Origin of the sequence: Aeromonas dhakensis (assembly GCF_002285935.1) — a bacterium.
Classification (GTDB): Bacteria; Pseudomonadota; Gammaproteobacteria; order Enterobacterales; family Aeromonadaceae; genus Aeromonas; species Aeromonas dhakensis.
In genome coordinates this window covers 4601147-4657154 of record NZ_CP023141.1, presented here as the reverse complement: position 1 = coordinate 4657154, position 56008 = coordinate 4601147, and the positions used below count along the sequence as shown (strand labels likewise).

Here is a 56008-nt window from a genome sequence, read left to right as displayed (position 1 = left end):
GACGGCGATCCGTCTCCTTGTAGCCCTGCGGGCAGGTCTGGTTGGCCTGCTGGAAGCAGGCCGTCATGCTGCTGCACTCGATGTAGAAGCCGCGCTGGCTGGCATCGGCCAGGTGCACCGGGGTGACGGTCGGGGCGGGGGGAGACAGCAGGGAGCAGCCGGACAGCGTCAGCGCGCCCAGCATGATGAGATGTTTTGACATAGATAACCTGAACAGTGTGGTGTGACAAAGAGTGAGGGGGAGTCTATTGCTCCCCCTTCGCTATAGGGGCACCGTTATAACCAGCCGGGGGCGTTCAGGCCAGCCCGCAAATGTAAGAAAATATGACCCGGCCCTAGGCCAGTCCGGCCAGCAGGGCGCTTTCATCCACCCGATCCAGCTGTTCGGGGGCGAGGAATCTCCCGGCGTAATCGCGCCAGATGCCGCTGCTGACGAACAGGGCAAACAGGGCGGGATCGATGTGCTGCTCGCGCACCATGCTCTGCATGATGGCCAGCGACTGGGAGACCGTCTTGCCCGATTTGTAGGGGCGATCGCTGGCGGTCAGCGCCTCGAAGATGTCGGCGATGGCCATGATGCGGGCGGGGATGCTCATCTGGCTGCCCAGCAGCTGGCGCGGGTAGCCCTTGCCGTCCATCCGCTCGTGATGGCCGCCGGCAATCTCGGGCACGCTGCGCAGATGGCGGGGGAAGGGGAGTCGCTCCAGCATGCGAATGGTCTGGATGATGTGCTCGTTGATCTTGTAGCGCTCCTCCTCGGTGAGGGTGCCGCGCCCGATGGCGAGGTTGTAGCGCTCGCCTCGGTTGTAGAGGTGAGTGGGTACCCGCACCTTGAAGCCCCAGGGATTGCGCTCGTCCAGCTGATCGTGGACGGGGCGGGGGATGAGGTGGGCGGCCTTGTCCGCCAGCAGGGGTTCGACGCAGGGCAGCGGTGCGGCCGGCTCCCCCTGGCGCAACTTGAGCTCCTCCCGGCTGATGCCGAGCCGATCGTCCAGGGTGCGCAGCCAGGTGCGGCTGGCGATGGCATCCAGCCTGGTCAGCTTCTCCGGCGCCATCCATTCGCCGCCCAGATTGCACTCGGCGACGAAGGCGAACTCCTCGTCCAGGGTGCTCCAGAGCGGCGCCACCGTCGCCCTGGCCGCTTCCCGCTCCGCCGCCGGCAGGCGGGCCGCCAGCGCCTCTATGTAGCCGTCGCGCTTGAGCACCTCGAAGCGGGTACGGATTTCGTGGATCCGATCGTAAAGGGTCTCCAGCTTGGTGGCCTTGTCTACCACGAACTCGGGGGTGGTCACCTTGCCGCAGTCGTGCAGCCAGCTGGCGATATGGATGGCCTCCCACTCCTCCTCGTTGAGTCGAAACTCGGCGAACGGTCCCTGCTGCTGGGCACAGGCGGCTTCGGTCAGCATTCGGGTCAGCTCCGGCACCCGCTGGCAGTGGCCACCTGTGTAGGGGCTCTTGGCGTCGATCGCGCCGGCCATCAGCTCGATGAAGGACTCCAGCAGCTGTTTCTGCTCCTCCAGCAGGCGCTGATTCTCGATGGCGGAGGCCGAGGTGCCCGCCAGCGCCTCGATCAGACTGATGCGCGAGGCCAGTTCACGGGCCGAGCAGTCAGGCAGGATCAGCAGCAGGCAGCCGATCAGCTCCTGGCGATGGTTGCGCAGGGGCTCGGCCACCAGCTGGCAGGGGCCGGGGAAGGGGCCCCAGTCGGCCAGATGCTGCTGCCAGCCCTGCTGGTCGATGGCGAGGCTGAGCCGCTCGCCCCGGGCCAGCTCGCCAAACAGGGCCTGTTGCCAGCGGATCTGCCCGGCCGGCAGCGGTGCTTTGCGCCACAGCGCCTGCACCGCCACCATCCCCTGCTCCTGAGCCAGGTAGAGACAACCCCCTTCGGCCTGCACCGCGGCGATGGTTTCGTGCAGGATGCGGCTGAGCAGGGAGTCGAAGCGGTGTTCGGCCGCCAGCGCCCGTCCCATGTTCATGAAGTTGCCGAGGGTCAGCCGCATGCCTGACATGGTATGGGCCAGATCGTCGATCTCGCGGATGGCAGACTCGGGGACCCGACTCTCGCCAAAATCGAAGTGCTGGATCCGCTCCGCCTCCTTGGTGAGCGCCAGCAGCGGGGTGGCGGTACGCCGCGAGACCAGCCAGATCACCGGCAGCAGCAGCAGCAGACCCGCCAGCGCCCAGCCCAGGTTGACCAGGGCCTCGTCTCTGGCCTGCTGATAGAGCAGGTCGGCCGACACCAGCAGGGCGATATGGAAGGGGGAGTCGCTCCCGAGGGGGGAGAGGTTGACCAGCCAGTCGCTGCCATCGGCGGCGGTCAGGTTGAGCTCGGCCGGCTCGCTCAGCAAGGTGGGCTGGCTGATGATCCGTTGTTGCAGGTCCGCCAGGGCCGGATGGGGCAGGCTGGCCAGCATGGGCAGCTGGCTCAGCTGTTCGAAGCTGGGCAGGTGTCTGGGATCGGCGGCCAGCAGGGTGGCGTACTCATCGAACAGGATCACCTGGCTCTGGGCGGGCAACTGCAGCTTGCCGATCAGGGCCGACAGCCCCTCGACGCTGGTGTCGAGCCCGATTACGGCGCGTCTGTCGTCGCTCTCCACCGCCAGGGTCATGCCTGGCTCCTTGGTGGTGAAGAAGAGGTAGGGGTTGGTGGTGGCGATCCCCGCTCGCCAGCGGGCCTGCTTGTACCAGTCGCGGCTGCGGGGATCGTAGCGGTAGTTCGGCATGGGGCGCCGCTCGAGCAGGCTCAGCCGCTGATCGAAATAGAGAAACTCCCCCTTGCCCTGGCTGAGGCTCTGCACCAGCAGGCTGCTGGTGGCCGGCACGCCCCCCAGCTGGGTCTTGGCCCGCTCGGTCAGTTTGCGCACCAGAAAGAAGTCGCCATCCTCGTAGCCGGCATAGACGGCCCCATAGCTGGGGCTGTTGGCCAGTACCTCCGCCAGTTGCGGCAGGTAGGCCAGACGGTCGGTCAGGTTGGTCATGGCCGCCAGCTGGCCGCTGCGCAGCAGGCTGAGCGACATGCGGGCCGGCCGCTCGTTCAGCTGCAGGGCGAGGGCCAGCTGCTGGCGATACTGCAGAAAGTTCTGTCGCTCGTGCTCCAGCCCCTGGCGGGCCCCTTGCTGGAACTGCAAGGCGATGAGTGCGCTGCCGAGCAGGGTGAACAGCAGGATGAAGAGGGTGGCGATATGCACATAGAAGGGTTTACGACCTGGCCTGGCAGTTGTCATGGACACATCCTTGTCACACGGGCGATTGCAGAGACGATCAACCTGCAGTGTGCCTGCAGGATGACAATAAACACAATAACCCATTCAGAGAGATCGGGATGTGACAGAGAGAAACTCCCCCTGCTGGCGCTCCCGTAACCTGTGTCCGTCAATTTTGCCGACCGATCAGGTGATTCATTCAGGTATCCCGTGCTACATTGCCCCCCTTGTTACTGGTCTGTGAATCAATGGAGTGACCCATGTCTGCCATCCCCTATTCCGTGCTCGATCTGGTGCCCGTTGCCGAAGGCTCCCAGCCGGCCGAGTCGTTTCGCCGCTCGCTGGATCTGGCTCGCCATGCCGAGCGCTGGGGTTACAACCGCTACTGGCTGGCCGAGCACCACAACATGCCGGGCATCGCCAGCGCCGCCACCTCTGTGCTGATCGGCCACCTGGCCGGCGGCACCAATACCCTGCGCATCGGCGCCGGCGGCATCATGCTGCCGAACCACTCGCCGCTGGTCATTGCCGAGCAGTTCGGCACCCTGGCGTCACTCTATCCGGATCGCATCGATCTCGGCCTTGGCCGCGCGCCGGGCACCGATCAGCGCACCATGCGGGCGCTCAGACGCCAGCGCAGCGGCGAGGTGGATGACTTCCCGGCGGATGTGCGCGAACTGATGGACTACTTTGGCGACGAGGTGGGCGCGGTGCAGGCGGTGCCGGGCCAGGGGCTGCATCTGCCCATCTGGTTGCTGGGGTCCAGCCTCTACAGCGCCCAGCTGGCGGCGGCCATGGGGCTGCCGTTCGGCTTTGCCTCCCACTTCGCCCCCGCCATGCTGCTGCAGGCGCTGGAAATTTACCGCGCCCAGTATCGCCCCTCCGCCCGCTGGCCCAAGCCCCATGCGGTGGTCTGCATCAACATGATCGCCGCCGACAGCGAGCGGGAGGCGCGCTTCCAGTTCACTACCCTGCAGCAGCAGTTCCTGCGCCTGCATCGCGGCAACGCGGGCAAGTTGCCGGCGCCTGTCGTCGAACTGAGCGAGGAGTGGTCCGAGCGCGAGCTGGTGGCGATGGAGCAGACCCTGGCCCGCTCGCTGGTGGGCAACCCGGATCAGGTACGCCACGGCCTCAAGGCGTTGCTGGCGGAAACCCGGGCCGACGAGCTGATGTTCAACGGTCCCATCGTCGATCATCAGGCGCGGCTGCGCTCCTTTGAAATTGCCGCCGAGCTGATGCAGGCGCTATAAGCTCGACTCCCCGAAGAGCAGGGCGCTATTTTGCTAGAAGCGCCTCTGTCGCCCTGCTGTCAGGTCATCGAGAGGGGGGCGTTGTGGGGAGGAAAGATGGGGTTCCTGCCCTCTCTATTTTATCTAATGCACTGAATTAAAAGGAAAGTCAGGTTGGTGTCAGGCTGCTGTCGTGTCGCATGCCACCCTCCGGCCCCTATGCTGGCCCCGTCAATCAACCACAAGGAGTTCGAGATGATCGTCAGGAAGTTGAGATTGCAGCGGGGCTGGTCACAGGAGCAGTTGGCCGCCTTTACCGGTCTGAGCGTTCGCACCATTCAGCGGATCGAGCAGGGTCAGCAGCCCGGACTGGAATCCCTCAAGGCCCTGGCCGCCGTCTTTGAGCTCGAGGTGGCGCAACTTGACGGTACAAGCCAACAGGAGCATGAGATGAGAGGGAGTGACACGATGGAACGGGATCAGATTCGGGTATCGGTAGAGGAGCGGGCCGCCATGCGTTATGTGGAGGGGCTCAAGGGCTTCTATTACCACATCGCCAGCTACCTGCTGGTAATATGCGGGCTGTTTGTCATCAACTACCTGAGCAACCCGGGCTACATCTGGGCCTGGTGGCCGGCACTGGGCTGGGGGCTGGGATTGATCTCCCATGCCATCAACCTGTTCCAGCCCTTCAAGCTGTTCGGCCCCGAGTGGGAGCGACAGCAGATCGAGAAACGACTGGGACGCAAGCTCTAGGGTGAGCTGTGCACCATAAAAAACGGGCCCGGCAATACCGGGCCCGTTTTGTTTTATTGTCTGCAGCCTACTTGGCGTTGGCGGGACTGTGAGTGGCGATCAGGACATCATCTTCATGGCACCACAGGGTTGCTCAGGTTCAGCCGCTTATCGTCACTTGGCGTAGGTAGGGCAGGGGGTCGCGATCAGGGCATCATCTTCATAACGCCACAGGGTGAGGCTCTGATTGTCCAGCCGCCTCCCTCACCATTACTTGGCGTAGGTAGGGCAGGGGGTGGCGATCAGGGCATCATCTTCATAACGCCACAGGGTGAGGCTGTTGCCCCAGACACAGCCGGTGTCGAGCGCCTTGATATCCGGCTTGCCGGTGTTGCCCATCAGGGCAGCCCAGTGGCCGAACACTAGGATGGGGTCGTCCACATGGTGTTCGCGCTGCTCGAACCAGGGGCGCAGGCCCGGGGTCGACTCGGTGGGGCCCTTCTTGCATTTGAAGTCGAGCCGGCCGTCGAAATAGCAGAAGCGCATCCGGGTGAAGGTGTTGATGATGTAGCGGTAGCGCTCGATCCCGACCAGATCGTCCTGCCAGCCATCGGGCTGATCGCCATACATGTTGTGCAGCAGCCACTGGTACTGATCACCGCGCAGCAGGCTTTCCACCTCGCGGGCACAGTTGCGGGCGGTGCGGGCGTCCCACGCCGGGGAGATGCCGGCATGCACCATCATGATGGGCAGGTCGGGGTGCTCCGCCAGCAGCGGGCGGTGGCGCAGCCACTCCAGCAGCTCGTCCCGATCCGGGGCGTCCATCAGCTCCTGCAGCCTGTCTTTCTTCTTGAGCGGGGCGACCCCGTCGGCGACCGCCAGCAGGTGCAGATCGTGGTTGCCGAGCACGGTGACGGCACGGTTGCCCAGCCCTTTGACGAAGCGCAGGGTGTTGAGGGAATCCGGGCCGCGGGCGACCAGATCGCCGCACAGCCAGAGTACGTCGTTAGCGGGATCGAACTCGGCCAGATCCAGCAGACGGCGCAAGTCGTCGTAACAGCCCTGGATATCGCCAACAAAACAGTTCGCCATGAAACCTCAGTTGATAATGTGGGGGACGGCCAGCGTAAAGGGTGCGATGGGCACCTCGAATTGCTGCCCCGACTCGTCTTGCAGGGTATAACTCCCTTCCATCACGCCGAGCGGGGTGGCCAGCGGTACGCCGCTCTGATAGCGGAAGGTCTCGCCGGGGGCGATGACCGGCTGCTCGCCGACCACGCCGGGGCCTTCGACTTCCAGCATCTTGCCATTGGCATCTGTGATGAGCCAGCGCCGGCGCAGCAGTTGCGCCGGGCCGGGCCCCAGGTTCTCGATCTCGATGAGATAGTGGAACTGGTAAGGGTCTTTGCTGTCCGCCACATACGAGGGGTATGGGCGGACCAGGATGTGCGGGGTTGCCACGGGATCAGGCCTTTGGCTGATCCGCCAGCCAGTTGGCGATCATGACGAACTGCTCGAGGGAGAGGTTCTCCGGGCGCAGGTTGCCATCGATGCCAAGTTCGGTCAACTGGGCGTCCGTGATGAAGTTGGAGAAGCTGTTGCGAATGGTCTTGCGACGCTGGCCGAAGCCCTCGGTGCAGACCCGGTTCAGGCAACGAATGTCTTTCGCGACGATAGTCGGGTTCTTGTGCGGGATCAGTCGGACCACGGCAGAATCCACCTTGGGCGCCGGCTTGAAGGCGCCAGGGCCCACTTCCAGCACAGGCACTACCTGGCAGTAGTACTGGGTCATCACGCTCAGCCGGCCATAGGCCTTGCTGCCCGGGCCGGCGGCCAGACGCAGCACCACTTCCTTTTGCAGCATGAAGTGCATGTCTTCTACCCGATCGGCGAACTCGCACAGGTGGAAGATGAGCGGGGTGGAGATGTTGTAGGGCAGGTTGCCGAAGATGCGCAGCGGCCCCTTGCCTTCCCCCATCAGGGTGCTGAAGTCGAAACGCATGGCATCGGCTTCGATGACGGTGAGCTTGTCCTTCAGGGTCGGGTGCTCGCGCAGGCGCGCCGCCAGATCCCGGTCCAGCTCGACCACGGTCATCTTGTCCATCTGGGCGGCGACCGGCTCGGTCAGCGCGGCCAGACCCGGGCCGATTTCCACCAGGTTCTGACCCGGCTGCGGATTGATGGCGGCCACGATCTGGTCGATCACGTAGCGATCGTGCAAGAAGTTCTGACCGAAACGCTTACGGGCCGTGTGGCCCATGTGCACCTTACTGCTCATATCTTTTTTTCTCTACCATCTTGATGGCGTGGTTGATCGCGGTGATCAGGCTGCCGGAGTCGGCCAGGCCCTTGCCTGCCAGGTCCAGTGCGGTGCCGTGATCCACCGAAGTGCGGATGAAAGGGAGTCCAAGGGTGATATTGACCGAACTGCCGAAGCCCTTGTATTTGAGCACGGGCAGCCCCTGGTCGTGGTACATGGCGAGTACCGCATCCGCATCCTTGAGGTATTTCTCCTGGAACAGAGTATCGGCCGGCAGCGGGCCGACCAGATCGATCCCCTCCTGGCGCAGGCCGGCCAGGGCGGGTTCGATCACGTCAATCTCTTCACGGCCGAGGTGGCCGCCTTCCCCGGCGTGGGGGTTGAGGCCGCAGACGTAAATGCGGGGCTTGGCGATGCCAAACTTGGCTTTGAGATCCGCATCCAGGATGCGGATCACCTTGCCGAGGCGATCCTCGGTGATGGCCATCGCCACATAGGCCAGCGGAATGTGGGTGGTCGCCAGCGCGACCCGCAGCCCTTCGGTCGCCAGCAGCATCACCACGTCGGCGGTGTTGGATTGCTGGGCGAAGAACTCGGTGTGACCGCTGAACGAGACGCCAGCCTGGTTGATGATCCCCTTGTGCACCGGCCCGGTCACCACGGCGGCAAATTCGCCGCTCATGTTGCCGTCGCAGGCGCGTTGCAGGGTGGCCAGCACGTAGGCGCCATTGCCCTCGTCCAGCTTGCCTGGTATCACGGCGGCGCCGAGGGGAACCGGGCAGACGGTGAGGGTGCCCGCCCGCTGCGGTTGTGCCGGCTGACCGGCATCATAGGGCAGCAGCTCGACGGGCAGCCCCAGCAGGGCGGCCCGTTCGCGCAGCAGCGCCGGATCGGCGATCACCACCAACTGGTGCGGCCAATCCTGCTGGGCTATCTGCAGCACCAGATCCGGGCCGATCCCGGCCGGTTCACCCGGGGTAATGGCGAGGCGACGACAGGTCATCAGCTGCCGGCGCCTTCGATCTGGATGTAGGCCTCGTCACGCAGCTCGTCCAGCCAGGCCTGGGACTCTTCGGTGAAGCGACGGTTGTAGATCAGCTGATAGGCGCGCTGCTCCTGGGCCTTGGTGGTGGCATCCTGGCTGCGGCGCTCTTCCAGCTGGACGATGTGCCAGCCGTGGGTCGTGCGGAAGGGTTCGCTGATCTGGCCTGGTTGCAGGCGGTTGACCATGTCGCGGAATTCGGGCACGTAGACGTTGGGATCGGACCAGCCCAGTTCGCCACCCTGCACCGCGGAGCCCGGATCCTCGGAGTACTTCTCCGCCAGGCTGGCGAAGCTCGCCTTGCCGCTCTTGATGTCGTGCAGGATGCCGTCCAGCATCCCCTTGGCTTTCTCTTCGCTCAGGATGATGGAGGGCTTGATCAGGATGTGGCGGGCGCGCACTTCGGTCTGCACCACCTGCTGCTGGCCCTTGCTGTCGAACACCTTGATGATGTGCAGGCCGGCACCGGAGCGCAGCGGGCCGACGATGTCGCCCTTCTTGGCACCCTGCACCGCTTCGGCCATCAGGGTCGGCATCTCTTGCGGGCTCATCCAGCCCCAGTCACCCCCTTCCAGCGCCTTGGGTCCGCTGCTCTCGGCAATGGCCATCTTGCGGAAGTCGGCGCCCTGCTTGAGGGCGGCCAGGATGCGTTCAATCTTGCTCTTGGCGGCGTTGAGCTGCTCGGCGCTCGGGTTGTCCGGCAGGGCAACCTGGATGTGGCCGACATGGTACTGCTGTTGCTGCTGACCCTGCTTGGCCAGGATATCCACCACCTGCTTCACCTCCTGCTCGGAGATGTTGATGCGGCGGCGCACCTGGTTGCGGCGCACCTCGTTCATCAGGATCTCGCGGCGCACCTCTTCCCGATACTGGGCATAGGTCAGCCCCTCGCGATCCAGCTGGGCACGCAGCTGATCCAGGGTCATCTTGTTGTCGGCGGCGATGCTCTGGATCGCTTGCTCCAGCTGGGTATCGCTGATCTTGAGGCCCTGGCGCTCGGCCAGCTGCAACTGCAGGCTCTCCTGGATCAGGCGGTCCAGCGCCTGTTTGCGCAGGGTAGCGTCATCGGGCAGGGACTGGCCGTTTTCCTGGGCGGAGATCTTGACCTTCTGGACCAGGGCCTCCTGCTGGCTGGCCAGCACCACGTCCTTGTTGACCACGGCAAGCACCTTGTCCATCAGCTCGGGGGCGGCGAAGGCACCCTGGCTCATGGCTCCGAACAGGCCTGCAGTCAGCAGGGAAATCAACGTCTTCTTCATATCCATCTCTCAAGGCGTTTGCCAGACCGCTTATTGGTCTCGCAGGTTAAACGGACGAATGTAAGGCAGTGCTTCGGTGTCAAGGGAGGTGCCCTTGGTGCCGGTACCCACGCTACCCAATCCTTTCATTTCAAACTGAATGCCCAGGCTGCGCTCCGAGGTCGGACGCAGGGTCACGTTGTCCGGAGTGTTGACCCACTCCAGGTTGAAGTTGATGCTCCAGCAGCAGGAGTCGTACTTCAGGCCCACCTTGCGATCAGACTTCACGCTCTGGTTGAGCTCCTGGTAGTAACCCCCGTACAGGTGCCACTGATCGTTGAGCGGCGTGGTCAACAGCAGGCCGATCTGGTTGAGGTCGGTGACCTGTCCCCGGTTTTCGAGATCGTAGTTGGCGTCGCGCACGAAACGGTGGTTCAACTGGCTGATCAGCTTCTCGTGGCGATATTCGAGGGCGCTGTTGGCGGAGCTGAGCCGGCTCTGGTCCATATCATATTGCGCGCCGGCATGGGCAAACCACTGCTCGTTGATCTTGGCATCCCCCTCGAAGGAGAGCGGGGAGCGGGTGTTGGTGGTCAGGGTCTCGCTGGGATAGAGCTTGACCCTGGGCGCAACGAAATCGAAAGCTTGGGCAACGGCCAGCCGAATTCGTTCATCGCCGACCTCATCATATACCCGGCTGGTGAGGCCGATGGAGATCCTGTTGGAGTCGCTGATGCGATCCAGGCCGGCGTAGCGGCGGTCGCTGAACAGGCTGTAGTAGTCCTGGCGCATGGTGGTGGAGTCATAGACCCCTATGTTGTCCTGATCCTTGTAGGGCACATAGAGGTACTGGAACTCCGGCTCCAGGGTCTGGTTGGCATCGCCGCCGAACCAGTTCTGGTTGCGCTCGAAGGTCATGCCGCCCTTGAGGCGGAACGAGGGCAGGGTGCGGGTGATTATCCCTTCGTCCAGCGTAACCCCGTTGGCGCCTGCAGGGGTGAAGCGGCTGACGAAGGTCTGGCTCATGTTGTTCGGCACTTCCTGATCGTAACGGGTGTACATCAGCTTGTACTGGCTGTCGAGGTAGTAGCCAGCCTCGTTGATCAGCGGCATGGTCAGGGTCGGGGCCGTGTAGACCCGGGTGCCGGTGTAGGCGCCGCCCTGGTTCTGGGCGATGGCCTGGGCATTGTTGTAGCCGAACTTGGTGATCTCGGTGTTCCAGGCCAGATCGTACCAGCTGCCCTGCTGGTAGTAGTTGTGGTCGATGCGCGGCATCAGCTCGTGGGGCTGCTGCGCGCTGGCCAGCAGGATCTGGTAGGTGCGCACCTCGGTGTTGATGTTCCAGTTGGGCTGGAAGTAACCGGCCATCAGGGACTGCTGCAACTGGTTCTCGACCTGGGTACCCACCTTGGGAGAGAAGTCGTTGAAGTAGTTGTAATCCCGATCCCGCACCTTGGTGTAGTCGAGCGACACCCTCATGGCGTTGTCGGCAAACAGCGAGGTGTGGTTGGCGTTGAGCAGGTAGCGGTGACCGTCGGACATGGCCTGGTTGAGGCTCGGGGTCTCGTCGTACTGCTTGTCGTTGGCCAGGTTCTCGAAGTAGAGGCTGCCCACGTGGGCCGGATCCGGCATGTAGCGGAACTGCACCTGCTCCATCAGGCCCCGTCTGTCCATGAAGCGGGAGGTGATGGTGGCATCGTAGTTGGGGGCTATGTTCCAGTAGAACGGCTGGGTGATGTCCATGCCGTTCTTGGAGCTCTGGGTGTAACCCGGGTAGAGCAGGCCCGTCTTGCGCTCATCCTTGATGGGGAAGTTGATGTACGGGAAGTAGAACACCGGATAGTCGTAGAGCCAGAGGCTGGCGTTCCAGGCCTCCCCGAACACCTCGGTCTGATCGATGTCGATGCTGCCCGCCTTCAGGGTCCAGACTTCCTGGCCCGGTGGGCAGGTGGTGTACTGGGCCCCTTCCAGGGTGATGTTCTGGTTGTTGTTGGTCATGGTGACCCGGTCGGCGGAGCCGCGCACCGGCGAGCCATGCACCTGATACTTGCCCTCTTCCAGCTCGGAATTTTTGGTATCCAGGTTGGATTTCAGGGTCTTGTCGCTGGTGACCGTGATCTGGCCGTCGTTGTAATAGATGTTGCCGATGGCGATGACGTCCCGGCTCTTCTGATCGAGCTCGGCGTAGTCGGAATCGAACTTGCGCACGCCCTGGCGCACCTTGACGTCGCCCTGATAGACGGCGGTGCCGCCCTGCTTGGCTTCGAGGCGATCGGCATCCACCTCCACGGGCTGGGCATTGGCGTCGGTGCCGGGCGCCAGTTTTTCAATCTTGGGGACATAGTCATAGCAGAGCCCGTCCAGGATCCCGGTGGCGGGAGGCGGCGTCAGCGGCGCTGCCTGCACGATGGCAGGGGTCAGGGCAGGAACAAGGCTGATGGTCAGGGCGATGGGATAGGAGTATCCCAGTGTCCGTTTTGTCATGTGAAAGACTCGCGCAATCCGTGGTAGCTACGGCTGATTCAAGACATGCATTTTACGACAGGATTCATCGAGTTGACATTGCATGTCATTGCTTTATGTTAGCCGGCAATGATAAAGCATTATTGCGGCCAGGGCTAACAGCCAAGTGCTGCTTTCCAATTTGGTCCCCGACTTATGCACGATCGCGATTCCCTCTTGCTGCACTGGGCGCGCCGGATTTCCGGTGATGCCAGCCTTCAGTTGACCCTCATTTCCGGTGACGCCAGTTTTCGCCGCTACCACCGTGGCGGTGGCCTGATCTGGGTGGATGCCAACCCTAAAACCGAAAAGAATCATGAGTTTGTCCGTAATGCCTCGGCCCTGCACACCAGCGGTCTGCTGGCCCCCGAGGTGCGGGCGGTGGACTACGAGCAGGGGCTGCTGGCGGTGACCGATCTGGGGGATACCCAGCTTATCGGCTGCCTGAACGCAGACAATGTGCAGGCCTGGTACGGCAAGGCCATCGCGCTGCTGCCCCGTCTCGGCGCGGTTGAGCTGGACCTTGAGCCTTTTGATTCCGCCTTTATGGCGCGGGAGAACAGTATCTTCCCCGAGTGGCTGCTGGGTCACCATCTGCAACTGACCCTGAGCGATGAAGAGCAGCTGCTGCTGGCCGAGACCTTCGCTTGCCTCACCGAGAACAACCTGGCCCAGCCGCAAGGGGTGATGCACCGGGATTTTCACAGCCGCAACCTGATGGTGTGCGGCTGTGAGACGCCGGATGAGAGCGAGCTGGCGGTGATCGACTTCCAGGACATGGTTATCGGCCCGCTCAGCTATGACCTGGTCTCCCTGCTGAAAGACTGCTACGTGCGTTGGCCGGACACGGTGATCGAGCAAGGCATGCGACTCGGCTTCGACACTTTGCAGCAGGCCAAGCTGCTCGGCGGGCTCGATTACGCCGCGTTTCGTCGCGGCGCTGACCTCACCGGCATGCAGCGCCACCTCAAGGCGGCGGGCATCTTCACCCGGCTCTACCACCGCGACGGCAAGTCCGGCTACCTCAAGGATATTCCCCGCACCCTCGGCTACGTGGTGGATGTCTGCCGCAGCCATGGCGCCGCCTATCCGGTGCTGGCCCGCTTCGGCCAGTGGCTGGAGCAGGTGGTGCTGCCCGGGCTGGCCCGCAGCGGAGTGACGTCATGAAGGCGATGATCCTGGCCGCCGGGCGCGGCGAGCGGATGCGCCCGCTCACCGACAGCCTGCCCAAGCCGCTGCTGGCGGTGGGGGGCAAGCCGCTCATCGTGCACCATATCGAAAAACTCAAGGCAGCCGGCGTAACCACGCTGGTCATCAACCACGCCTGGCTTGGCCACAAGCTGGTGGAGGCGCTCGGCGATGGCAGTGCGCTCGGGGTCTCCATCCACTGGTCGGCCGAGGAGAGCGCGCTGGAGACTGCCGGCGGCATCGTACAGGCGCTGCCGCTGCTGGGCAGCGATCCTTTTCTGGTGATCAACGGCGATACCTGGCTCGACCTGGATTATCGCACCCTGGTGAGCCAGCCCCTTGGCGACCAGCTGGCTCACCTCTGGCTGGTGCCCAACCCGCCGCAGCATCCGGCGGGGGATTTTGCGCTGGAGGCGGGCAAGGTGGTTGATACCCCGTCGCTGACTTTCAGCGGCGTCGGGCTCTATGATCCCGCCGCCTTTGCCGGATTGGCGGCGGGGGCACGCAAGCTGGCGCCCCTGCTGCGGGAGTGGATGGTGCAAGGCAGGGTGGGCGGCAGCCTGCTGGCCGGCGAGTGGCGCGACATAGGGACGGCCCAGCGGCTGCACGAGCTGGACGATCAGTTGCAAGGACGCACTCATTAATTTCACGAGGTCTTGAACCATGCGTATTTGGGGTAAGGTGCTTGGCGCCTTCTTCGGTTTTCTGCTCGGCAACATCTTCGGTGCCCTGCTTGGCCTCTGGATCGGCCATCGCTTCGATCGGGGCATGGGCTTGAATTTTCGCCGCGCCCCCACCCAGCAGCAACAGGCGGTCTTCTTCCACGCCACCTTCGCCGTCATGGGCCACATCGCCAAGGCGAGCGGCCAGGTGACCGAGCAGGAGATCCGGGTCGCCTCCAACCTGATGGACCGGATGCGGCTGGCAGGGGAGCAGCGGGCTCGCGCTCAGGAGTCGTTCCGCCAGGGCAAGGAGGCGGACTTCCCGCTGCGGGAGACCCTGGCCGAGTTTCGTCAGGCCAGTCAGGGCCAGCGCGATATCCTGCGCTTCTTCCTCGAGGTACAGCTGCAGGCCGCCTTCGCCGATGGCAAGGTCGAGGCCAGCGAGCGTGCCATCCTGCACACCATCGCCGACGAACTGGGCTTCAGCCGCATCGAGCTGGCCCGCATCCTGGCGATGGCCGAGGCGCAGATGAACTTCTTCAATCGGGCCCACGGCGGTCAGTATCAGAATGGCGGGCAGGGTGGTCAGCAGTATCGGCAGGAGGCTCCCTCCCGTGACAGGCTCAAGGATGCCTATCAGCTGCTGGGAGTGAGCGAGAGCGACAGCGAGCAGGAGATCAAGCGCGCCTACCGCAAGGAGATGAGCAAGCATCACCCGGACAAGCTGGCCGCCAAGGGCTTGCCGCCCGAAATGATGGAGATGGCCAAGGAGAAGACCCAGGAGATCCAGCAGGCCTGGGAGTGGATCCGCGAGGCGCGCGGCATTCGCTGAGCCCCCTTCATCAGCCATAAAAAAATGCCCGTCGCTGACGGGCATTTTTGTTTGCGCAGTGTTTGTGCGTCGCAGCTTAGTGGCTGTCGACCCAGACAAACTTGAGCACGAACAGCAGGGCCACCACCAGCACGCAGGGGTTGATCTCGCGCCAGCGGCCGGTGCCCGCCTTCATCACGCAGTAGGAGATGAAGCCCACGGCGATCCCCTCGGTGATGGAGAAGCTAAACGGCATCATGACGGCGGTCATGAAGGCCGGCACCGCTTCGGTCAGGTCTTCCCACTTCACCCGGGTCAGCTCGGAGCACATCAGCACGCCCACGTAGATGAGGGCGCCCGCCGCCGCATACGCCGGCACCATGGCAGCCACCGGAGAGAAGAAGATCGCCAACAGGAACAACAGGCCGACCACGATGGCGGTGAGGCCGGTACGGCCGCCGACGGCGACGCCGGAGCTGCTCTCGATGAAGGCGGTGACCGAGGAGGTGCCCATGAAGGCACCGCCGACGGAGCTGGCGCTATCCACCAGCAGGGCCTGCTTCATGCGCGGGAAGTGACCCTTGTCATCGGCCAGCTTGGCACGGTTGGTGACGCCGATCAGGGTGCCGGAGGAGTCGAACAGGTTGACCAGCATGAAGGAGAAGATGATCCCGGCCAGGCTGATGTCGAGCGATCCCATCAGGTCCAGCTGGCCGAACACCGGCTCGATGCTGGGAGGCATGGAGACGAAGCCCTTGAAGGTGACGTCGCCAAACAGCCAGCCTAGGGTGGTGGTCACCACGATGGCGATCAGCACGGCGGAGTGAACGCCGCGGGCAGAGAAGATGCAGATCAGGAAGAAGCCGAGCAGCCCCAGCAGGCAGGGCAGGGAGGTGAGGTTGCCCACGGTCACCATGGTCGCGGGGCTGGCCACCACTATGCCGGCGTTGTGCAGGCCGAGCAGGGCGATCAAGAGGCCAATGCCGGCGGTGATGCCGACCCGCAGGGTGAGCGGAATATTGGCGATGAGCCAGTAGCGCACCCGCAGCAGGGTGAGGATCAGCAGACCCATGGCACCCCAGAAGATGGTACCCATGCCCACTTGCCAGGAGTAGCCCATGCCGGCCACCACCACGAAGGCGAAGAAGGCGTTGAGGCCCATGGCGGGAGCCAGCGCGATGGGCAGGTTGGCCAACAGGCCCATCAGGATGCTGCCGATGCCGGCGATGAGGCAGGTGGTAACGAACACGGCCTGGGTGTCCATGCCGGCCGCAGAGAGGATCTGCGGGTTGACGAACACGATGTAGACCATGGTCAGGAAGGTGGTGATGCCGGCGATCACTTCGGTGCGGGCGTTGGTGCCATGGCCCTTCAGGGCAAACAGACGCTCAAGCAATCCTTGCCCGGCGGCCTGTGCGGGGGCCTGGTGTGGTTGATTCATGTTGGATTCCAATAGGTGACGTGAAATAAGCAGCAGGAGAGTGGCATCCTCCATGGGGGAGTGACGCCCGCTTTCTGGTGGTTAAACAACCAGACTCGTCCTGATACCGTGACAGCGCGCACATTTTTACACAGGCGGCGCCGTTTACAAACCCCGGATCTGCGAGGCGGATCAATGAATAGAGCAAAAATTCAAACGTTTTCCCCGCCGAAAATAAAAAAGGTTCTCGCTGGAGAACCTTTTGAGGGGCAGGGGTCGGGTCAGAGGGTCTTGAAGTAACGCTCCACCAGCTGGGCCAGCACGGAGTCGAGCTTGTCCTGCACCTCTCCCAGTTCCCGCCCCATGCGGCGCAGGAAGAGGCTGGCCTGCTCCTCGCTCAGCTTGCGGCCGTCGATGAAGAACTCCTGTTCCGGCAATTGCTTGTCATAGCGAGGCAGCAGGGTCCAGCTCACCAGCTCCGGCTCCACGGCGGCGAAGATCCTGACGGCGGCGGCGCAGAAGGTCTCGATGTGCGCCTTGCCGTCCGGCCCGAGGCAGCCCGGTTCGACCCGGATCTGGATGGTCAGTTTCTTCTCTGTGGTGGGCTGGGTCGTCATCTTGCTACATCCATGCATAAGGTATCCGTCTTGGATTGTAAGCCATCGTGCACAAGAAAGGGGAGCCTGGGCTCCCCTTGTCGCATTTGCCGGCTTACTTGGCGATGCGCTTGTACTCGTCGTGGTGGGAACGGTGCGGCTGATGCAGAAGCCGCACTTGTTTGCCCTGTTACTTGGCGATGCGCTTGTATTTCGCACGGTGTGGCTGGACCGCCTCGGCGCCGTAGGTCTTCTTCTTCCACTCTTCGTATTCGGTGAAGTTGCCTTCGAAGAATTCGATCTTGCCCTCGTCCTGATAGTCCAGGATGTGGGTGGCGATGCGGTCGAGGAACCAGCGGTCGTGGGAGATGACCATGGCGCAACCCGGGAACTCCAGCAGGGCGTTCTCGAGGGCGCGCAGGGTTTCGATGTCCAGATCGTTGGTCGGTTCATCCAGCAGCAGCACGTTGCCGCCGGTCTGCAGCAGCTTGGCCAGGTGCAGACGGCCGCGTTCACCACCGGAGAGCTCGCCAACCCGCTTCTGCTGATCGGCGCCCTTGAAGTTGAAGCGGCCGATGTAGGCGCGGCTCGGGAACTCGTAGTTGCCGATGCGCAGGATGTCCTGGCCGTCGGCGACTTCCTCGAACACCGTCTTCTTGTCATCCATGCTGTCGCGGAACTGATCGACAGAGGCCAGCACCACGGTCTCACCCAGGGTGATGGCGCCGGAATCCGGCTGCTCCTGACCCGACATCATGCGGAACAGGGTGGATTTACCGGCGCCGTTCGGGCCGATGATGCCGACGATGGCCCCCTTCGGAATGGCGAACGACAGATCGTCGATCAGCACCCGGTCACCGTAGGATTTGCGCAGGTTGGCCACTTCCACCACCTTGTCGCCGAGGCGCGGTCCGGGCGGAATGAACAGCTCGTTGGTCTCGTTGCGCTTCTGGTAGTCGTTGGTGTTGAGCTCTTCGAAGCGGGCCATACGGGCTTTGGATTTGGCCTGACGGCCTTTCGGGTTCTGGCGAACCCACTCCAGCTCTTTCTCGATGGACTTGCGACGAGCCGCTTCCGTGCTGGCTTCCTGCGCCAGACGGGCATCTTTTTGCTCCAGCCAGGAGGAGTAGTTGCCTTCCCACGGGATACCCTCGCCGCGGTCCAGCTCCAGGATCCAGCCGGCCACGTTGTCGAGGAAGTAACGGTCGTGAGTGATGGCAACGACGGTGCCCTCGTAGTCGTGCAGGAAGCGCTCCAGCCAGGCCACGGACTCGGCGTCCAGGTGGTTGGTCGGTTCGTCCAGCAGCAGCATGTCCGGCTTTTCCAGCAGCAGGCGGCACAGGGCCACACGGCGGCGCTCACCACCGGAGAGGTGCTTGATCTTGGCATCCCAGGCCGGCAGGCGCAGGGCGTCGGCCGCGCGCTCCAGCTGGTTTTCCATGTTGTGGCCGCCCTGGGCCTGGATGATGGCTTCCAGCTCGCCCTGTTCGCGGGCCAGCTTGTCGAAATCCGCATCCGGGTCGGCGTAGGCCGCATAGACCTCGTCCAGCCGGGCCATGGCGCGTTTTACCTCGCCGACCGCCTCTTCGACCGCTTCACGCACGGTCTGCTCCGGATCCAGCTTGGGCTCCTGTGGCAGGTAGCCAATCTTGATGCCGGGCTGCGGACGGGCTTCCCCTTCGATCTCGGTGTCGATGCCTGCCATGATGCGCAGCAGGGTCGATTTACCGGCGCCGTTCAGACCCAGCACGCCGATCTTGGCGCCCGGGAAGAAGGAGAGGGAGATGTTCTTGAGAATATGACGCTTGGGCGGCACTACCTTGCCGACCCTGTTCATGGTGTAAATAAATTGAGCCATTGGCTAATTCTCTTCCTTTTCAGCAGGTTAATGTCTTGGCACTAACAGACTGATGTCGTGGTGGGGCCAGGTCGGCGGGTCGCCAACCGGGTTCCAAAAAACCCGTCGATTGTAAACCAATGGGCGAGGGGGGGCAAAGGTGGCACCCGGCCGGCCATCCCCTTTGCCGGGGCCATCACAGCCTGCTGCAACGGGCTGCCAAACTTGGCATGATGAAGGCCCAGTTTGCCCCGGAGTTTGCATGACCAGCCTGCCTTCAGCCCCGTCTCTGGCGGCCACCCTCGTCGCCATGGGGTTGGCGCCCGCCATCGGTGAGCCGCTTGCCGCCCGCCTGCCTCGTTTGACCTTGCAGCCGGGTCAGCCGCTGCTGGCTCAGGGGGCAATGCAGGAGTCGGCTTTCTATATCGAGCGGGGCATCGCCCGCGCCTGCCACTACGCCCGGGACGGGCAGGAGCGCTGCAAGGAGTTCTACTTCGAAGGGGAGCTCTGCCTGCTTTACGACAGCTGGCTCAGCGGGTCGCCTGCCCGCTACCAGCTGGAGGCCGTCACGGCGCTGCAACTGGTGCGGGTGCCGCTCGCCCTGCTGGACGAACCCGCCTGGCAGCCGGTCTGCATGGCCCTGCTGCGCCAACAGCTGTGCTACAAGGAGTGCAAGGAGGCCTTCTTGCTGCTCCACTCCCCCGAAGAGCGCTACCGGGAGCTCTGCCGTACCTTCCCCCACTGGCCGGCGCGGCTCACCCAGGTGCAGCTCGCCAACTACATCGGCATCAGCCCGGTCACCCTGTCGCGGATCCGCCGGCGCATTAACACGGGTTAATGCCGCGCCGCGCCCATTCCCGCCATGCTGGGCCCCTCGAACAAGCCTGGAGTGGGGATGATGTCGCTGTTTTTGTGGTCACAACTGGTGGTGAGCCTGGCGCTGCTGCTGGATCTGCTGTCGTTTCAGCTGCGGGCGCGCCGGGCCATTCTGGCCTGCCTGGCGCTCTCCTGCGCCCTCAATGGCGCCCATTTTGCGCTGCTGGGGCAGTGGTCGGCCGCCCTGCTGCTCTGGCTGGCGAGTCTGCGCTTCGTGGTCAGCATGCTGGCCACACGCCGCCTCTTGATGTGGCTCTTTATGGGGTTGTCCTGCCTCGCGGTGCTCGCCACCTATCAGGGGCCGCTCGTCCTGCTGGGGTTGCTGGCCAGTCTGCTGCAGACCCGGGCTGCGTTTTGCCCGGATGATCGCCTGCTGCGGCGCTGGATGCTGCTGGGCACCCTCTGCTGGCTGGTCAACAACCTGCTGGTGGGGTCGCCTGTGGCGGCGCTGATGGAGGGGCTGTTTCTGGTCAGCAACCTGGTGGGCTACTACCGCCACTATGGGCGCAAGGTGTTACCTGCCGGCTGAGGTCAGTCTGCCGAGAAAAAAGCGGGTAATGCCGCAGAATGGGTGTTGTAGGGCAAAGAGGCCGCCACAGTGGCGGCCTCTCTGGCATGTCAGGCTTTGTTGAAGCCGCTGATGAGCGCCTTTGCGTAATCGATGACGAACTGCTGGCAGTGGATGGCGGTTTGCGGATCGAACTCCTCACCGTGCAGATCGCTGTTGGAGAGCACCCGGATGCCGACGAAGGGCACCTTGTAGGCCTCCGCCACCAAGGCGGCGGACGAGGTCTCCATCTCTTCCGCGGCGGTCTGGTAGGTCTGGTGCAGCCAGTTGATGCGGGCGACCTGGCGGTTCCACTCGTCGGCGGTGCCTATGATGCCGGGGACCACCCGACCGTGCCGATAACCGTCGGCCATGCCGAGGGCGCGGCCGACCAGCTCGGGATCGCCGGCAAAGGCGGTGTGTTCTACCAGCTTGCCGTTGTCGCGCAGGCGCATGGTGACCTCGAAGTTGTGCCATTTGCTCGGATCGACGCCCTGCTCGGCGGGCGTCAGGTCACTGCGGTAGGCCCCCATGTTGAAGCTCTTGGTGCCGATGACGATGTCGCCCCGGTGCAGCGCCGGATCGTGGCCGCCCGCCGTGCCCTGGTTGATGACGAAGCGTGGCCGGAAGCGCTCCATGGCGAGGGTGGTGGCCGCGGCGGCATTGGCCAGTCCCACCTCGGTGCGGGAGACGACCACCGGATAACCCGAGAGGGTGCCCTGCCAGTAGGTCCAGGCGCCCACGGTCAGCTCCTGCTTCTCCTTGAGGGCGGCCACCAGGGTCTCGACTTCGACGTCCATCGCCCCCTGGATCAGGATGGGGGCGGGGGCCGGATTGGCCGCCACGACGGCGGAGGAGAAGAGGGCAAACAGGGTGAGCAGGCGTGAGCAGCGTTTGATGAAATTCATGGATTACCTGTAGAAGGTGCGAGAAAGCGCCGGATCCTAACGAAAAGCAAACGATTGCGCAAATGAGGGGGGTGGTTTTTGTCAATAGCGGACTGCCAGTGAGCCGGGTTCAGGGCTGCTTGTGGCCGGCGAAGTAGAGCACCCGCCGCACATATTGCTGGGTCTCCTGATAGGGGGGGATGCCGCCATACTGCTCCACCGATTTTTCGCCGGCGTTGTAGGCCGCCGACATCAGGGTCCAGTTGCCGTCGAAATGGGTGTGCAGCCACTTGAGGTAGGCCACGCCGCCCTTGATGTTCTGCTCCGGATCGAAGGGGCGGGTCACCCCGAAGCGCTGCTGGGTCTCGGGAATGAGCTGCATCAGCCCCTGGGCATTCTTGGGGGAGACGGCGCGGCTGTCGAGGTTGGATTCGGCGATGGCGATGGCCAGTACCAGCCGCTCGTCGATGCGGTGGCGCTTGGCGGCGTGGCGCAGCATGTTGGCCAGCTTCTGTTTGGCGGGCGACTGGCGTGCCAGATAGGCCTCCAGATTGAAGGGGGTGGTGGGGATGGCGGCGAAGTAACCGCCGGATCCGCCGACGCCGCTGCCGCACTGATCCCCCATCACGGCATTGCCGACCCGGCTGTTGTAGTAACGGATGGCCTGCTGGTTGCCAAGACGGATCGCCATGGCCAGGTAGGCGTTGGCCATGCGGGGGTTGCGAACCGAGCCCGGGCCGGTGGCGAGCAGGCGGCCGATGCGAAAATAACCTTCCGGGTTACCCGTGGTGGCGGCGGCGCAGTAGAAGTGGATGGCCTGGGTCAGGTTGCCCTGACTCTGTGCCTGTTGCCCTTGCTTCAGTGCGCTGAGCGCCTTGGGTGCCTGTCTGAAATCCCTGCTTTGCGCCGCTGCCTGCACGTTACCGGCCAGCAACAGCGATAAAAAAAGCAGCAAAAACAGCCTGTTTTCGCTGAGGCTCGACATGGATTCTCTCCTGTTGGGGTACAGAAGATATAGGGGAACATGGCCCGTTCTGCCATTAATCCAGTGGATCCTGTTGTTATGGATCCGGGTATCCAGAGATCAAAACGGTATGGAACCAATGGCCGATGCAGTCCTAGCAGGGGCTGGCCGTGCATCCAGGTGGTCGGTGGCGATAAAGAGGTGGCTAAATCAGTTGTCCCTGGCCCCTCAGACGTCGAGGTGATAGGGCTGCTCGTCCGGCTCGGCGGCGGGCAGCTGGCGATACATCAGGCGAATTTCGCTCGCCACCCAGAGCGAGAGCAGGCCGAGCAGGCTCAGCAGCGGCGCCAGGGTATGGCTCTGTTGCAGTCCGTAGGCAGACAAGGCGGCGCCCAGCAACAGCAGAATACGGATCATGAGGTGACTCCTTCTCATCATGGTGAGGGGGCGGATGCGTGCCCGTGTGGCACCAAGTGCGGCCAGTATACCCCAGCCGGTGTCCGGCAAACCGCCATCCGCTTCACATCCCCATCCTAAGGGGGGGAGGTGGTGCGGCGCCATTCCATTAACTCATCAAACAATTTTCAGCCGGCCGTAGCAGGGCGCACCCAGTGTCCGGTCGGGATGGCTACACCAGTTCAGCGGGTTGGTAGTAGTCGAGATACCAGCGCACGAACGCGGCGACCCCTTCCTCGATGGAGGTGGCGGGGCGCAGGCCGGTGAGGGTGTGAAGGGGCTCGCTGTCGGCCCAGGTGGCGTGCATGTCGCCCGCCTGCATCGGCAGCATCCGCTTGATGGCGGGCTTGTCCAGCGCCTGTTCCAGCGCCTCGATGAAGTCGAGCAGCCGCACCGGCTGGCCATGACCGATGTTGAGGATGCGGTAGGGGGCGGCGCTCTCGGCCGGGCTCTGCTCGCCGGCGTGCCAGTGAGGGTTGGGGCGGGGTGGCAGCTCGGCGACGGCGAGGATCCCCTCGACGATGTCGTCGATGAAGGTGAAGTCACGGCTGAGATCGCCCTGGTTGTAAACGTCGATGGGCTCGCCCGCCAGGATGGCGTGGGTGAACCTGGCGATGGCCATGTCGGGTCGGCCCCAGGGGCCGTAGACGGTGAAGAAGCGCAGCCCTGTGGTGGGCAGACCGTAGAGCGCCGAGTAGGCGTGGGCCATCAGCTCACCACTCTTCTTGGTGGCGGCATAGAGGGAGACCGGGTGGTCCACCTGCTGATCGGCACTGAACGGCAGCTGTTCGCCCATGCCGTAGACCGAGCTGGAGGAGGCGTAGATCAGATGCTGGATGTCGTGCTGTCGGCACCCCTCCAGCACCGTCAGCATGCCGGTGAGGTTGCTCTCGCTGTAGGCAAAGGGGTTTTCCAGCGAGTGGCGCACCCCCGCCTGGGCGCCCAGGTGGATCACCCGCTCGAACTGCCCCTCGGCAAACAGGGCGGCCATGCCGGCCCGGTCCGCCAGCTCGCCCTCTACGAAGCGAAAATGGGGGAAGGGGGTCAGCATCGCCAGGCGAGCCTCTTTGAGGCTCACCTCGTAGTAGTCGTTGAGGTTGTCCAGCCCCACCACCTGATGACCCGCCTCACACAGCCGTCTGGCGACGTGAAAACCGATAAAACCGGCGGCGCCGGTGACCAGATACTTCATGGCTGGGGTCCTGTGCAGATCATGGGGCTCCTGATGGTGGTGCTGGAGTTGGGGCTGCGCGCGTTGTAGCAGAGCCGGCGCGTCTGTGCCATGGCAAACCGCCCTTTTCGTCAAGGTGGGAGCGGCTCAGGCGCGGCATGCTGCATCTTGGTGCAGCGGCTGTCAATGGAGAATGACAGGCACCAAAACGGGGCGTGGGCGGCGACTATTGTGATCATGGTCGCAAAAAATAGACTGAATCCCATAACGAAGCCCTGTGGACAGGGCTCGCGCCCGCGATATGGGCAACAGACACTCTTTTACTTCGCTATTGGATACCGGTTATGGACAACACCCCCGTCTCGGCGCAGTCTGCTCGTACTGCGCACCCCCTCTATGAAGACATCATCGCCCTGCTGACCGCCGCCGGCTTCGTCTCTCTCGGCATCTTTCTGTTTCATCAGGTGGGCCTGCTCACCGGCGGCACTGCCGGGCTGGCACTGCTGCTGCAGCAGGTGACCGGGCTGAGCTTCGGCCTGCTGTTCTTCGGCATGAACCTGCCCTTCTATGCCCTGGCCTGGCTCAGGATGGGGCCGCGCTTCACCCTCAACACCTTCGTCTCGGTGGCGACCGTCTCCTTCATGACGGATCACCTCAATGCCGTGCTGCAGATAGGCAAGATTGAGCCGGTCTACGCGGCGCTCATCGGTGGCACCCTGATCGGCATGGGGCTGCTCATCATGTTCCGCCACAAATCGAGCCTGGGCGGCTTCAACATCCTGGCGCTGTTTATCCAGGAGCGCTTCGGCATCCGCGCCGGCAAGCTGCAAATGGGGCTGGATTGCACCATCGTCATCGCCTCCTTCTTCGTGGTGCAGCCCTGGATCCTGGCCCTCTCCGTGGTGGCGGCCATCATCTGTAACCTGGTGTTGACACTCAACCACAAGCCGGGTCGCTATCAGTTGGCGTGAGGCCTCTGTGAACCGGGTGGAAAAAGGGTGTGCAGCCGATGATCGGACAGTGGTGAGGATAGACCCCAGTGCACCCTGTGCCGCAGCAGATTGCCCTGGGCTTCCAGCCGGGTCAGGATCTGGTTGAAGGCTGCCAGCTGCGCCTCGCTCATGCGTTGGCGGTTGAAGGCGATGTAGTAGTTCGCCTCGTGACTCTTCTGCCATAGCCTGATCTTCGAGGCGCCACTGAGGTTGAGTCGATAGAGGGCCACATCCAGGTTGGAGAAGTAGAGGTTGTAGCGCCCCTGTCGCTCTATCTTGAGCAGGTTCGCATAATCATCGTTGACGTTGAGTTCCAGCTGCATCGGGGGGATCCCCTGCTGGTGCAGGGTGTCGTCCAGCTGGCGCAGCAAGGTCTCGCTGAAGGAGCCTCTGGTCACCCCGATCCGTGCGTGACCAAGGCGAGCCAGAGTCAGCGGCGCGTCAATTTCGTCGACGTGGGCAAAGATGCCCCAGCTCGCCTTGCACAGCGGTACCGAGTAGCTCAGCGTCTTTGCCCTGGCATCGCTCCAGGCGAGCGGAAACATGCCGTCCACTTCCCCCAGATCCAGCTCTTTTCTGGCCCGCAGATTGGGGCGCAGCGTGATCTGGCATCCTTCAGGCCAGTAGCTGCACGCCTCTTTGACCATGTCCACCATGGCGCCGGTCGGCTGGTTGTCACTGCCCATGAAGCTGTAGGGGGCAAACTCCTGGACGACCAGACGCAGGGGGGCGGCAACGCAGAGAGGGGAGAGGAGCCAGAGCAACAGCAGACGAGCAGGCATGGGGCAAGCATCCGTGATTGACACCCTTGCAGTATGAGCGAGAAATCGCCCTACAGGACGACGGTATACATCCCCTGCGGGTCTGTGATCACCCGGGCCGGGTAGTCGTAGAGCCGGTCGATGAGATCAGGCGTCAGCACCTCGCGCGGGGGGCCGTCGGCCATCACTCTGCCCTGCTCCAGCATCACCAGCCGGTCGGCGTAACGGGCCGCCAGATTGAGGTCGTGCAGCACCACCAGCACGGCGGTATGGCGGGCGGCGAGGGCGCGCGCCATGGTGAGCAGCTGGTGTTGGTACTTGAGATCGAGCGCCGAGGTGGGTTCGTCCAGCAGCAGCAGCCGCGCTTGTTGAGGTTCCTCCGGGGCCTGCCAGATCTGGGCCAGCACCCGGGCGAACTGTACCCGCTGGCGCTCCCCGCCGGAGAGACCGGGATAGAGGCGGCCGGCCAGGTGATCCACCCCGGCATGGGTCATGGCGGCCCGCACTATCTCGTCGCGTCGGCTGGCCGGCTCGCTGTGGGGCAGTCGGCCCATGGCCACCACCTCTTCGCACAGGAAGGGGAAGTTCAGGGACGAGCTCTGCGGCAACACGCCGACACGGTGGGCCAGCTCGTTGCCGGCCCACTCCCGCCGCTCCCGGCCAAACAGATCTATCTCCCCCTCATGTTCCAGCTCGCCGGTGAGGCACTTGAGCAGCGAGCTCTTGCCGGCGCCGTTGGGGCCGAGCAGGGCGGTGAGGCTGCCCGCCTGCAGGCTGAGGTCGAGCCTGTCCAGGATGGGGCGGCCGCCCCGGCTGAGGCTGAGCTGGCGACAGTGCAGCAGGGTCGATGAAGCTGACAAGATGAGTCCTCCGGTTAAAGGGTGCGGCGGCCCTTGACCAGCAGCCAGATGAAGAAGGGGGCGCCCAGCAGGGCGGTGATGATGCCGACCGGCATCTCGGCCGGTGCCAGCAGGGTGCGGGCCAGCATGTCGGCGCCCAGCAGCAGGGCGGCCCCGAGCAGGGCGGAGAGCGGCAGCAGCCGGACATGGTTGGGGCCAGCCAGCAGCCGCACCAGGTGGGGCACCACCAGGCCGACGAAACCTATCATGCCGGCCACCGCCACCGCCACGCCGACCCCGGCGGCGGTGAGCAGGATCAGCCGCCGCTTGAGGGACTGCACCTGAATGCCGAGGTGGCGGGCCTCCCCTTCACCCAGCAGCAGGGCGTTGAGGGGGTTGGCATCGCGCAAGAACAGGATGAGCAGGGCAACCAGGGTCAGCAGCGCCAGCGTCACGTCCACCGGCTTGCCCGCCGCCAGCGACCCCATCTGCCACAGGCTCAGGTTGCGCAGCATCTGATCGTCGGCGAGATAGGTGAGCAGGCCGATCACGGCGCCGGACAGCGCAGTGACGGCCACCCCGGCCAGCAGCATGACGGTGACCGAGGTGCCTCCTTCGCGGGTGCCGAGCAGATAGACGAGGGTGGTGGTCAGCGCGCCGCCGAGGAAGGCGAGCAGGGGCAGCAGGCCGATGCCGAGCAGGCTCTGCCACTGCTGGCCGAGGGGGGCCAGCAGCACGATGGCCAGCGCCGCGCCGAGCGCCGCCCCGCCGGAGACCCCGATGATGCCGGGGTCGGCCAGGGGGTTGCGAAACAGCCCCTGCATCACGGCGCCGCAGAGGCCGAGAATCCCCCCCACGGCGATGCAGAGCAGGGTGCGTGGCAGGCGGATCTCCTGCACGATCAGCAGTTTATGGGCCTCAATCCCGCTCCCTTGGCCAGCGAACAGGGCACGCAGGCTCTCGCCAAAGGAGAGGGCCATGGGGCCGGTGGCCAGCGATCCGACCAGCAGCAGCGCCAGTGCGCCGCCGGTGAGGCACAGCAGCCAGGGCAGTGGCAGACGCATCATGAACCCAGCTTGATCCACTTGGCGATCTGGCTGGCCTGCTGCAGCGAGGTGAGGCTGAGCCCCCCTTGCAGGGCGTGACCGTCGATGGCATGGATGGCCCTGTTCTTGCCGGCCGGGGTGGCGGAAAGGGCGGGCACCTGGCTCAGCACGGTTTCAGGATCCTGATACTGCTGCCAGTCGCGGCCGCTCACCAGCACCAGATCGGGCTGCAGCTCAATCAGGGATTCGGTGGAGACGGGCTTGTAGTCTTGCAGCTGGGCCACCGGGTTGACGCCACCGGCCAGGGTGAGCAGGGCGCTGGCGGTGGTGTTGCCGCCGGCGATGCTGGTGGGCTGGCCCTTGTGCAACAGCAGGAAGACCACCTTGAGCGGCTTGTTCTGCTTGGCCTGGGCGGCCAGCAGCTCGCTCTGGGTCTGGATCTCGGCCTTCAGACGGGTGCCGGCGGCTGGGTCCTTGAGCAGGGTGGCCAGGGTATCGATGCGCTGATTGAGGTTGGCGAGGGTGGGGGCGGTGGGCAGCACGTCCACCGCGACCCCGGCCCGGCGCAGCTGCGCCAGGGCGGGCGGCGGCCCCATCTCGTCGCTGCCGACCAGCCGGGTCGGCGCCAGGCTCAGGATCCCTTCGGCGGCGAGGGCGCGGTGATAGCCGACCCGCGGCAGGTTCTTCGGCTCCGGGCTGCTGATGTCGGTGGCAATGAGGCTCTGCTCGCCCCCGAGTGCCAGAATGAGTTCAGTGGTGGCCGGGCCTATGCTGACGATACGTTCCTGCGCCAGAGCGGGCAGGGACAGGGCTGAGCAGCCGAGCAGGCTGAGTGCGAGGGCAAAACGACGGCCCATGCTAACCTCCGAAGGGTAAATGAAGTGGGATTGCCGCCGAGAATATCAAGCCGTCGAAAAAAATGCACTGAGAATGAAAGCGATTATCAATTGCATTGGTTTGGGGCCTTCATTACAGTATCCGCCATGACAGAACAGGGATGCCGCAGGCATCCCAAGGGAGAACCGATGAGCATTGCACAACGCATTCATGGGCTGCTGGCACAAGATCCCGGCGCTCACCCGTCCACCATCGCCGCCGAGCTGGCCGTCAGCGAATGGGAGGTGGTGCGCCACCTGCCGGCCGAGCTGGTTACCCTGGTGCCCGCCGAGCAGGCAGAAGCCCTGCTGGCGGATCTGGCCGACTGGGGCCAGGTGACCACCATCGTCGAATCCGACGGCTCCATCTTCGAGGTGAAGGCCCCCTTCCCCCGCGGCAAGAGCGCCCGTGGCTACTACAACCTGATGGGGCGTGACGGCGAGATGCACGGCCACCTCAAGCTCGACAACGTGGTCGGTATTGCCCTGGTCAGCAAGCTGTTCATGGGCAAGGAGGGGCACTCCTTCCAGTTCTTCGGCCACAGCGGTCGCTGCATTTTCAAGGTCTATCTGGGGCGTGACGAGCAGCGTCAGCTGCTGCCGGCCCAGGTGGAACGCTTCATGGCCCTGCGCCACCAGTATCAAGAGGAAGTCAAAGCATGAGTGAACGTCAGGAGCGTCTGCAGAACCGCCTGCAACCGGAGATCCGCGAGTTTCGCGACGGTTGCCGCACCCTGCAGCTGGCGACGGTGGACAGTGAAGGCAACCCCAATGCCAGCTATGCCCCCTTCGTGCTGCAGGAAGATGGCTACTATGTGCTCATCTCCGAGATCGCCCGCCACGCCCGCAACCTGCAACAGGTGCCCAAGGTGTCGCTGATGCTGATCGAGGACGAGAACGGGGCCCGCGAACTGTTTGCCCGCAAGCGCCTCACCTTCGATGCGCTGGCCGAAGTGGTGGCCCGCGACGACGTGCGTTGGGAGAAGGCAGTGGCGGCGCTGGAAGGGCGCTTTGGCGAGATAGTCAAAGGGCTCTCCAACCTCAAGGATTTCGTGCTGTTTCGTCTCAAGCCCGAGCAGGGGCTGTTCGTCAAGGGCTTCGGCCAGGCGTTCCGGGTCTCCGGCGACGAGCTGGTGGACTTCGTCCACCTGGTGGAAGGGCACAAGCGCATCGACAATGGCGCCGAGCTGACCAGCCCGGCCGACGCGCCGGTCTGATCCGCGCGGATCGCCAGGATGAAAAAACGGGCAGCCCTGGGGCTGCCCGTTTTTTTATGGACGGTTTTCCCTCAATCCTGCCAGGAGGCCTTGTTGGGAAAGGCGTCGCGGTCGGCCCGGGTGGCGGTCTCGTTGCATTCACCCCGGATCTTCCAGGAAGTCTGGCTGAGCACTATGTAGCCTTCGCGGCAGTATTTGCGCTCGGTCAGTGCCTGGGTGAGCTGGGCATCCTGCAGTGCTTCGCGCCGCTCCAGCAGGCTCTTGTTCCTGCTCAGCCTGCTGCCGTCATCGTTCTGGAGGCGGGTGGGCAGGGTATCGAGCGGGGCGGCCTCGAAGGTGAAGCGCTTGCTTCCCTCCTCGTTGATGTGGGTCCTGAACAGAGGGGCCGGGCCATCCGGCTGGCGCCCCGGCAAGCCGGAGCAGGCGGTGATTGCCGGTAACAGCAGCGTGAAGGCAACGGCAGAGAGTAGACGCACACAAGACTCCAATCGGGTGATCGCTTCAAAGCGGGCAGATTAACATGCCGGCTCGGGTTGGGTGGCGCCGAGCAGCTCATCCGTCGTGAGCAGGGTCACGCTTCTGCCTTTTGGCAGGCTGAGGTGACGCCACATCCAGTGATGGTGCTCGATGATCTGCTCCGCGCTCAGGTGGGGCCGGTCCGCCGTGGTGTGGGCGTCGGTCACCGCCACCACCTCGAAACCGCGGGCGGCGGCGCTGCGCAGGGTAGTGTCGACGCAAAAATCGGTGGCACAGCCGCAGACGAGCAGCCTGTCCACCGGCTGCTCCGCCAGCAGGAAACCGAGCTCGGTGTCGAGAAAGCTGTCGCAGGCGGTCTTGCGCACCCGGCTGTCATGCCCCTGCGGGGCGAGATCGGCGTGCAGCTGCCAGCCCGGACTGGCGGGATCCACTTCGGAACCGGGGGCATCGTGCTGCACATAGATGACACGACCCTGTTCTGCCCGCACGCGCTCGGCCAATCGATTGATATTGGCGATGACCTGGGCGTCCTGATGGCGAGGCTGAGTGAACAGCCCCTGTTGCATGTCGATGACCAGTAACACATCCATATGAAATCCTTGGGCAATTGTTTGTCAGGGTGGCAGCCACTGGGCTCCTCAGACGCAAGGTCAGGGTTGCAGCCACTGGCTGCAGTCACGACTGCGGGATTGATGCAGTGCGCCCATATCTTGCTTCATTTCATCGGCATTTAGCCAGCGTTCCGGCAGGGGGGCGATGCCGACCCGCACGTCGGCCACCCGGCCGGCTGCCGCTGCTTGCTCCTTACCCGCTTGCGGCGCCGTCAGCTCAGGCACGACCAGCGCCACCTTGAGGGCCGGGTTGCGGCTGGCGATGCGGCTAGCCAGCCCCAGTCCCCCCTCCACGTGGAAGTTGCCGGCGATGTGCATGATGCGCCGGCCCGGGTGGCTGCGCAGGTAATCCACCATGCTCTCGGCCATGGTGTCGTCCCAGCTGGTCTGGGCGGCAAAGCGGCGGGCGTTGCCGTCGGCATCCCCATGATGGAGCGATGCCATGAATTTCTGGCGATAAGGATCATCGCCGAGGGTGAGGGTGCGGGCCAGCTGGCTGCGGCGGCTGGCGGGCAGCTGATCCAGCCAGGCCGGCCCCTCCTGGCCGACACAGCTCACCAGCGGTTTGGGGGCATTGGCGGCGATGACCGGCAGGTGGTGCGCCTTGGCGAACTCCACCAGCGGGCGATAGTCGCTCGGGTAGTTGGGCCAGGCGTTGCCGTCGCGAATGAGGGCGGCCTCGCCGATGCGACCGGCGAGGTAGGCATCCAGCACCGGCTGATCGGCGCGGCTGAACTGCTCCATGGAGAGCACCAGGGGGCGGCCGTCTGCCTGTGCCGTGTCGGCCAGGCCCGCCAGCATTCTGGCCTGCAGCAGGTGCACCGCCGGGTGGGTGTGCAGCTCGCCCACCAGCACTATGTCGGCATCCGCCACCCGGATCAGGGCCTGCTCCAGGGTGAGCGCATCCCCCTGGGTGGCCTTGAGCTGATAGTGATAGAGGGTGCCGGCATCGTTGACGGGGGCCGTCGTGGCACAGGCGGCCAGCAGCAGGGGCAGGGTGAGCAGGGGCAGAAGTCGGGTCATGGGTGTCTCGCAGCGATGAGGTGCCTGCACCATACAATGGCAGCATGGCGGGCGGGAAAACAGAGGGGCGTAGTGTAGAACCTAATTACGACAAAAGAAAATGAGAATGATTCCGTTTATTATTGATATTTGTTGAGAGGTGAGTAAGATGCCTGCTGTTTGATAACAGTTCTCAATAAGGATTTGCAGTGGCCCATAACAACACCCTATCGCTGGTCGCCCTTGCCGTGGCGGCCGGCCTCGCTTCCCCGGTTTTCGCGGCGGACAAGAAAGCAGATGACGTCATGGTGGTCAGTGGCTCCCGGATGGAGCAGAAACTGGAAGATGTCTCCGGTCCCATCTCGGTCATTACCGCCGAACAGATTGAAGAGCAGGTGGTGAGCAACGTTGCCGACCTGTTCCGTTACGAGCCGGGCGTCACCGCCCTCGGCGGTGCCGGCGATGCCCAGACCTTCATCATTCGCGGCATGGGCGAGAACCGGGTCAAGATAGTGCGCGACGGCGTGCGCGAGAACGACGCCTACAAGAACGGCGGCGTGGGCCAGAGCTATTTCGACACCGACATGATCAAGCAGGTCGAGGTGGTCAAGGGGCCGGCCTCGGCCGCCTACGGCTCCGATGCGCTGGGCGGCGTCATCGCCATCACCACCAAGGATGCGGCGGATTTCCTCAAGGGGCGCGACAGCTATCTGGACGCCACCTCCGGCTATGCCTCCAGCAGCCACCAGAAGATGGCGGGCTTTACCGGTGCCCTGCGTACCGGCGAGCTGGAAAACCTGCTGCGCTACACCTGGCGTGACGGCGGGGTGACCCAGAACTACGACAGCGACAAGAACGAGTTCGACATCGTCAGTCAGGCCGTGCTGTTCAAGAGCCAGTGGAACCTGAGCGATAGCCAGTTCCTCAAGCTGACCGTCGACTACTTCACCGAGGGTCAGGATCCCGACGCGGTCGACCTCACCAAGGCGGGCTCTGTCTTCAACCAGCCGATCACCGACAAGGATACCGACAACCTGTCGCTGGTGCTGGATCACGGCATCGCCCTGCAGGCGCCCTGGGTCGATCGCATCGACAGCAAGATCTACTACGCCCGCACCAAGCAGACCATGGATCAGTACGCCTCCTCCAAATACCCGGTGCGGCCGACCAACCCCTATGTGACCAAGAACTCGCTGGATCACAACGGTTTCGAGCAGAAGAGTCTGGGCGCCCAGGTGAAGTTCAGCAAGGCGCTGGATAGCCAGCGACTGGCCTGGGGCCTGGAGTATGAGCACACCGACAACGAGCGGACCCGCTTCAAGGCGCCGACCGTGGCGGGGGATTTTGAAGGCTACAGCGAGCTGAGCTTCCCCTCCACCACCACAGAGCACGGCGCCCTGTGGGCGTTTGACGAGCTGAAGTTTGGCGAGCGCTGGGTGCTGACGCCGGGGGCCCGCTATGACTACTACCGGATGAACCCGGATCAGGATCCCGCCTACACGGGCGAGAATCTCAAACGCTTCTCCGAAGGGGAGTTCTCGCCCAAGCTGGGACTGGTATTCAAGGCGCACGAGGCGGCCAACCTGTTCGCCCAGTACAGCCACGGCTACAAGACTCCCATGTATGACAACGCCTTCTCCACCCTGAACCACCAGGCGTACGGCTATCGCATCGAGCCCAACACCAACCTCAAACCCGAGAGCAGCGACGGCATCGATCTGGGGGTACGCGGCAGCGCCGGCGGTTTCAGCTATGAAGTGGCCACCTTCTACAACAAGTACGACGACTTCATCGAGCTGGGCCAGGTGAGCACCGAAGGGCGCACCGCCGTCTACCAGTACCAGAACCTGGACAAGGCCACCACCAAGGGGGCCGAGGCCAAGGCGGACTACTGGCTGAACGATCTGGTCAACGTCTGGGGCAACCTCTCCTACATCGAGGGCAAGGATGGCGACGGCAACTACATCAACAGCCTGAGCCCGCTCAAGGGGACCCTGGGGGTACGACTGGAGCAGGCCAACTGGAACATCAACACCGCCCTGCGCTTTGCCGACGACATGAGCAAGGTGGGCAAGGATGCCAAGGGCAACGACAACATCAAGAGCGCAGGCTGGGGCGTGGTGGACATCTACGCCCAGTTCAAGCCGGTGCAGGATCTGCAGTTCAACGTTGGCGTCTTCAACCTGTTTGACAAGGAGTACGTCAACTACGAGAGCATCACGGGGCAGAGCGCCAGTGCCAGCATCAGCAACAAGACCGAGCCGGGTCGCAACCTGAGTGCACGGGTCAAGTACGTGTTCTGATGAATACCCATCACGACCAGGGGCCTGCGGGCCCCTTTTTCATGGCGCAAGCGAATGGCCAAAAAGAAACCCGCCGGTGGCGGGTGGAAGGATTGCAACACTAACCAGGAGGAGGTATTACTCGATAGACACCGGTCTTGCGCCAATAGTTCAATTTTATTGATGTTTTTCATTATTATCTGCGTGGCTTCCCACCCGGGATCGCAGGATCCCCACCGGCAAATCGGTTATCATTTGTGCCCCATCTTCCCCCTTGCCGAGGATCTATGCCCGCCTTCTCCTGGTTAGCCCTGTTTTTTGGTGCTTTCTACTTCGTCTATGGTGCCTATCTGCCGTTCTGGTCGCTCTGGCTGGAGGGGATCGGGGTGAGCGCGGAGATGATAGGCCTGCTGCTCGGTGCCGGCATGGCGATCCGCTTTGCCGGCAACCTGATGGTGATGGGGCAGATCAAAGGGGCGGGGCACCTGCTGCCGGCCACCCGCCTGCTCTGCCTGCTCAGTCTGCTGGCCTTCCTCGGCTTTTATCTCAGCCACAACCTCTGGTGGCTGGTGGGACTGACCCTGGTGGCGAACTTCATCTACCCGACCCTGATGCCGGTGGGGGAGGCGCTGGCCACCCGCATGGTGGTGCAGGCGCACCTCGACTACGGCAAGGTGCGCCTGTGCGGCTCCTTTGCCTTCATCGTCGCCTCGACCCTGGTGGGGGCCCTGGTGGGGAATTTTGGCAGCGAGTGGGTGCTGCACACCATGGTGGCCGGGCTGCTGCTGATGCTGCTGCTCAGCTGGCTGCCGCTGCACCCGGCGCCGCGGGACATCCAGGGCGAGCGGGCCAAGGCCTCCCTGCTCGATACCCTCAAGTCCCCCCAGGTGCGCCGCTTCCTGCTGATCTCGGCCCTGCTGCAGGGCAGTCACGCCGCCTATTACGGCTTCAGCGCCATTCACTGGAAGGCGGCGGGCTACAGCGGCACCACCATCGGCTATCTGTGGGCGCTGGGGGTGGTGGCGGAGATCGGCATGTTCGCCGCCGACAAGCGCTTCCTCAACCGCTTCGGCGCCCAGACTCTGTTTCTGGTGGGGGCGCTGGGCTGCGTGGTGCGCTGGATCCTGCTTGGAGCCTCCACCGAGATCCTGGTGCTGGTGGCGGGCCAGCTGCTGCATGCGGTCACCTTCTGCGTCAGCCACCTCGGCGCCGTGCGCTTCATGACCCGCCAGCTGCCGGCCGAGCAGCTGATCCCGACCCAGGCGCTCTATGCGGCGCTGGGGCTCGGCATGACGGTGGCCGCCCTGATGACCCTGTGCGGTCTGCTCTACGAACCGCTGGGGGGCAGCATCTTCTTCCTGATGGTGCTGGTGGTGCTGCCGGTGTTCGTGCTGCGCCTGCGCCCAGTTACTCCGTCTGGGCAGGGGCATGTTCCGGTCTGATACCGACCCGTCTGAATCATCACACAGCAAAAGGGAGAGCCATGGCTCTCCCTTTTTCGTTGCGGCGTGCGGCGTTACCGCGCTTCGCCAAGATAGTGGCGGCTCAGACGGCGCCAGGTATCCGAGCCTATGGTGCCAGCAAGCAGCTCATTGGATGCGGTATCAAAGCGACCATCCGCCAGCCAGCCCAGCTGAGGCAGCAGCCGGGCCAGGGTGGCGTCATTGTGTTGCAGCTCCCTGTCCAAGGTTTCCCAGAAGGCGCTCCCCTTGACGTAAAAGAGCGGGTAGTAGGAGCGATCCCCTGCCATCACCTCGCAGGCCGCCCGATAGAGGCCGCTCTCGCCATGGGGCAACTGCTTGCCTCGTTCGGCCAGCTCGTTGACCGCCGTGACCTGATGCAGCCGAAAGCGGCGCAGCGCCTTGATGGCAAGGTACTCGGCAAGGCTCTCGTTGACCCAGGTGGGCTGTGGCGCGGTGCTGAGGATGTGCACCGCCTCGTGGGCGGAAGTGCGCAGCAGACGCAGTGGCGCCAGTGGCGTAGGCTTGCCATCCCTGGTGGGGTAGTTGGCGACAAACACCTGATCCCCGGCGGCGCCGCCGAGGGAGCGGGTCGCCACATCCCGTCCCAGCCACACCAGCCGCCACGGCTGAGTGGGCGGGGTGACATCGAGCTGGAAGGCCAGATAGTCGATGATCTCGTTCAGTTGTTGCTGCAGGGCCGGCAGATCGAGCTGATTGGCCGTCTCGTCATGGCTGAGCAGCAGCCTGGGATCCCGTTCGGTGACGGGCACTGTGGCCAGACCAAATGGCAGGATCAGCGGCGGCTGATTGAGGTCCGGCAGCGGCTGGCAACTGCCGTCCGGCAGACAGACTTCCCCTTGGCGACTCCCTCGCTGGCGCACCAGATTGCCCCATTCGGTCAATAGCCACCGATTGGGGGCAAACAGCAGCGATGCCTGGGCCGAGGCATCGGCCCCCAGGGCTGGCGCCGGAGTGAGGGTTACCTGCCAGCCGACCTCTTGGCAGGAGAAGGGCTGGTTGAGGGCCACCGGCTGGCTGTCTGCAAGACAGACCAGCTTGGGTGAAATCGGCGCGGTGCTGCCCGGCAACTGACGAGCGGGGAGCAGGGTAAAAGGGGGATTGCCCTGCATCGTGAGGCGTACCTGCAACTCATTGGCACGGCTGCCCTGCTCGACAAGGTAGCGAGGGCCGCTGGTACCATCGGCGGCGCAGGCCCACAGCGGCAGCAACCACAGGGCACACAGGGTGAGATGGCGACTCATAGGGGATCAACGCTCCTCCTCGAAGGCCAGCAGATCCCCGGGCTGGCAGCCCAGTTCGCGGCAGATCGCCTCCAGGGTGGAGAAGCGAACCGCCTTGGCATGGCCGTTTTTCAGGATGGAGAGGTTGGCCTCTGTGATGTTGACCCGCAGGGCCAGCTCGCGGGCGGTCATCTTGCGTTCGGCCAGCAGGGCATCGAGTCGGATGATGATGGGCATAGGATCCTCACACCGTCAGTTGTTGTTCATCGGCCAGCAGTTTGGCCTCGCGCATCACCAGGGCCAGTGCCGAGACGATCAACCCGGCCAGCAGCAGCTGGAAGTCCGACGAGCTGATGTTGATCTTGCCGTGCAGCTCGGGTCCCGGCAGGGTGAGCACTATGTCCAGCAGCGGCGTCGTGCCGATCTTGGTGACGAAGCTGACGCAGAGCAGCAGGCCGATCCACTGGTAGCGACGGATCTGGCTGAAGGTGAACAGCATGGCCTGCCGGTAGCCGCGAAACAGCTGGAGCAGCTGCCACAGCATCAGCATGAACACCAGATCCGGCAGCAGCATCACCAGGGTGCCCAGCAGGCGGGTTCCCAAAGTGAGGGGATAGTCGGCAACGGCGGGCTGGGTGCTGGCCTGCGGGAGCGACTCCGTGGTCAGGGGCACCTTGCCGAGCACCGAACTCTCTTCCACATTCAGCGCTTCTTGCAGCTCCTGCTGCAGGTAGTCGCTGCCGCCGATCAGGTGTGACCAGACCCCCATGACCGTCAGGACGGGGGTGGCCAGCAGGGTAGCCAGCAGGATCCATTCGATCAGGCTGCTCATGCGTTCGAGCTTGTTGTGTTTCATCGCTTACCTCTTTGAGTGAAAGGGTGGGCCACGCGTAGCGCCGAGTTATCGTTTATCAATAAACACAGACAGATGTTTATCGTTTTTCGATATTTATTCAACCGTTTTTTATTGAAAAACGATAAATTCTCGTCGCAATAAGGAGATGACATTTTCCGGGCAGCTCTCTAGACTGGCTGCTGCTGCGCTTGAATCTTCAACACGGACAAGAGGTTACAGATGCACCAGGGATGGTTGCTGATCGGATTGTCGCTCTCCTATCTGGGGCTGCTGTTTCTGATCGCCTACGTGGCGGACAAGAACAAACGGCGTCGCCTCCAGGGCCAGCCCCTGCTCTACAGCCTGTCGCTGGCGGTCTACTGCACCTCCTGGACCTTCTTCGGCACGGTGGGCCAGGCCAGCGAGTCGCCCTGGTCGCCCGTGCCCATCTACCTGGGCCCCATGCTGGTGTTTCTGTTCGGCTGGCGCTTGCTGGCTCGCCTCATCCTGGTGGCCAAGCGCGAGCACATCACCTCCATCGCCGACTTCATCGCCGCCCGTTACGGCAAGTCCCAGCGCCTGGCCATGGTGATCGCGCTGATCGCCATCATGGGCATACTTCCGTACCTGGTGCTGCAGCTCAAAGCCATCGTCACCGGGCTGGATCTGCTGATGGCCAACCCTGTGCCCGCCGGCCCCACCGGCAATACCGCCGGGCTGGCCCTCGGGGTGGCCCTGCTGCTGGCCCTGTTCAGCATACTGTTCGGCACCCGCCACCTGGATGCCACCGAGCACCACAGGGGCATGGTGGTGGCCATCGCCTTCGAATCCGTGGTCAAGCTGCTCGCCTTCATGGCGGTGGGGAGCTTCGCGCTCTGGCTCATCCTCAGCAAGCCGAGCCAGGCCCGCACCCTGGTGGCCAGCGATTTTCTCGATGCGGTGGTGGCGGTAACGCCGGGCAGCCTGCTGGAGCTCGCCATCTACACCCTGGTGGCCATGTGCGCCGTCATCTGCCTGCCGCGCCAGTTTCACGTGACCGTGGTGGAGAACAACCAGGGCCAGGATCTGCATTGGGCGCGCTGGTTGTTCCCGCTCTACCTGTTCATGATGGGGCTCTTCATCTGGCCGTTGGCGCTGGCGGGCAAGCAGTGGGTGGGGGCCGGCATGGCCTCGGATACCTATGTGATCAGCCTGCCCATGTCGCTCGGGTTCGACGGCATGGCGCTGCTGGCGTTTCTCGGCGGCACCTCGGCGGCCACCGGCATGGTGATCGTCTGCACCATAGCGCTGGCCATCATGGTCAGCAACGATCTGGTGCTGCCGGTGCTGCTGCGCCGCTTCTGGCAGCAGGGGCGGGACGAGCGGCTGGTGCGCCTGCTGCTGCAGGTGCGCCGCGGCGCCATCCTGCTGATCCTGCTGGCGGCCTGGGGGCTCTACCTCTGGCTCGGCGATCTCACCAGCCTGTCGCGCATCGGTTATCTGTCGTTCGGTGCCGTGGCCCAGTTCGCGCCGGCCCTGCTGCTCGGCCTCTACTGGCGGCACGGCAACCGCAAGGGGGTCTATCTCGGCCTCGCCCTCGGGGTCAGCCTCTGGTTCGCCACCCTGCTGGCGGAGAGCGGCCTGCTGGCCGGCTCGCCGCTGGCCGCCCTATTGGCGCCGCCCGACTGGCCCGCGGTACGCGACCTGAGCTTGGGGGCCTGGTGCATCTTCCTGAGCCTGTTGCTCAACCTTGCCGGCTATGTGGCGGGCTCCCTGCTCTCCCGCCCGGCGGTGAGCGAGCGGCTGCAGGCGGCCAACTTCGTCGGCAAGCCGAGCCGCGACACCACGGCGCTCTATCAGGCACGGGTCTCGGTCAAGGAGCTGGAAATGCTGGCGGCCCGCTTCGTCGGTTCGAGCCGGGTCAAGCGCGCCTTCGGCCGCTTCGCCGGCGAGCGGGGCGGCACCCTGGCGCCCCAGATGCAGGCCTCCGCCGAGCTCATCGCCCACACCGAGCGGCTGCTGGCCGGGGTGTTCGGCACCTCGTCCGCGCGGCTGGTGCTGGCCTCGGCCCTGCAGGGGCGCAACATGCAATTGGAAGAGATCGCCACCATAGTGGACGAGGCCTCCGACGTGTTTCGCTTCAACCGCGGCCTGCTGCAGGGTGCCATCGAGCACATGGGGCAGGGGATCTCGGTGGTGGACCGGGAGCTCAAGCTGGTGGCCTGGAACCGGCGTTACATCGAGCTGTTCCACTATCCCCCCGGCCTCATCCAGGTGGGCCGCCCCATCGAGGAGATCATCCGTTACAACGCCCAGCAGGGGCTGTGCGGCCCCGGCGATGTGGAGGCCCAGGTGGCGCGGCGGGTTGCCTTCATGCAGCGGGGCAGCCAGCACATCTCGGCCCGCGAGCGCCCCGATGGCCGGGTGATCGAGATGCAGGGCAACCCCATGCCGGCGGGCGGCTTCGTGATGACCTTTACCGACATCACCCCGTTTCGCGACGCCGAGCGGGTGCTGCGCGAGGCCAACGAACACCTGGAGGCGCGGGTGGCCGAGCGCACCCACGAGCTTTCCGAGCTCAACCGCCAATTGCTGCTGGTGAACCAGCAGGTGGAGCGGGCCAACCACTCCAAGAGCCGCTTCCTGGCGGCGGTGAGCCACGATCTGACCCAGCCCCTCAACGCCGCCAAGCTGTTCACCTCCTCCCTGCTGGAGATGCTGCCGCCGGCGGACGAGCCGGCCCGCATCGCCCGCCACATCGACGATGCGCTGGGGGCGACCGAGGATCTCATCACCGATCTGCTCGACATCTCGCGCCTCGAGGCGGGCAAGTTCAAGGCCAAGAAGCTGGATTTTGCCCTGCGCGACGTGTTCGACAACCTCAAGGCGGAGTTCGGGGTGCTGGCCCAGGCGGGGGAGATCCAGTTCTCGGTGGTGGAGAGCAGCCTTGCGGTCTACAGCGACGTGCGCCTGCTGCGGCGGGTGCTGCAAAACTTCCTCACCAACGCCTTTCGCTACAACCCGGGGGGGCGGGTGCTGCTCGGCTGTCGCCGGCTCGGCGACAAGGTGCGCATCGAGGTGTGGGACAACGGCCCCGGCATTCCGGCCGACAAGCAGGAGGCGATCTTCGACGAGTTCTCCCGCCTCGATCACTCCCGCACCGCGCGGGAGCAGGGGCTGGGGCTCGGCCTTGCCATCGCTCGCGGCATCGCCCTGGTGCTCGGCCACAACCTGACCCTGCGCAGCTGGCCGGGGGCGGGCTCGGTGTTTGCCGTCACCCTCAACCTGGCGACCCGTCCTGTCGCAACGACGCAGGTGGCGGCCCCCGCCCAGCGCGACAGCCAACTGGAGGGGATCCGGGTGCTCTGCATCGACAACGAGAGCGATATCCTGATCGCCATGCAGTCACTGCTGGGGCGCTGGGGCTGCGAGGTGGTGTGCGCCCAGAGCCAGGCCCAGGCAGAGGATCTCATCGCCGGCGGCTTCCTGCCGCAGCTGGTGCTCTCCGATTACCATCTGGACGACGGCAAGACCGGATTGCAGGCGCTGCACATGCTGCGTCTGGCCCACGGCAACCATATCGGCGGCATCATCATCAGCGCGGATCGCAAGAGCGAGCTGCAGGCACAGATCCGCGAACACGGCTACGGCTACATCAGCAAACCGGTCAAACCCCTCAAGCTGCGGGCGCTGATGAACAGCATCTTGCGGCCGGCCAAACTTGATGGTGATCACGAATCCGGGAATTCGTCCGATTTTTAATCGGCAGCCCCCAAGTGGCAAGATCGGCACTTTCCGACCCGGAAATGTGCCTTTTCTTCTCGTTTGAGGCTCAAAATCGGTAAAAAGTGACTTATTAATAATCAATCAGGGGTTTGCCCTCTCTCCTTTGACTCCCTTATAGTCAGGTCGCGATTATTTTTATCGCAAATCAAGTTGTGCAAAAGGCAAACCGGACGAAAGTCCGGGACGCAAAGCTTCCGGTCTAAGGGTCAGCGGTACCTAGGATAGCGGGGCCACCACAGGTTGTTTCGTCCATGGGCCAAGCCATGGTGCGATGTTGTCTGCGTTACCTGTCAGGTTGCGTTGCCTTTTTCGTTATCTATTCCAAGAACGAAATAAGGATATTCAACTATGTTAAGTCCAAAACCCTCCGTACTGGCACTGATCGTCGGGGGGCTCTGCGCCTCCTCCGCCTTCGCTGCCGCCCCCGGCAAACCCACCATCGGCTGGGGCGAAACCAAGTTCGCCATCGTCGAAGTGGACCAGGCCGCCACCTCCTACAACAAGCTGGTGACGGTTCACAAGGATGGTGCCCCGGTCAGCGTGAGCTGGAACCTCTGGTCCGGTGATGTCGGCCAGACCGCCAAGGTGCTGCTCGACGGCAAGGAGGTGTGGTCCGGCGCCGCCTCCGCCTCCGGCACCGCCAACTTCAAGGTCACCCAGGGGGGCCGCTACCAGATGCAGGTGGCCCTGTGCAACGCCGACGGCTGCACCCTCTCCGACAAGAAAGAGATCCTGGTGGCCGACACCGACGGCAGCCACCTGTTGCCGCTCAAGGCGCCGCTCAAGGAGAACAACAAGCCCTACGTCAACAAGACCGGCAAGGTGATGGGGGCCTACTACGTGGAGTGGGGGGTCTATGGTCGCAAGTTCACCGTGGACAAGATCCCGGCCCAGAACCTGACCCACATCCTCTACGGCTTCACCCCGATCTGCGGTGGCAACGGCATCAACGACAGCCTCAAAGAGATCTCCGGCAGCTTCGAGGCGCTGCAGCGCTCCTGTGCCGGCCGCGAGGACTTCAAGGTCTCCATCCACGATCCCTGGGCCGCCATCCAGATGGGGCAGGGCAACCTCACAGCCTATGACGAACCCTACAAGGGCAACTTCGGCAACCTGATGGCGCTCAAGAAGGCCTATCCGGACCTGAAGATCCTCCCCTCCATCGGTGGCTGGACCCTCTCCGATCCCTTCTTCTTCTTCGGTGACAAGGCCAAACGCGACACCTTCGTCGGGTCGGTGAAGGAGTTCCTGCAGACCTGGAAATTCTTCGACGGGGTGGATATCGACTGGGAATTCCCGGGTGGCCTCGGGGCCAACCCCAACCTCGGCAGTCCCTCCGATGGCGAGACCTACGTGCTGCTGATGAAGGAGCTGCGCGCCATGCTCGACGAGCTGAGCGCAGAGACGGGCCGCACCTATGAGCTCACCTCCGCCATCAGTGCCGGCGGCGACAAGATTGCCAAGGTGGACTATCGCGCCGCCCAGCAATACATGAATCACATCTTCCTGATGAGCTACGACTTCAACGGCGCCTGGACCAACACCGGGCTGGGTCACCAGACCGCGCTCTACGAGTCGAGCTGGGATCCCAACACCAAGTACACCACCGACAAGGGGGTCAAGGCGCTGCTGGGTCAGGGCGTCGAGCCCGGCAAGGTGGTGGTGGGGGCCGCCATGTATGGCCGCGGCTGGACCGGCGTCAGCGGGTATCAGGGCAACAACCCCTTCACCGGCACCGCCACCGGCCCGATTGCGGGCACCGAGGCGGAAGGGATCTGGGAGAAGGGGGTCATCGACTACCGCGGCATCGCCAAGGGCAAGATGGCCGGCGACTGGCAGTACAGCTATGACGAAGTGGCCGAGGCACCGTCCGTGTTCAAGGCTTCCACCGGCGAGCTCATCACCTTCGATGACGAGCGCTCGGTCAAGGCCAAGGGGCAGTACGTGCTGGCCAACCAGCTCGGCGGCATGTTCGCCTGGGAAATCGACGCCGACAACGGCGACATTCTCAACGCCATGCACGAGGGGCTGGGCCACGGTGATAGCACACCGCCGGTCAACAAGCCGCCGGTGGCCAATGCCGGCAGCGATCTCGCGGTGACCGGCCCGGCCGAGCTGGTGCTGGACGGTTCCTCCTCCCGCGATCCGGAAGGGGCGGTACTGAGCTACAGCTGGGCCCAGATCTCCGGTCCCAAGGCGACCCTGAGCGACGCCACCCAGGCCAAGGCCAAGGTAGCCGTCGATGCGGTGAGCCAGGACGTCAATCTGGTGTTCGAGCTGACCGTGACCGATGACCACAACCTCAGCGCCAAGGATCAGGTAGTGGTGACCAACAAGGCGCCACAGCCCAACCTGCCGCCGGTCGTTACCGTGCAGGACAAGGTCTCGGTGCAGGCCGGCAAGCAGGTGAGCATCACCGCCAACGCCAGCGATCCCAACGGCGACACCCTGAGCTATCAGTGGAGCGTGCCGGCCGGGCTCACCGCCAGCGGTCAGAACAGCAAGACCCTGGTAGTGACCGGCCCCAGCGTCACCGTGGAGTCCGGTTATGACCTCACCGTCACCGTGACCGACGGCGCACTGGATGCACAGGCCGCTACCCGCCTCACCGTGACCCCGGTCAGCGGTGGTGGCGACTGCAACGCCACCGATCCGGATGCCGCCAACTGGCCGGCCTGGAAGGCCGCGACCACCTACAACGGTGGCGAGAAGGTGAGCCACAACCAGCTGGTATGGCAGGCCAAATACTGGACCCAGGGCAATGAGCCGAGCCGCAGCGCCGATCAGTGGAAGCTGATAAGCCAGGTGCAGCTGGGTTGGGATGCCAATGTTGCCTACAACGCAGGTGACGTGACCAGCCACAACGGTCGCCAGTGGAAGGCCCAGTACTGGACCCGCGGCAACGAGCCAGGCAAGCACGACGTCTGGCAGGACATCGGCGCCGCCAGCTGCAAGTAATTCACCATCCACAGGGGCATGCAGGACATGCCCCTCCTTTTCCCCCATAACAACAAAAGAGCACCACCATGACCACATGCACCACACGTCTTGCCTGCCTGATCGGCGCAGCCCTGGCAAGCGGCCCGCTGCTGGCCGCCGTTCAGCCACCCACGCCACTGGTCTTTGACACCACCCGGCCGCAGAACGATCTGCAGGGATCGCTGCAGGCCGGGGTCCAGTTTGCCCAGAGCCAAATCCTGCCCGCCCATCCGCGGGAGGGTGACAACCAGCCCCGTCTCACCGCCCTGCGCAAGAGCCTGCTGCTGGTGCGCCCGCTGCAGACCGGCAACGAGGCGCCGCTGGCGCTCGAGGCCCGCGACGGCGCCGGCAAGCTGCTCGGCAGCCTCACGCTGGAGCCGCCTTCCCGCCTGCCCAAGACCGCCTACTACCTGGAAGGAACGCCGGAGGAGGGGGTCGACTTCACCCCGGGCCCCGGCACCAGTACCGTCATCAACAGCAGCAGCGAGCTGGCCAGGCTGAGCGATCCGAGCGGCGCCTTCCTGCTCGGCAAGTTGCAGCCCCATGCCCTGGTCACCATCCAGACCGCCGACGGCCGCTGGGTGCGCGACATCTTCTTGCCCCGCGATGCAAGCCTGGAGGGCAAGATGGTGCGCCTCGCCTCCAATGCCGGCTACAACTCCACCGTCTACTTCAGCGGCCGTCAGGTGACCCTCTCCCGCGGCCAGAGCCAGCAGTTCAAGTTCGTGCGCGGCCAGTGGATCCGCGATGGCGAGCTGGAAAACAACGGCATCACCTATGCGAGCGACGCCTGGAGCGCCGTGCTGCCGGCCGAGTGGATCATGCCCGGCCTCACCCTGCGCCTGAGCCAGGGGGATCTGAGCGGTGAGCTGACCGACCTCAAGGTGGGGGCGCCGGGGGAGCTGCTCATTCACACCATCGACATCGGCATGCTGACCAGCCCGCGCGACCAGTTCGCCTTTGCCAAAGACAAAGAGGCCCAGCGGGAGTATTTCCAGACCATTCCCGCCAGTCGCCTCGTCGTCAGCCAGTATGCGCCGCTGGCGCTGCCGGAAGTGATGCTGCCCGATGGCACCCTGCTCACCGACTTTGATCCGAGCGAGGGGGGCTGGCACAGCGGCACCATGCGCCAGCGCATCGGCAAGGAGCTCATCTCCCTTGGCATCGACAACGCCAACTACGGTATCAACAGCACCGCCGGGGAGGGGGAGAGCAGCCACCCCTACGTGGTGGCCCAGCTGGCGGCCCACAACAGCCGCGGCAAGTACGCCAACGGGGTGCAGGTGCATGGCGGCTCCGGCGGGGGCGGCATCGTCACCCTGGACGCCTCCCTTGGCAACGAGTTCAGCCACGAGGTGGGCCACAACTACGGTCTCGGCCACTACGTGGGCGGCTTTGCCGGCTCGGTGCACCGCAGCGCCGACCAGATCAACGCCACCTGGGGCTGGGATGGCGACAAGAACCGCTTCATCCCCAACTTTTTTGCGAGCCGCAGCGGCCAGAGCGCCTGCCTCGACGGCCAGTGCCAGGCCCCGTTTGACGGCCGCAAGTTCGGCTTCGACGCCATGGCCGGCGGCGAGCCGCTCTCCGGCTTCAACCGCTTCACCCTCTACACTCCCAACTCGGCCGCCATCATCCAGCGCTTCCTCGAGAGCAAGGCGGTGTTCGACGCCAGCTCACCTACCGGTTTCAGCAAGTGGAACGAAAGCCAGGCGAAGATGGAGCCCTACCGCCACCGGGTCACTCTCGCCGAGCAGATCACCGCGCCGGTGAGTGACCTGGGTGAGGTCAGGCTGGCCGCCCTGCTGGCCGAGTACGATCTGGTCAAGGTGGCCATGTGGGATGGCAACTGGACCCGCAACATCCAGCTGCCGGCGGCCTCGGCGGTCAATCGCGGCCGCATCGTCAGCATCGACCACAATGCCGGCTACAACAGCACCCTCTTCATCAACGGCCAGCAGATCACCGTCTCGCGTGGCTTCAAAAAGAGCTACACCTCCGACGGCAGCCGCTGGAACGAGGGGGCGCCGGCGGATCTGGCGGTAGATCGCAAGCCTGGCGCCTTCGGCGTGCCGGTGACCACCCTGATCGGCTACTACGACCCGCAGGGTCAGCTGCCGAGCTACCTCTACCCGGCGCTGCACGGCGCCTACGGCTTTGCCTATGGCGATGACGGCGAGCGGCTCGGCAACAGCGACTGCCAGCTGCAGGTGGAGACCCGCGACGGCCTGCTGCGCTTCAAGCTGGCCAACCACAGGCTGAACGCCAGCGTGATGAACAAGTTCCACGTCAACGTGCCGACCGCGAGCGAGCCGCGCAGCGCCAGCGTGCTGTGCCGCAACCAGTCACAGGCCGAGGCCCAGCTTGCGTCTGCGCCGGCCGGGCTCGGCTACACGGTCAACGGCATGCCGCTGGCGACGCGCTGATCCCTTTTCGCCTCGCGCAACGCGAGGTGCCACGGGCGGGGGCCAAGCCCCGCCCTTCTCTAGCAAGAGGTAAATATGATGACAAGAAAGTCCTCTGTGGCCACCCTGCTGGCCGCGCTCTGTCTGAGCAGCCAGTTGTGGGCCGCCACCCCTTATGACATCAATCAGGGCTATGCCGGCGGCAGCCAGGTCAGCTTCAACGGCCAGATCTACGAGGCCAAGTGGTATGCCAATCCGGGCCAGAGCCCGGGGCTGCAGGTCGCCAACGAGTGGGATTCGCCGTGGGCGCTGATGGGGGAGGGTGAGGTGACGCCCCCCGGCGGCGGAGAGGGGGTAACTCCACCTGAGCAGGGCGGCAGCGGTACCGCCGACGGCAGCCCCGTCTACCTGAGCCAGAGCGAACTGGATGCCAGGGAGCAGGCGCTCACCGACTTCCCGGCCATGACGGCAGTCAAGGCCTCCATCGCCACCCGTGACAACGCCGTGGTCGAGGCGGTGGCCCCCGGTCTGCCGCTCAACCCCGCCAACGTCAAACGGGTGGAGGGGTTGCTCAGCGAATCGCAGTTCAACTTCCTGTTCCCGCTGCGGGCGCCGGAGTACACCTATCGCGGCTTCCTGCAGGCGGTGGCCAAGTTCCCGGCCTTCTGTGGCGACTACAGCGACGGGCGCAACGCCGAGGCCATCTGCCGCAAGTCGCTGGCCACCATGTTCGCCCACTTCGCCCAGGAGACCGGCGGCCACGAGAACTGGCGACCCGAGCCCGAGTGGCGCCAGGGCCTGGTGTGGGTGCGCGAGATGGGCTGGACCGAGCAGATGCGCGGCGGCTACAACGCCGAGTGCAACCCCGAGGTGTGGCAGGGTCAGCAGTGGCCGTGCGGCAAGTTCGACAACGGCGAGTTCAAGAGCTACTTCGGTCGCGGTGCCAAGCAGCTGTCGTACAACTACAACTACGGCCCCTTCTCCGAGGCCATGTTTGGCACTGTGCGCACCCTGCTGGACAACCCGGAGAAAGTGGCGGACACCTGGCTCAACCTGGCCAGCGCCGTCTTCTTCTTCGTCTATCCGCAGCCGCCCAAGCCATCCATGTTGCACGTGGTCGACGGCACCTGGCAGCCCAATGCCCACGACCGGCAGAACGGCCTGGTGCCGGGCTTCGGGGTGACCACCCAGATCATCAACGGCGGGGTAGAGTGTGGCGGTGCGGCCGAGCATGCCCAGTCCCAGAACCGGATCACCTACTACCAGGCTCAGGCCCAGTATTTGGGGGTGCCGGTGCCCGCCGACGAGGTACTCGGCTGCAAGAACATGAAGGTGTTCGACGAGGCCGGAGCCGGCGCCCTGCCCATCTACTGGGAGAACGACTGGAGCTATGTGCCGGGCAACCCCAACGGCGGCAAGAGCTACGCCTGCAAGCTGGTGGGCTATCAGACCCGTTTCAGCGCCTTCAAGGAGCGTGACTACAGCCGCTGCGTGCAGCACTTCTTCCCCGAGGTGGTGATCGAGGACAACGGCGGTGGCACCAACCTGCCGCCGGTGGCCAGCATCAGCGGCCCGAGCGAGGCGCTGGGCGGTGCCACCGTGCTGCTCTCCGGCCAGGGCTCGAGCGATCCGGAAGGCAAGCCCCTCAGCTACGCCTGGACCCTGCCGGCCGGGGCCAGCGCCTCGGATCTGACCCAGTCCACCCTGAGTGCCACCCTGCCGCCGACCCCGGCCAGCGACACCCGCTACGGCTTCGTGCTCAAGGTGACCGACGACAAGGGGCTGAGCCGCAGCGCCACCCACGAGATCCTGATCAAGGGCAGCGGCGGTACCACGCCGCCGGATGGTAACCCGCCCTATAAGGAGGGCACTGCCTACAAAGCCGGTGACAAGGTGAGCAATCTGGGCGGCAACTACCAGTGCAAGCCCCATCCCTACACCGGTTGGTGTGCCGGTGCGGCCTGGGCCTATGAGCCCGGCAAGGGCACGGCCTGGAGCGATGCCTGGATCAAGCTGTAACGGCATCTCCGCGCAATAAAAAAGGCCCGTCAGGGCCTTTTTTCATGGGATGAATGCGTTCACAGCGGCTTTTGCCACAGGCTCAGCAGCAGATCCTGCTCCAGCGCGTCCGGCCCCTGGTGGGTGAAGGCGTGACGCTGCTCGCCGCTGGCCCGCCAGCCGAGGCGGCTGGTCTCCAGAATGTGCTCGCGCAGGCCCTGATCCATCTGCATGCTGAACTGGCAGCGCAGCTGACCCATGGGGTCGAGGCCGGCCAGGCTCGGCCAGCTCAGCGGGTGTTCCATGCTGACCGGGTTGAGGCTGACCCTCAACTGCCACTGATGGCGCGGCCCCGGTTGCAGGTAGAGCAGGTAGCCGCCCGGTGCCAGCCAGTTGACCAGCAGCTCGGTCTTGACCTTGAGATCGTTGACCAGCAACAGCTGGGCCGTGCCCGGCATGATGGGGGCGCGGGCCGGATCGGCGATGACGAACTGGCCTTCCGGCTGCGCCTTGTTGGCGGCGAAGATGGTGTTCTTGGCGATGTCGACGCCGGCAAACTGCCAGCCCGGCAGCCGTTCGGCCAGGGCGCGGCAGTAGTAGCCTTCGCCGCAGCCCAGGTGGATCAGCTCGCGCGGTTCGAGGGGGGAGAGCAGGCTGGCCATCGCCTCGACCAGCGGCAGCTGGTGGCCCTGTTCCAGGAAGTGGCGCTTGGCGCGCATCAGGGCGCGGCTGTCGCTGTCCTTGGGATTCTTCTTGCCGGGGATGAGATCCAGATAGCCTTCCGGGGCGGGATCGAAGTGGTGCTTGTTGGCGCAGTAGCGCCCCTTGGAGGCGTCATGCAGCTGAAGGGGGCTGCGGCAAATGGGGCATTGAAGGTGCATAGGATCTCTCTTGGCGAAAGCCGTGCTGGCAGGGGCGTTCGGGATTATAGGGGAGGCGATCAGAAAAGGCTGCCGTGGCAGCCTTCTTTATCCGGCGGCCCAGTGCGGGGCCGCCAGTAGCGGGGATCAGCGGGTGCCGAACACCACTATGGTCTTGCCGTGGGCGGAGATCAGCTCCTGCTCTTCGAGCATCTTGAGGATCCGGCCGACGGTCTCGCGGGAGCAGCCGACGATCTGGCCGATCTCCTGACGGGTGATCTTGATCTGCATGCCGTCCGGGTGTGTCATGGCATCCGGCTGTTTGGCCAGGTTCAGCAGGGTCTGGGCGATCCGGCCGGTCACGTCCAGGAAGGCGAGGTTGCCGACCTTCTGGCTGGTGTGCTGCAGCCGCTTGGCCATCTGGCCGGAGAGGCGCATCAGGATTTCCGGGTTGACCTGGATCAGCTGGCGGAACTTCTTGTAGGAGATCTCGGCCACTTCGCAGGAGCCTTTGGCACGCACCCAGGCGGAACGCTCGGGATTCTCGTTCTCCTCGAACATACCCATCTCGCCCAGGAAGTCGCCCTGGTTCAGATAGGAGAGGATCATCTCCTTGCCTTCATCGTCCTTGATCAAGACGGCCACAGTGCCCTTGACGATGTAGTAGAGGGTTTCCGCCTTCTCACCCGCGTGGATCAGGGTGCTCTTGGCGGGATACTTATGAATGTGGCAGTGCGACAAGAACCATTCCAGGGTGGGATCGCTTTGCGGTTTGCCAATGACCATGAGAATTCCTCTGTAGTGTCTTTTTATGGACTCGTGCGTCCGGGCAAGCTGCCAACCTTGCCATTCCTTGTATTAGTCGCAGTAGGATAAGAGCCTTTGTCTGTGCTGACAAGGCTTTGAGGGCTTTTGCCAGCTCCCCTTGCAACCCCTGCTGCGCTCCGTTCGCCATTGTAAGGAAGCTGGGGGCATCAGATGTTGATTTTGATCTAGTTAGCCCGGAAGTTCGTGAAAATGGCGGATATGTGCCGCTGTCGCGCCGTCTGGGGTATGCTATGTCGGTCAGATCTGTCGTCATCAAGAGGAAAAGTGAAATGAAAGCCAAGGTCAGCTGGGTGGAAGGCATGAAGTTTGTGGGCGAGAGTGAGTCCGGTCACCAGGTGATCCTGGACGGCGCCAACCCCGGCGAGGGTGCCAGCCCGATGGAGATGATCCTGCTGGCGGTGGGGGGGTGCAGCTCAATTGATGTGGTCTCCATTCTGGAGAAGGCGCGTCAATCCGTGACCGCCTGTCATGTGGAGCTGGCCGGAGAGCGGGCTGACTCGGTGCCGCGGGTGTTCGAGAAGATCCACCTCAACTTCGTGGTGACCGGCAAGGGGTTGGCCGAGAAACAGGTGGCCCGTGCGGTGGATCTGTCGATGGAAAAATATTGTTCAGTTTCCCTGATGTTGGAAAAAGCGGTAGAAATTACCCATAGTTATCAAATTGTTGAAGCCTGATAGCCGTGATTATTCCGATCGAATAACGCCATGACATAAGGAAAGTGCAATGAAAAAAATGATAGTGTTGCTCCCCCTGCTGGGACTGGCGGCCTGCAGCATGCCGCAGCCGACCCAATACCAGTTCAGCCAGTACCAGTGTGGTGAAGAGATGCTGGCCGTGACCTATGACGCCCAGGCCGACATGGTGCAGTTCCCCTATGCCGGCGTCTACCACAAGCTGGGCCGAGTCGAGGCGGAGTCCGGTGCCAAGTATTCCGACGGTGTCACCACCTTCTGGAACCAGGAGAAGCAGGCCATCCTCAGCCAGAAAGGGGTAACCCTGCTGACTTGCCAGCGCAAGTGACTGTCATGGTGTGATCGCAACGGCCTGCTTGATGCAGGCCGTTTTGCATTCAAAGGAAGGGATCAGCGGGTGGGCAGGGAGTCGAGCATCTTGGCGGCCAGCTGCCGGCTCAGCTGCTGACGATCCCCTTCGGCGATGGCCACGTCGCTGGCCAGGGAGATGGCGCTGCTCCACACCGCCTGCTGGGTACGCCGGTCGAGCAGCACGATGGCCAGGGTTCCCTTGCGGGCATCGGCCTTGGCCTGCAGCCCCGGCGTCATGCCGAGGCGGGCGAAGATCTCGCCGTCGCTCAGATCCTTGCTGCCGGCCACCCCGATGGCGACCCAGAGGTCGGCCTCGTCGAGGGGCACGCTCTGCCACCCCTTGCTGCCCAGCGCCTGGTTGACCGCCTGCTGGACCGGCTCCAGCCAGCCCTCGGCGCTGTCGCCGGCATACTGGAACTGCTCGGCCAGCGCATAGCGCGGCGTCGCCCCGAACGGCCAGCTGGCCGCCGGGCGCACCACCATGGTGCCCGCCTCCAGGGTCGGTGCAGCGGGGCCGCTGCTGCAGCCGCCCAGCAGGGCGGCCAATCCCACAGAGATAAATGCTAACCGCATCGTCAGCTCCTTGGCTCAGGTGATCTTGCCGGTTTCGAGCAGTTGCTGGATCAGCGGGCGCAGGATCAGCTCCATTGCGAAGCCCATCTTGCCGCCCGGCACCACTATGGTGTTCATCCGTGACATGAAGGACCCGTCGATCATCGACAACAGGTAGGGGAAGTCCACCTGCTTGATGCCGCGAAACCGTATCACCAGCATACTCTCGTCCAGGCTCGGGATCACCTTGGCGCTGAAGGGGTTGGAGGTGTCCACCGTCGGCACCCGCTGGAAGTTGATGTGGGTGCGGGAGAACTGGGGGGTAATGAAGTTGATGTAGTCGTCCATGGAGCGGACGATGGAGTCGGTGACCGCCTCGCGGGAATGGCCGCGCTCCGAGGTGTCGCGAATGAGCTTCTGGATCCACTCCAGGTTGACGATGGGCACCACCCCGATGAGAAAGTCCACGTGGCGGGCCACGTTGTGATCCTCGGTGACCACGCCGCCGTGCAGCCCCTCGTAGAACAGCAGGTCGGTGTCGTTCGGCAGGTTCTGCCAGGGGGTGAAGGTGCCCGGCATCTGGTTGAAGGGCACCGCCTCGTCGAAGCTGTGCAGGTAGCGCCGATACTGGCCGCTACCGTTCTGGCCGTACTCCTGGAAGAAGCTCTCCAGCAGGCCGAAGTCGTTCGCCTCGGGACCGAAATAGCTGATGTGGCGCCCCTGTTCGCGCGCCTTGCGGATCGCCACGTCCATTTCCGGGCGGGTGTAGCGATGAAAACTGTCCCCTTCCACCACGGCCGCCTGATATCCGAGCTGATGAAACATGGAGCGAAAGGCGATGGTGGAGGTGGAGGTGCCGGCACCGGACGAACCGGTAACCGCAATGATGGGATGCTTGGCCGACATAGAATTCTCTCTTCCTTGGGAGTTTCCGTTATAAGGGCATGTTCCGAGTACGGTCAAGTGTGCGGTCTGACAGTACCGCCGCGCAACTGCTTCGCTGGCGTGCCAGCATCGGCGGCAGACAAAAAAGGGCTGCCATGGCAGCCCTTGCGACAAACAAGAGAAAAACTACTCTGCCTGCTTGTTGCTGGCCGCAGGCTTGATCCCCACCAGCACGGCCCCCAGCAGGATAAACAGCACCCCGAGCGCCTTGCCCGGCTCCAGCGGTTCGGCGAAGAGCGGAATGTTGACCGCCAGCAGGTAGACCAGCGCATAGCTGGTGCTGAGCAGGGGGTAGGCGATGTTGAGCGGGGTGGAGTGCAGCGCCGCCAGCCAGCAGAGCAGCGACAGCACATAGCAGCCGATGCCGGCCAGGATCACCAGCAGCGGCAGCGGATGGGCCAGCATCAGGGCGAGATCCGGCTGCCAGGCCGGCAGCTGGATCGCCCCCCACTTCATGCCGAGCTGGGCCACCGTTACCAGCACTATGCTGCCGAGCACGTAGAGATACCCCTTCAGCGCCTGCTGATGACCGCCGCTCATAGCAAACCTCCCAGCAGCAGGGCGCCCACTATGATGGAGCCCACCCCCAGCCAGTTGTGATAGCTGATCTGCTCGTGAAAGAACAGTCTGGAGCCCACCAGCACCAGCACCAGATTGATGCTGAGCATGGGGTAGGCCATGCCGAGCGGCAGCCGTTGCAGCAGGTAGATCCACAGCAGCATGCCGCTGCCGAGGGCCGCCACGCTGGCGATGAGCCAGGGAGAACGCAGCTTCTGCCAGTGGTTGCGGGGCCGGCGCTGCCAGCTGATGACCGCCTGCTTTTGCAGCATCTGGCCGCTGCAGGTCAGCAGGCACACCAGCAACAGCAGCAGTATGTCCATCACTGGGCCCCGTGGTAGATGAGCAGGGTCAGCCGGTGGCTGACGATGGTCTCGTCGGCAGGGGGCACCGGGCCTGTGTTGCCGTCGCGATCCGTCTTCATCAGCAGGGCCACCTGGCCATTTTTGCGCGCCTGTGCCAGCCAGGCCGGGAAGTCGGCGCGGGCCACGTAGCGCCCCGCTGCATCCGGGTAGCCGAGGCCGTAATGGACCTCCCCCTTGCTGTCGAACAGGTTGATCTCGCTGCGCCGGGTGCCCCAGGCGAGGGAGGAGGCCAGTCCGACGTCGTTGGCCAGCAGGGTGCCTGACTTCATCAGCACGGCCTGGTTGGCCTCGATGAAGCGCTCCGGCAGCTTGGAGTCGATCAGCGATTGCGGCAGTGCCCAGGGCAGGCCGATGGCCAGCACCATGGGGCAGAGCGCGCTCAGGGTCCAGCGCTGGCTGATGGCCTTGAGCTGAACGAAACCGAGCAGACTCCAGCCGGCGAAGATGACCATGGCCACCGCCAGCGCACCGTGATCCTCCTCGCCGTAGACGGCGTGGCGGGGGGAGAAGGCCAGCACCGCCATCACGATCAGGCAGATGAGGCCGAACAGGCCGTTCAGCCAGGCGTTGACCTTGAAGGCCCGCTCTTTCCCCTCCTTGAGCAGATCGATGGCGCTGGCGGCCATCAGCATGGCCAGCGGGGCGAAGCAGGGCAGGATGTAGGTGAGCAGCTTGCCCTTGGCCACGCTGAAGAAGAGGAAGGGCAACACCACCCAGGCCAGCAGGTAGAGGGTCTCTGGGTTTATCTTGCGCTCCTGCCAGCCCTTGCGCAGGGCGCCGGGCAGCAGGCCGAGCCAGGGCAGGGTGCCGAGCAGCCCCATGGGCAGGTAGTACCAGAACGGCGCCTTGTGCTGGGCGTTGTCGGCGGCGAAGCGCTGGATGTGCTCAATCCAGAAGAAGTAGTGCCAGTAGTCCGGCTCGCGCAGGTGCACGGCGATGGCCCAGGGGGCTGCCAACAGGGCCGCACTCAGGATGGCCAGCGGCCCGAAGCGCACCAGCTCGAGCAGGCGGCGCTGATAGATGACGTAGGGCACTATGACCACCACCGGCACCGCCAGGGCGATGAAGCCCTTGGTGAGAAAGCCCATGCCGCAGGCGAGGCCGAACAGCAGATAGCCGCCGATCCGGCTGGCAAGGGAACCCTCCTTGCGGATGATGTAGAAGCTCACCATGGCGGCGTTGAGCCAGAGGGTCACCATGGCGTCCAGTACGCTGTAGGTGCCGATGCCGTAGACGATCAGCAGCGACAGATAGATGAGCCCGGCGAGAAAGGCCTTGCGCCGGCACTGCCACAGCTGCAGGGCGAACCAGAAGATGAGTACGGCACTGAGGCCGGTGGCGGCGGCCGAGGCGAAGCGCACGGCGAAGTTGGTGTCACCGAACAGCTGCTGGCTGATGCTGTTGAACCAGTAGCCGGCGATGGGCTTCTCGAAGTAGCGCAAGCCCAGGAAGTGGGGGACCACCCAGTCTCCGGTGCTCACCATCTCCCGGCTTATTTCGGCGTAGCGGTTTTCGTCCGGGCTCCAGAGCGGCCGCTGGTCGAGCGGCAGCAGGTAAAAGAAGAGAAAGAACAGGGGCAGGGCCCACTTGGTCAACGTCATGACATCCTCTGTTGCATGGTGTGATTAGCGCGATGGTTAGTCCTGCCACCCGAAGTGGCGTCATTCATCTCAGGCCTCGGCCTTGCAGCCGAGCCAGCCCTCCCGCCCGGGCAGGGTGCCGCGCACCAGCCGGCCGGTCGGCAGCGTGGTCGGGTCGGATGGTAACAGATCCCCGAGCGGCACGAAGCGTATGCCGCGCGCCCTGGCTTCGCCGAGCAGGGCATCGAACTGATCCGCCATCACGATCCCTTCCACTTCGGCATGGATGGTGTAGACGTGGAGGCCCTGCGCCGGCGGGGTCGCCAGCTGATCCAGCAGGAAACGGTTGAAGCCGTCGACCGTCACCTGATGACCCACTACCTCATCGAAGGTGGGCAGGTTGACCGGGATCTGCGGGGTGCCGGGGCGGCCATCCTGCAGCAGGGGCCGAAACAGGCCGCTGCCGCGACAGTCGCTGTTGTAGCGAAAGCCGAACTGCTCCTTGGCCTGGGTGGTAAGCGGGTCGGCCCGCCAGCCGGCGGCGGCGGAGCAATCCACTTCGCGCCCCAGGATCTGGTTGAGTGCATCTACCCCGAGCCGGGTCTGACGAATCAGCTCGGCTTCGTCCCAGCGGCCGGTGTTGGCCTGCCAGCCGTGGTGATCCCAGGCGTGCAGCCCCACCTCGTGACGGGCGCTGTCGGTGTCGCGCATCAGGGAGCCGAGCTGCTTGCCGATGGACTTGCCGGGCCAGGCGGTGCCGGCCAGCAATATGTCCAGCCCATAGAGGGATGCTGCGTTGGAGCGCAGCATCTTGAGCAGAAAGCGGGGTTTTAGCAGGCGCCACAAGTGGCGCCCCATGTTGTCC

At 64.1% G+C, this 56008-nt stretch carries 51 protein-coding genes and 1 riboswitch (2 of these 52 cut by a window edge); of the genes, 18 read left to right on the top strand and 33 right to left on the bottom strand.

Annotated features, from left to right (window positions below; translation table 11 throughout):
- Window positions 1–202, bottom strand: the 5' portion of a protein-coding gene (locus tag CK627_RS21535) for a hypothetical protein (protein WP_017763861.1). The gene continues 149 nt to the left of window position 1, outside the view; only the first 202 of its 351 coding nucleotides appear in the window; the start codon lies at window positions 200–202; its stop codon lies beyond the left edge, outside the window.
- Between the two features lie 133 nt (window positions 203–335).
- Window positions 336–3308, bottom strand: a complete 2973-nt coding sequence (locus CK627_RS21530) for an HD domain-containing phosphohydrolase (protein WP_095593352.1) — start codon at window positions 3306–3308, stop codon at window positions 336–338.
- A gap of 155 nt (window positions 3309–3463) precedes the next feature.
- Here CK627_RS21530 and CK627_RS21525 point away from each other — a divergent pair, with 155 nt between their 5' ends.
- The gene (locus CK627_RS21525) at window positions 3464–4453 is read left to right on the top strand and encodes a luciferase-like monooxygenase (protein ID WP_005304175.1); all 990 of its coding nucleotides are present in this window, start codon (window positions 3464–3466) and stop codon (window positions 4451–4453) included.
- A 234-nt stretch (window positions 4454–4687) separates the two neighbouring features.
- Window positions 4688–5188: a 2TM domain-containing protein gene (locus CK627_RS21520; protein ID WP_017763864.1), complete on the top strand. Its 501-nt coding sequence runs from the start codon at window positions 4688–4690 to the stop codon at window positions 5186–5188.
- Between the two features lie 249 nt (window positions 5189–5437).
- Here CK627_RS21520 and CK627_RS21515 read toward each other — a convergent pair whose 3' ends face one another.
- From CK627_RS21515 to lptD, 6 genes are read right to left on the bottom strand one after another with little or no spacing between them, the layout of a single operon-like run.
- Entirely contained in the window at window positions 5438–6259 is an 822-nt protein-coding gene (locus tag CK627_RS21515; protein ID WP_019839316.1) for a symmetrical bis(5'-nucleosyl)-tetraphosphatase, read from the bottom strand.
- Window positions 6260–6265: 6 nt separating this feature from the next.
- On the bottom strand, window positions 6266–6628 hold the full coding sequence (gene apaG / locus CK627_RS21510) for a Co2+/Mg2+ efflux facilitator ApaG/CorD (protein ID WP_005304166.1): 363 nt from the start codon (window positions 6626–6628) through the stop codon (window positions 6266–6268).
- Window positions 6629–6632: 4 nt separating this feature from the next.
- Window positions 6633–7445 carry a 16S rRNA (adenine(1518)-N(6)/adenine(1519)-N(6))-dimethyltransferase RsmA gene (gene rsmA, locus CK627_RS21505; protein ID WP_005304162.1) on the bottom strand — a complete coding sequence of 271 codons (813 nt, stop codon included), beginning with the start codon at window positions 7443–7445 and terminating at the stop codon, window positions 6633–6635.
- Window positions 7435–8430, bottom strand: coding sequence for a 4-hydroxythreonine-4-phosphate dehydrogenase PdxA (pdxA, locus tag CK627_RS21500; RefSeq protein ID WP_005304160.1), 996 nt, complete (start codon window positions 8428–8430; stop codon window positions 7435–7437). The genes rsmA and pdxA overlap by 11 nt, the downstream gene beginning before the upstream one ends.
- Window positions 8430–9728, bottom strand: coding sequence for a peptidylprolyl isomerase SurA (gene surA, locus CK627_RS21495; protein WP_005304159.1), 1299 nt, complete (start codon window positions 9726–9728; stop codon window positions 8430–8432). Before surA ends, pdxA begins: the two co-directional genes overlap by 1 nt.
- Before the next feature lie 30 nt (window positions 9729–9758).
- Window positions 9759–12191, bottom strand: a complete 2433-nt coding sequence (gene lptD / locus CK627_RS21490; RefSeq protein ID WP_095593351.1) for an LPS assembly protein LptD — start codon at window positions 12189–12191, stop codon at window positions 9759–9761.
- A gap of 174 nt (window positions 12192–12365) precedes the next feature.
- Between lptD and CK627_RS21485 the strand changes: the two genes are divergently transcribed.
- From CK627_RS21485 to djlA, 3 genes are read left to right on the top strand one after another with little or no spacing between them, the layout of a single operon-like run.
- Window positions 12366–13376, top strand: a complete 1011-nt coding sequence (locus CK627_RS21485; RefSeq protein ID WP_095593350.1) for an aminoglycoside phosphotransferase family protein — start codon at window positions 12366–12368, stop codon at window positions 13374–13376.
- On the top strand, window positions 13373–14041 hold the full coding sequence (gene murU, locus CK627_RS21480; protein WP_095593349.1) for an N-acetylmuramate alpha-1-phosphate uridylyltransferase MurU: 669 nt from the start codon (window positions 13373–13375) through the stop codon (window positions 14039–14041). The genes CK627_RS21485 and murU overlap by 4 nt, the downstream gene beginning before the upstream one ends.
- Window positions 14042–14060: 19 nt before the next feature.
- Window positions 14061–14891: a co-chaperone DjlA gene (gene djlA / locus CK627_RS21475; protein ID WP_095593348.1), complete on the top strand. Its 831-nt coding sequence runs from the start codon at window positions 14061–14063 to the stop codon at window positions 14889–14891.
- A 76-nt stretch (window positions 14892–14967) separates the two neighbouring features.
- On the opposite strand, the gene CK627_RS21470 is transcribed toward djlA, so the two are convergent.
- From CK627_RS21470 to ettA, 3 genes are all read right to left on the bottom strand, one after another.
- Window positions 14968–16311 (bottom strand): NCS2 family permease, encoded by a 1344-nt coding sequence (locus CK627_RS21470; protein WP_005304142.1) that lies wholly within the window; start codon window positions 16309–16311, stop codon window positions 14968–14970.
- A 260-nt stretch (window positions 16312–16571) separates the two neighbouring features.
- Entirely contained in the window at window positions 16572–16907 is a 336-nt protein-coding gene (locus tag CK627_RS21465; RefSeq protein WP_095593347.1) for a hypothetical protein, read from the bottom strand.
- Window positions 16908–17076: 169 nt separating this feature from the next.
- Window positions 17077–18744: an energy-dependent translational throttle protein EttA gene (gene ettA / locus CK627_RS21460; RefSeq protein WP_010634931.1), complete on the bottom strand. Its 1668-nt coding sequence runs from the start codon at window positions 18742–18744 to the stop codon at window positions 17077–17079.
- A 241-nt stretch (window positions 18745–18985) separates the two neighbouring features.
- Between ettA and CK627_RS21455 the strand changes: the two genes are divergently transcribed.
- Entirely contained in the window at window positions 18986–19561 is a 576-nt protein-coding gene (locus CK627_RS21455) for a Crp/Fnr family transcriptional regulator (protein WP_043171015.1), read from the top strand.
- A gap of 57 nt (window positions 19562–19618) precedes the next feature.
- Window positions 19619–20128: a YgjV family protein gene (locus CK627_RS21450; RefSeq protein ID WP_167385401.1), complete on the top strand. Its 510-nt coding sequence runs from the start codon at window positions 19619–19621 to the stop codon at window positions 20126–20128.
- An 89-nt stretch (window positions 20129–20217) separates the two neighbouring features.
- Here CK627_RS21450 and CK627_RS21445 read toward each other — a convergent pair whose 3' ends face one another.
- From CK627_RS21445 to CK627_RS21430, 4 genes are all read right to left on the bottom strand, one after another.
- On the bottom strand, window positions 20218–21054 hold the full coding sequence (locus CK627_RS21445; protein WP_167385400.1) for a phosphorylase family protein: 837 nt from the start codon (window positions 21052–21054) through the stop codon (window positions 20218–20220).
- 109 nt (window positions 21055–21163) lie between these two features.
- Window positions 21164–22018, bottom strand: a complete 855-nt coding sequence (locus CK627_RS21440; RefSeq protein ID WP_005304122.1) for a lytic transglycosylase domain-containing protein — start codon at window positions 22016–22018, stop codon at window positions 21164–21166.
- A 207-nt stretch (window positions 22019–22225) separates the two neighbouring features.
- Window positions 22226–22414: a hypothetical protein gene (locus CK627_RS21435; protein ID WP_011704892.1), complete on the bottom strand. Its 189-nt coding sequence runs from the start codon at window positions 22412–22414 to the stop codon at window positions 22226–22228.
- A 211-nt stretch (window positions 22415–22625) separates the two neighbouring features.
- A complete protein-coding gene (locus CK627_RS21430) occupies window positions 22626–23645 on the bottom strand; it encodes an NAD-dependent epimerase (RefSeq protein ID WP_095593346.1) in 1020 nt (339 codons plus the stop codon).
- A gap of 323 nt (window positions 23646–23968) precedes the next feature.
- Here CK627_RS21430 and CK627_RS21425 point away from each other — a divergent pair, with 323 nt between their 5' ends.
- Window positions 23969–24595, top strand: coding sequence for a YitT family protein (locus tag CK627_RS21425; RefSeq protein ID WP_095593345.1), 627 nt, complete (start codon window positions 23969–23971; stop codon window positions 24593–24595).
- Here CK627_RS21425 and CK627_RS21420 read toward each other — a convergent pair.
- Genes CK627_RS21420 through CK627_RS21405 form a run of 4 tightly spaced genes read right to left on the bottom strand, consistent with a single transcriptional unit; the run spans window position 24583 to window position 28119 of the window.
- Window positions 24583–25398 (bottom strand): substrate-binding periplasmic protein, encoded by an 816-nt coding sequence (locus CK627_RS21420; protein ID WP_095593344.1) that lies wholly within the window; start codon window positions 25396–25398, stop codon window positions 24583–24585. The genes CK627_RS21425 and CK627_RS21420 overlap by 13 nt on opposite strands.
- A gap of 50 nt (window positions 25399–25448) precedes the next feature.
- Window positions 25449–26237, bottom strand: coding sequence for a heme ABC transporter ATP-binding protein (locus tag CK627_RS21415; RefSeq protein ID WP_095593343.1), 789 nt, complete (start codon window positions 26235–26237; stop codon window positions 25449–25451).
- 14 nt (window positions 26238–26251) lie between these two features.
- Window positions 26252–27283, bottom strand: coding sequence for a FecCD family ABC transporter permease (locus CK627_RS21410; protein WP_167385399.1), 1032 nt, complete (start codon window positions 27281–27283; stop codon window positions 26252–26254).
- A complete protein-coding gene (locus tag CK627_RS21405) occupies window positions 27280–28119 on the bottom strand; it encodes a heme/hemin ABC transporter substrate-binding protein (RefSeq protein ID WP_095593342.1) in 840 nt (279 codons plus the stop codon). Before CK627_RS21405 ends, CK627_RS21410 begins: the two co-directional genes overlap by 4 nt.
- A gap of 168 nt (window positions 28120–28287) precedes the next feature.
- Between CK627_RS21405 and hutX the strand changes: the two genes are divergently transcribed.
- Both hutX and hutZ read left to right on the top strand, forming a co-directional pair.
- Window positions 28288–28800, top strand: a complete 513-nt coding sequence (hutX, locus tag CK627_RS21400; protein WP_005304096.1) for a heme utilization cystosolic carrier protein HutX — start codon at window positions 28288–28290, stop codon at window positions 28798–28800.
- On the top strand, window positions 28797–29354 hold the full coding sequence (gene hutZ, locus CK627_RS21395; RefSeq protein WP_005304092.1) for a heme utilization protein HutZ: 558 nt from the start codon (window positions 28797–28799) through the stop codon (window positions 29352–29354). Before hutX ends, hutZ begins: the two co-directional genes overlap by 4 nt.
- A 71-nt stretch (window positions 29355–29425) precedes the next feature.
- Here hutZ and CK627_RS21390 read toward each other — a convergent pair whose 3' ends face one another.
- Genes CK627_RS21390 through CK627_RS21380 form a run of 3 tightly spaced genes read right to left on the bottom strand, consistent with a single transcriptional unit; the run spans window position 29426 to window position 31465 of the window.
- Complete coding sequence (locus CK627_RS21390) at window positions 29426–29830, bottom strand: hypothetical protein (protein ID WP_017779150.1); 405 nt, start codon at window positions 29828–29830, stop codon at window positions 29426–29428.
- Window positions 29831–29869: 39 nt separating this feature from the next.
- Window positions 29870–30421 carry a cysteine hydrolase family protein gene (locus CK627_RS21385; protein ID WP_005304086.1) on the bottom strand — a complete coding sequence of 184 codons (552 nt, stop codon included), beginning with the start codon at window positions 30419–30421 and terminating at the stop codon, window positions 29870–29872.
- A gap of 60 nt (window positions 30422–30481) precedes the next feature.
- On the bottom strand, window positions 30482–31465 hold the full coding sequence (locus tag CK627_RS21380) for a ChaN family lipoprotein (protein ID WP_095593341.1): 984 nt from the start codon (window positions 31463–31465) through the stop codon (window positions 30482–30484).
- Between the two features lie 188 nt (window positions 31466–31653).
- On the opposite strand from CK627_RS21380, the gene CK627_RS21375 reads away from it, so the two are divergent.
- Entirely contained in the window at window positions 31654–33747 is a 2094-nt protein-coding gene (locus CK627_RS21375; protein WP_054544208.1) for a TonB-dependent hemoglobin/transferrin/lactoferrin family receptor, read from the top strand.
- Window positions 33748–34013: 266 nt separating this feature from the next.
- Window positions 34014–35168 carry a 3-phenylpropionate MFS transporter gene (locus CK627_RS21365; protein WP_095593339.1) on the top strand — a complete coding sequence of 385 codons (1155 nt, stop codon included), beginning with the start codon at window positions 34014–34016 and terminating at the stop codon, window positions 35166–35168.
- Between the two features lie 74 nt (window positions 35169–35242).
- Here CK627_RS21365 and CK627_RS21360 read toward each other — a convergent pair whose 3' ends face one another.
- From CK627_RS21360 to CK627_RS21350, 3 genes are read right to left on the bottom strand one after another with little or no spacing between them, the layout of a single operon-like run.
- Window positions 35243–36451 (bottom strand): hypothetical protein, encoded by a 1209-nt coding sequence (locus tag CK627_RS21360; RefSeq protein ID WP_095593338.1) that lies wholly within the window; start codon window positions 36449–36451, stop codon window positions 35243–35245.
- Between the two features lie 6 nt (window positions 36452–36457).
- Window positions 36458–36667, bottom strand: coding sequence for a helix-turn-helix domain-containing protein (locus tag CK627_RS21355; protein WP_005304071.1), 210 nt, complete (start codon window positions 36665–36667; stop codon window positions 36458–36460).
- 7 nt (window positions 36668–36674) lie between these two features.
- A complete protein-coding gene (locus CK627_RS21350) occupies window positions 36675–37286 on the bottom strand; it encodes a DUF2975 domain-containing protein (protein WP_042009128.1) in 612 nt (203 codons plus the stop codon).
- A 219-nt stretch (window positions 37287–37505) separates the two neighbouring features.
- On the opposite strand from CK627_RS21350, the gene CK627_RS21345 reads away from it, so the two are divergent.
- The 4 genes from CK627_RS21345 to CK627_RS21330 all read left to right on the top strand — a co-directional run bounded on the left by CK627_RS21345 (window position 37506) and on the right by CK627_RS21330 (window position 48433).
- The gene (locus CK627_RS21345) at window positions 37506–41006 is read left to right on the top strand and encodes a hybrid sensor histidine kinase/response regulator (RefSeq protein WP_095593337.1); all 3501 of its coding nucleotides are present in this window, start codon (window positions 37506–37508) and stop codon (window positions 41004–41006) included.
- Window positions 41007–41180: 174 nt separating this feature from the next.
- Window positions 41181–41268, top strand: a riboswitch (cyclic di-GMP riboswitch).
- Window positions 41269–41378: 110 nt separating this feature from the next.
- Window positions 41379–43988 carry a glycosyl hydrolase family 18 protein gene (locus CK627_RS21340; RefSeq protein WP_095593336.1) on the top strand — a complete coding sequence of 870 codons (2610 nt, stop codon included), beginning with the start codon at window positions 41379–41381 and terminating at the stop codon, window positions 43986–43988.
- A gap of 68 nt (window positions 43989–44056) precedes the next feature.
- Window positions 44057–46435, top strand: a complete 2379-nt coding sequence (locus tag CK627_RS21335; RefSeq protein ID WP_095593335.1) for a M66 family metalloprotease — start codon at window positions 44057–44059, stop codon at window positions 46433–46435.
- A 75-nt stretch (window positions 46436–46510) separates the two neighbouring features.
- Window positions 46511–48433, top strand: coding sequence for a glycoside hydrolase family 19 protein (locus CK627_RS21330; protein WP_167385398.1), 1923 nt, complete (start codon window positions 46511–46513; stop codon window positions 48431–48433).
- Between the two features lie 59 nt (window positions 48434–48492).
- Here the strand turns inward: CK627_RS21330 and CK627_RS21325 are convergent, their stop codons facing one another.
- Complete coding sequence (locus CK627_RS21325) at window positions 48493–49293, bottom strand: putative RNA methyltransferase (RefSeq protein ID WP_010634908.1); 801 nt, start codon at window positions 49291–49293, stop codon at window positions 48493–48495.
- Window positions 49294–49419: 126 nt separating this feature from the next.
- Window positions 49420–50058, bottom strand: a complete 639-nt coding sequence (crp, locus tag CK627_RS21320; RefSeq protein ID WP_005304048.1) for a cAMP-activated global transcriptional regulator CRP — start codon at window positions 50056–50058, stop codon at window positions 49420–49422.
- A gap of 311 nt (window positions 50059–50369) precedes the next feature.
- Between crp and CK627_RS21315 the strand changes: the two genes are divergently transcribed.
- The gene (locus CK627_RS21315; protein WP_005304045.1) at window positions 50370–50774 is read left to right on the top strand and encodes an OsmC family protein; all 405 of its coding nucleotides are present in this window, start codon (window positions 50370–50372) and stop codon (window positions 50772–50774) included.
- Window positions 50775–50823: 49 nt separating this feature from the next.
- Window positions 50824–51120 (top strand): MliC family protein, encoded by a 297-nt coding sequence (locus CK627_RS21310; RefSeq protein ID WP_017763891.1) that lies wholly within the window; start codon window positions 50824–50826, stop codon window positions 51118–51120.
- 62 nt (window positions 51121–51182) lie between these two features.
- Here the strand turns inward: CK627_RS21310 and CK627_RS21305 are convergent, their stop codons facing one another.
- From CK627_RS21305 to arnD, 6 genes are all read right to left on the bottom strand, one after another.
- Window positions 51183–51716 carry a DUF4136 domain-containing protein gene (locus tag CK627_RS21305; protein WP_010634906.1) on the bottom strand — a complete coding sequence of 178 codons (534 nt, stop codon included), beginning with the start codon at window positions 51714–51716 and terminating at the stop codon, window positions 51183–51185.
- A gap of 15 nt (window positions 51717–51731) precedes the next feature.
- The gene (locus CK627_RS21300; RefSeq protein WP_010634905.1) at window positions 51732–52601 is read right to left on the bottom strand and encodes a phosphoribulokinase; all 870 of its coding nucleotides are present in this window, start codon (window positions 52599–52601) and stop codon (window positions 51732–51734) included.
- 165 nt (window positions 52602–52766) lie between these two features.
- Complete coding sequence (gene arnF / locus CK627_RS21295) at window positions 52767–53180, bottom strand: 4-amino-4-deoxy-L-arabinose-phosphoundecaprenol flippase subunit ArnF (RefSeq protein WP_095593333.1); 414 nt, start codon at window positions 53178–53180, stop codon at window positions 52767–52769.
- Complete coding sequence (locus CK627_RS21290; protein WP_095593332.1) at window positions 53177–53521, bottom strand: EamA family transporter; 345 nt, start codon at window positions 53519–53521, stop codon at window positions 53177–53179. Before CK627_RS21290 ends, arnF begins: the two co-directional genes overlap by 4 nt.
- On the bottom strand, window positions 53521–55164 hold the full coding sequence (arnT, locus tag CK627_RS21285; RefSeq protein ID WP_095593331.1) for a lipid IV(A) 4-amino-4-deoxy-L-arabinosyltransferase: 1644 nt from the start codon (window positions 55162–55164) through the stop codon (window positions 53521–53523). The genes CK627_RS21290 and arnT overlap by 1 nt, the downstream gene beginning before the upstream one ends.
- 69 nt (window positions 55165–55233) lie before the next feature.
- Window positions 55234–56008 carry the 3' portion of a 4-deoxy-4-formamido-L-arabinose-phosphoundecaprenol deformylase gene (gene arnD, locus CK627_RS21280; protein ID WP_095593330.1) on the bottom strand. 125 nt of this gene lie beyond the right edge of the window, so only the last 775 of its 900 coding nucleotides appear in the window; its start codon lies off the right edge, out of view; the stop codon is at window positions 55234–55236.

Excerpts from the sequence above, each read along its gene's own strand:
- CK627_RS21530 (WP_095593352.1), bottom strand. The coding sequence starts at position 3,308 with ATGGGTTATTGTGTTTATTGTCATCCTGCAGGCACACTGCAGGTTGAT.
- CK627_RS21525 (WP_005304175.1), top strand. The coding sequence starts at position 3,464 with ATGTCTGCCATCCCCTATTCCGTGCTCGATCTGGTGCCCGTTGCCGAA.
- CK627_RS21520 (WP_017763864.1), top strand. The coding sequence starts at position 4,688 with ATGATCGTCAGGAAGTTGAGATTGCAGCGGGGCTGGTCACAGGAGCAG.
- CK627_RS21515 (WP_019839316.1), bottom strand. The coding sequence starts at position 6,259 with ATGGCGAACTGTTTTGTTGGCGATATCCAGGGCTGTTACGACGACTTG.
- rsmA (WP_005304162.1), bottom strand. The coding sequence starts at position 7,445 with ATGAGCAGTAAGGTGCACATGGGCCACACGGCCCGTAAGCGTTTCGGT.
- pdxA (WP_005304160.1), bottom strand. The coding sequence starts at position 8,430 with ATGACCTGTCGTCGCCTCGCCATTACCCCGGGTGAACCGGCCGGGATC.
- surA (WP_005304159.1), bottom strand. The coding sequence starts at position 9,728 with ATGAAGAAGACGTTGATTTCCCTGCTGACTGCAGGCCTGTTCGGAGCC.
- lptD (WP_095593351.1), bottom strand. The coding sequence starts at position 12,191 with ATGACAAAACGGACACTGGGATACTCCTATCCCATCGCCCTGACCATC.
- CK627_RS21485 (WP_095593350.1), top strand. The coding sequence starts at position 12,366 with ATGCACGATCGCGATTCCCTCTTGCTGCACTGGGCGCGCCGGATTTCC.
- murU (WP_095593349.1), top strand. The coding sequence starts at position 13,373 with ATGAAGGCGATGATCCTGGCCGCCGGGCGCGGCGAGCGGATGCGCCCG.
- djlA (WP_095593348.1), top strand. The coding sequence starts at position 14,061 with ATGCGTATTTGGGGTAAGGTGCTTGGCGCCTTCTTCGGTTTTCTGCTC.
- CK627_RS21470 (WP_005304142.1), bottom strand. The coding sequence starts at position 16,311 with ATGAATCAACCACACCAGGCCCCCGCACAGGCCGCCGGGCAAGGATTG.
- CK627_RS21465 (WP_095593347.1), bottom strand. The coding sequence starts at position 16,907 with ATGACGACCCAGCCCACCACAGAGAAGAAACTGACCATCCAGATCCGG.
- ettA (WP_010634931.1), bottom strand. The coding sequence starts at position 18,744 with ATGGCTCAATTTATTTACACCATGAACAGGGTCGGCAAGGTAGTGCCG.
- CK627_RS21455 (WP_043171015.1), top strand. The coding sequence starts at position 18,986 with ATGACCAGCCTGCCTTCAGCCCCGTCTCTGGCGGCCACCCTCGTCGCC.
- CK627_RS21450 (WP_167385401.1), top strand. The coding sequence starts at position 19,619 with ATGATGTCGCTGTTTTTGTGGTCACAACTGGTGGTGAGCCTGGCGCTG.
- CK627_RS21445 (WP_167385400.1), bottom strand. The coding sequence starts at position 21,054 with ATGAATTTCATCAAACGCTGCTCACGCCTGCTCACCCTGTTTGCCCTC.
- CK627_RS21440 (WP_005304122.1), bottom strand. The coding sequence starts at position 22,018 with ATGTCGAGCCTCAGCGAAAACAGGCTGTTTTTGCTGCTTTTTTTATCG.
- CK627_RS21435 (WP_011704892.1), bottom strand. The coding sequence starts at position 22,414 with ATGATCCGTATTCTGCTGTTGCTGGGCGCCGCCTTGTCTGCCTACGGA.
- CK627_RS21430 (WP_095593346.1), bottom strand. The coding sequence starts at position 23,645 with ATGAAGTATCTGGTCACCGGCGCCGCCGGTTTTATCGGTTTTCACGTC.
- CK627_RS21425 (WP_095593345.1), top strand. The coding sequence starts at position 23,969 with ATGGACAACACCCCCGTCTCGGCGCAGTCTGCTCGTACTGCGCACCCC.
- CK627_RS21420 (WP_095593344.1), bottom strand. The coding sequence starts at position 25,398 with ATGCCTGCTCGTCTGCTGTTGCTCTGGCTCCTCTCCCCTCTCTGCGTT.
- CK627_RS21410 (WP_167385399.1), bottom strand. The coding sequence starts at position 27,283 with ATGATGCGTCTGCCACTGCCCTGGCTGCTGTGCCTCACCGGCGGCGCA.
- CK627_RS21405 (WP_095593342.1), bottom strand. The coding sequence starts at position 28,119 with ATGGGCCGTCGTTTTGCCCTCGCACTCAGCCTGCTCGGCTGCTCAGCC.
- hutX (WP_005304096.1), top strand. The coding sequence starts at position 28,288 with ATGAGCATTGCACAACGCATTCATGGGCTGCTGGCACAAGATCCCGGC.
- hutZ (WP_005304092.1), top strand. The coding sequence starts at position 28,797 with ATGAGTGAACGTCAGGAGCGTCTGCAGAACCGCCTGCAACCGGAGATC.
- CK627_RS21385 (WP_005304086.1), bottom strand. The coding sequence starts at position 30,421 with ATGGATGTGTTACTGGTCATCGACATGCAACAGGGGCTGTTCACTCAG.
- CK627_RS21380 (WP_095593341.1), bottom strand. The coding sequence starts at position 31,465 with ATGACCCGACTTCTGCCCCTGCTCACCCTGCCCCTGCTGCTGGCCGCC.
- CK627_RS21365 (WP_095593339.1), top strand. The coding sequence starts at position 34,014 with ATGCCCGCCTTCTCCTGGTTAGCCCTGTTTTTTGGTGCTTTCTACTTC.
- CK627_RS21360 (WP_095593338.1), bottom strand. The coding sequence starts at position 36,451 with ATGAGTCGCCATCTCACCCTGTGTGCCCTGTGGTTGCTGCCGCTGTGG.
- CK627_RS21355 (WP_005304071.1), bottom strand. The coding sequence starts at position 36,667 with ATGCCCATCATCATCCGACTCGATGCCCTGCTGGCCGAACGCAAGATG.
- CK627_RS21350 (WP_042009128.1), bottom strand. The coding sequence starts at position 37,286 with ATGAAACACAACAAGCTCGAACGCATGAGCAGCCTGATCGAATGGATC.
- CK627_RS21345 (WP_095593337.1), top strand. The coding sequence starts at position 37,506 with ATGCACCAGGGATGGTTGCTGATCGGATTGTCGCTCTCCTATCTGGGG.
- CK627_RS21340 (WP_095593336.1), top strand. The coding sequence starts at position 41,379 with ATGTTAAGTCCAAAACCCTCCGTACTGGCACTGATCGTCGGGGGGCTC.
- CK627_RS21335 (WP_095593335.1), top strand. The coding sequence starts at position 44,057 with ATGACCACATGCACCACACGTCTTGCCTGCCTGATCGGCGCAGCCCTG.
- CK627_RS21330 (WP_167385398.1), top strand. The coding sequence starts at position 46,511 with ATGATGACAAGAAAGTCCTCTGTGGCCACCCTGCTGGCCGCGCTCTGT.
- CK627_RS21325 (WP_010634908.1), bottom strand. The coding sequence starts at position 49,293 with ATGCACCTTCAATGCCCCATTTGCCGCAGCCCCCTTCAGCTGCATGAC.
- crp (WP_005304048.1), bottom strand. The coding sequence starts at position 50,058 with ATGGTCATTGGCAAACCGCAAAGCGATCCCACCCTGGAATGGTTCTTG.
- CK627_RS21315 (WP_005304045.1), top strand. The coding sequence starts at position 50,370 with ATGAAAGCCAAGGTCAGCTGGGTGGAAGGCATGAAGTTTGTGGGCGAG.
- CK627_RS21310 (WP_017763891.1), top strand. The coding sequence starts at position 50,824 with ATGAAAAAAATGATAGTGTTGCTCCCCCTGCTGGGACTGGCGGCCTGC.
- CK627_RS21305 (WP_010634906.1), bottom strand. The coding sequence starts at position 51,716 with ATGCGGTTAGCATTTATCTCTGTGGGATTGGCCGCCCTGCTGGGCGGC.
- CK627_RS21300 (WP_010634905.1), bottom strand. The coding sequence starts at position 52,601 with ATGTCGGCCAAGCATCCCATCATTGCGGTTACCGGTTCGTCCGGTGCC.
- arnF (WP_095593333.1), bottom strand. The coding sequence starts at position 53,180 with ATGAGCGGCGGTCATCAGCAGGCGCTGAAGGGGTATCTCTACGTGCTC.
- CK627_RS21290 (WP_095593332.1), bottom strand. The coding sequence starts at position 53,521 with ATGGACATACTGCTGCTGTTGCTGGTGTGCCTGCTGACCTGCAGCGGC.
- arnT (WP_095593331.1), bottom strand. The coding sequence starts at position 55,164 with ATGACGTTGACCAAGTGGGCCCTGCCCCTGTTCTTTCTCTTCTTTTAC.